This is a genomic window from Streptomyces sp. NPDC031265 (assembly GCF_055570295.1).
Window position 1 is genome coordinate 136,351 of sequence record NZ_JBVIHM010000012.1, and the last position, 51,413, is coordinate 187,763.

60 protein-coding genes (1 of these 60 running past the window's edge) are annotated in these 51,413 nt (G+C 69.1%); 41 read left to right on the forward strand and 19 right to left on the reverse strand.

The window, feature by feature from the left end; all coding sequences use genetic code 11:
* The 11 genes from ACZ499_RS20150 to ACZ499_RS20200 form a co-directional block, all read right to left on the reverse strand.
* Window positions 1-652: the beginning of an ABC transporter ATP-binding protein gene (locus ACZ499_RS20150; RefSeq protein ID WP_468676655.1), read on the reverse strand. Its footprint begins 1,340 nt before the window's first position; 652 of the gene's 1,992 nt are visible here — the first part of the coding sequence; its start codon is at window positions 650-652; its stop codon lies off the left edge, out of view.
* A complete protein-coding gene (locus tag ACZ499_RS20155; RefSeq protein ID WP_468676657.1) occupies window positions 649-1,248 on the reverse strand; it encodes an NUDIX domain-containing protein in 600 nt (199 codons plus the stop codon). Before ACZ499_RS20155 ends, ACZ499_RS20150 begins: the two co-directional genes overlap by 4 nt.
* A 269-nt stretch (window positions 1,249-1,517) precedes the next feature.
* Complete coding sequence (locus ACZ499_RS20160) at window positions 1,518-2,246, reverse strand: phosphotransferase (protein ID WP_468676659.1); 729 nt, start codon at window positions 2,244-2,246, stop codon at window positions 1,518-1,520.
* Between the two features lie 12 nt (window positions 2,247-2,258).
* Complete coding sequence (locus tag ACZ499_RS20165; protein ID WP_468676661.1) at window positions 2,259-3,092, reverse strand: class I SAM-dependent methyltransferase; 834 nt, start codon at window positions 3,090-3,092, stop codon at window positions 2,259-2,261.
* A 30-nt stretch (window positions 3,093-3,122) separates the two neighbouring features.
* A complete protein-coding gene (locus ACZ499_RS20170) occupies window positions 3,123-3,638 on the reverse strand; it encodes a P-loop NTPase family protein (protein ID WP_468676663.1) in 516 nt (171 codons plus the stop codon).
* A 64-nt stretch (window positions 3,639-3,702) separates the two neighbouring features.
* Window positions 3,703-4,713 (reverse strand): CgeB family protein, encoded by a 1,011-nt coding sequence (locus ACZ499_RS20175; protein ID WP_468676665.1) that lies wholly within the window; start codon window positions 4,711-4,713, stop codon window positions 3,703-3,705.
* Window positions 4,710-6,419: a carbamoyltransferase family protein gene (locus ACZ499_RS20180; protein WP_468676667.1), complete on the reverse strand. Its 1,710-nt coding sequence runs from the start codon at window positions 6,417-6,419 to the stop codon at window positions 4,710-4,712. Before ACZ499_RS20180 ends, ACZ499_RS20175 begins: the two co-directional genes overlap by 4 nt.
* Entirely contained in the window at window positions 6,416-7,345 is a 930-nt protein-coding gene (locus tag ACZ499_RS20185; RefSeq protein ID WP_468676670.1) for a thymidylate synthase, read from the reverse strand. Before ACZ499_RS20185 ends, ACZ499_RS20180 begins: the two co-directional genes overlap by 4 nt.
* Window positions 7,342-8,511, reverse strand: a complete 1,170-nt coding sequence (locus ACZ499_RS20190) for an NAD-dependent epimerase/dehydratase family protein (protein WP_468676671.1) — start codon at window positions 8,509-8,511, stop codon at window positions 7,342-7,344. The genes ACZ499_RS20185 and ACZ499_RS20190 overlap by 4 nt, the downstream gene beginning before the upstream one ends.
* A 12-nt stretch (window positions 8,512-8,523) precedes the next feature.
* On the reverse strand, window positions 8,524-9,198 hold the full coding sequence (locus ACZ499_RS20195) for an ATP-binding protein (protein WP_468676674.1): 675 nt from the start codon (window positions 9,196-9,198) through the stop codon (window positions 8,524-8,526).
* A 23-nt stretch (window positions 9,199-9,221) separates the two neighbouring features.
* Window positions 9,222-10,025, reverse strand: a complete 804-nt coding sequence (locus tag ACZ499_RS20200) for a TauD/TfdA family dioxygenase (RefSeq protein WP_468676676.1) — start codon at window positions 10,023-10,025, stop codon at window positions 9,222-9,224.
* 168 nt (window positions 10,026-10,193) lie between these two features.
* Here ACZ499_RS20200 and ACZ499_RS20205 point away from each other — a divergent pair, with 168 nt between their 5' ends.
* Together ACZ499_RS20205 and ACZ499_RS20210 are read left to right on the forward strand one after the other, a co-directional pair.
* A complete protein-coding gene (locus ACZ499_RS20205; protein WP_468676678.1) occupies window positions 10,194-10,631 on the forward strand; it encodes an NUDIX hydrolase in 438 nt (145 codons plus the stop codon).
* Window positions 10,632-10,634: 3 nt separating this feature from the next.
* Window positions 10,635-11,825: a helix-turn-helix domain-containing protein gene (locus ACZ499_RS20210; RefSeq protein ID WP_468676680.1), complete on the forward strand. Its 1,191-nt coding sequence runs from the start codon at window positions 10,635-10,637 to the stop codon at window positions 11,823-11,825.
* Window positions 11,826-12,043: 218 nt separating this feature from the next.
* Here ACZ499_RS20210 and ACZ499_RS20215 read toward each other — a convergent pair whose 3' ends face one another.
* The 6 genes from ACZ499_RS20215 to ACZ499_RS20240 form a co-directional block, all read right to left on the reverse strand.
* On the reverse strand, window positions 12,044-12,556 hold the full coding sequence (locus ACZ499_RS20215; RefSeq protein WP_468676681.1) for a GntR family transcriptional regulator: 513 nt from the start codon (window positions 12,554-12,556) through the stop codon (window positions 12,044-12,046).
* Between the two features lie 20 nt (window positions 12,557-12,576).
* Window positions 12,577-12,741 carry a hypothetical protein gene (locus ACZ499_RS20220; RefSeq protein ID WP_468676683.1) on the reverse strand — a complete coding sequence of 55 codons (165 nt, stop codon included), beginning with the start codon at window positions 12,739-12,741 and terminating at the stop codon, window positions 12,577-12,579.
* A gap of 49 nt (window positions 12,742-12,790) precedes the next feature.
* Complete coding sequence (locus ACZ499_RS20225; RefSeq protein ID WP_468676684.1) at window positions 12,791-13,387, reverse strand: class I SAM-dependent methyltransferase; 597 nt, start codon at window positions 13,385-13,387, stop codon at window positions 12,791-12,793.
* A 284-nt stretch (window positions 13,388-13,671) separates the two neighbouring features.
* Complete coding sequence (locus tag ACZ499_RS20230; RefSeq protein WP_468676685.1) at window positions 13,672-14,205, reverse strand: response regulator transcription factor; 534 nt, start codon at window positions 14,203-14,205, stop codon at window positions 13,672-13,674.
* The gene (locus ACZ499_RS20235; RefSeq protein ID WP_468676687.1) at window positions 14,202-14,423 is read right to left on the reverse strand and encodes a hypothetical protein; all 222 of its coding nucleotides are present in this window, start codon (window positions 14,421-14,423) and stop codon (window positions 14,202-14,204) included. Before ACZ499_RS20235 ends, ACZ499_RS20230 begins: the two co-directional genes overlap by 4 nt.
* 36 nt (window positions 14,424-14,459) lie before the next feature.
* Window positions 14,460-15,122, reverse strand: a complete 663-nt coding sequence (locus ACZ499_RS20240) for a hypothetical protein (protein ID WP_468676689.1) — start codon at window positions 15,120-15,122, stop codon at window positions 14,460-14,462.
* Window positions 15,123-15,338: 216 nt separating this feature from the next.
* On the opposite strand from ACZ499_RS20240, the gene ACZ499_RS20245 reads away from it, so the two are divergent.
* From ACZ499_RS20245 to ACZ499_RS20325, 17 genes are all read left to right on the forward strand, one after another.
* Complete coding sequence (locus tag ACZ499_RS20245; RefSeq protein WP_468676691.1) at window positions 15,339-16,508, forward strand: helix-turn-helix transcriptional regulator; 1,170 nt, start codon at window positions 15,339-15,341, stop codon at window positions 16,506-16,508.
* A 19-nt stretch (window positions 16,509-16,527) separates the two neighbouring features.
* Window positions 16,528-17,274, forward strand: a complete 747-nt coding sequence (locus ACZ499_RS20250; protein ID WP_468676693.1) for a 5-formyltetrahydrofolate cyclo-ligase — start codon at window positions 16,528-16,530, stop codon at window positions 17,272-17,274.
* 178 nt (window positions 17,275-17,452) lie between these two features.
* The gene (locus tag ACZ499_RS20255) at window positions 17,453-17,989 is read left to right on the forward strand and encodes a DUF3558 domain-containing protein (RefSeq protein ID WP_468676695.1); all 537 of its coding nucleotides are present in this window, start codon (window positions 17,453-17,455) and stop codon (window positions 17,987-17,989) included.
* Window positions 17,990-18,044: 55 nt separating this feature from the next.
* The gene (locus ACZ499_RS20260) at window positions 18,045-18,410 is read left to right on the forward strand and encodes a hypothetical protein (RefSeq protein ID WP_468676697.1); all 366 of its coding nucleotides are present in this window, start codon (window positions 18,045-18,047) and stop codon (window positions 18,408-18,410) included.
* Window positions 18,397-18,825 carry a DUF6093 family protein gene (locus ACZ499_RS20265; protein ID WP_468676699.1) on the forward strand — a complete coding sequence of 143 codons (429 nt, stop codon included), beginning with the start codon at window positions 18,397-18,399 and terminating at the stop codon, window positions 18,823-18,825. Before ACZ499_RS20260 ends, ACZ499_RS20265 begins: the two co-directional genes overlap by 14 nt.
* On the forward strand, window positions 18,825-19,250 hold the full coding sequence (locus ACZ499_RS20270) for an HK97 gp10 family phage protein (RefSeq protein WP_468676702.1): 426 nt from the start codon (window positions 18,825-18,827) through the stop codon (window positions 19,248-19,250). The genes ACZ499_RS20265 and ACZ499_RS20270 overlap by 1 nt, the downstream gene beginning before the upstream one ends.
* Window positions 19,247-19,684 carry a hypothetical protein gene (locus tag ACZ499_RS20275; RefSeq protein ID WP_468676704.1) on the forward strand — a complete coding sequence of 146 codons (438 nt, stop codon included), beginning with the start codon at window positions 19,247-19,249 and terminating at the stop codon, window positions 19,682-19,684. Before ACZ499_RS20270 ends, ACZ499_RS20275 begins: the two co-directional genes overlap by 4 nt.
* Window positions 19,685-19,806: 122 nt before the next feature.
* Entirely contained in the window at window positions 19,807-20,304 is a 498-nt protein-coding gene (locus ACZ499_RS20280; RefSeq protein WP_468676707.1) for a phage tail tube protein, read from the forward strand.
* Complete coding sequence (locus ACZ499_RS20285) at window positions 20,301-20,867, forward strand: hypothetical protein (RefSeq protein WP_468676709.1); 567 nt, start codon at window positions 20,301-20,303, stop codon at window positions 20,865-20,867. The genes ACZ499_RS20280 and ACZ499_RS20285 overlap by 4 nt, the downstream gene beginning before the upstream one ends.
* Before the next feature lie 358 nt (window positions 20,868-21,225).
* Window positions 21,226-26,259 carry a phage tail tape measure protein gene (locus ACZ499_RS20290; RefSeq protein WP_468676711.1) on the forward strand — a complete coding sequence of 1,678 codons (5,034 nt, stop codon included), beginning with the start codon at window positions 21,226-21,228 and terminating at the stop codon, window positions 26,257-26,259.
* Complete coding sequence (locus tag ACZ499_RS20295; RefSeq protein ID WP_468676714.1) at window positions 26,256-27,161, forward strand: phage distal tail protein; 906 nt, start codon at window positions 26,256-26,258, stop codon at window positions 27,159-27,161. Before ACZ499_RS20290 ends, ACZ499_RS20295 begins: the two co-directional genes overlap by 4 nt.
* A complete protein-coding gene (locus ACZ499_RS20300; RefSeq protein WP_468676715.1) occupies window positions 27,158-28,090 on the forward strand; it encodes a hypothetical protein in 933 nt (310 codons plus the stop codon). The genes ACZ499_RS20295 and ACZ499_RS20300 overlap by 4 nt, the downstream gene beginning before the upstream one ends.
* Entirely contained in the window at window positions 28,090-29,187 is a 1,098-nt protein-coding gene (locus tag ACZ499_RS20305; protein WP_468676717.1) for a hypothetical protein, read from the forward strand. Before ACZ499_RS20300 ends, ACZ499_RS20305 begins: the two co-directional genes overlap by 1 nt.
* A gap of 44 nt (window positions 29,188-29,231) precedes the next feature.
* Window positions 29,232-30,815, forward strand: a complete 1,584-nt coding sequence (locus tag ACZ499_RS20310) for a hypothetical protein (protein ID WP_468676718.1) — start codon at window positions 29,232-29,234, stop codon at window positions 30,813-30,815.
* 215 nt (window positions 30,816-31,030) lie between these two features.
* Complete coding sequence (locus tag ACZ499_RS20315) at window positions 31,031-31,918, forward strand: peptidoglycan-binding protein (RefSeq protein WP_468676720.1); 888 nt, start codon at window positions 31,031-31,033, stop codon at window positions 31,916-31,918.
* Window positions 31,919-31,955: 37 nt separating this feature from the next.
* Complete coding sequence (locus ACZ499_RS20320) at window positions 31,956-32,222, forward strand: holin (protein ID WP_468676721.1); 267 nt, start codon at window positions 31,956-31,958, stop codon at window positions 32,220-32,222.
* A gap of 23 nt (window positions 32,223-32,245) precedes the next feature.
* Window positions 32,246-32,491, forward strand: a complete 246-nt coding sequence (locus tag ACZ499_RS20325; protein WP_468676723.1) for a hypothetical protein — start codon at window positions 32,246-32,248, stop codon at window positions 32,489-32,491.
* A 211-nt stretch (window positions 32,492-32,702) separates the two neighbouring features.
* Here ACZ499_RS20325 and ACZ499_RS20330 read toward each other — a convergent pair whose 3' ends face one another.
* Complete coding sequence (locus ACZ499_RS20330) at window positions 32,703-33,275, reverse strand: hypothetical protein (protein ID WP_468676725.1); 573 nt, start codon at window positions 33,273-33,275, stop codon at window positions 32,703-32,705.
* Window positions 33,276-33,509: 234 nt separating this feature from the next.
* Here ACZ499_RS20330 and ACZ499_RS20335 point away from each other — a divergent pair, with 234 nt between their 5' ends.
* The 22 genes from ACZ499_RS20335 to ACZ499_RS20440 all read left to right on the forward strand — a co-directional run bounded on the left by ACZ499_RS20335 (window position 33,510) and on the right by ACZ499_RS20440 (window position 50,169).
* Window positions 33,510-34,196, forward strand: a complete 687-nt coding sequence (locus tag ACZ499_RS20335; protein ID WP_468676727.1) for a hypothetical protein — start codon at window positions 33,510-33,512, stop codon at window positions 34,194-34,196.
* A 142-nt stretch (window positions 34,197-34,338) separates the two neighbouring features.
* Entirely contained in the window at window positions 34,339-34,683 is a 345-nt protein-coding gene (locus ACZ499_RS20340; RefSeq protein ID WP_468676729.1) for a hypothetical protein, read from the forward strand.
* A 120-nt stretch (window positions 34,684-34,803) separates the two neighbouring features.
* Window positions 34,804-35,901, forward strand: coding sequence for a recombinase RecT (locus ACZ499_RS20345; protein WP_468676732.1), 1,098 nt, complete (start codon window positions 34,804-34,806; stop codon window positions 35,899-35,901).
* A 50-nt stretch (window positions 35,902-35,951) separates the two neighbouring features.
* Entirely contained in the window at window positions 35,952-37,049 is a 1,098-nt protein-coding gene (locus ACZ499_RS20350; protein WP_468676734.1) for a hypothetical protein, read from the forward strand.
* A 100-nt stretch (window positions 37,050-37,149) separates the two neighbouring features.
* On the forward strand, window positions 37,150-37,743 hold the full coding sequence (locus ACZ499_RS20355; RefSeq protein WP_468676736.1) for a hypothetical protein: 594 nt from the start codon (window positions 37,150-37,152) through the stop codon (window positions 37,741-37,743).
* Window positions 37,744-37,814: 71 nt separating this feature from the next.
* Window positions 37,815-38,054: a helix-turn-helix domain-containing protein gene (locus tag ACZ499_RS20360; protein WP_468676739.1), complete on the forward strand. Its 240-nt coding sequence runs from the start codon at window positions 37,815-37,817 to the stop codon at window positions 38,052-38,054.
* Window positions 38,051-38,839 (forward strand): helix-turn-helix domain-containing protein, encoded by a 789-nt coding sequence (locus tag ACZ499_RS20365; protein WP_468676741.1) that lies wholly within the window; start codon window positions 38,051-38,053, stop codon window positions 38,837-38,839. Before ACZ499_RS20360 ends, ACZ499_RS20365 begins: the two co-directional genes overlap by 4 nt.
* A gap of 76 nt (window positions 38,840-38,915) precedes the next feature.
* Window positions 38,916-39,371, forward strand: coding sequence for a hypothetical protein (locus ACZ499_RS20370; RefSeq protein ID WP_468676745.1), 456 nt, complete (start codon window positions 38,916-38,918; stop codon window positions 39,369-39,371).
* A 78-nt stretch (window positions 39,372-39,449) separates the two neighbouring features.
* Window positions 39,450-39,770, forward strand: coding sequence for a hypothetical protein (locus ACZ499_RS20375; protein ID WP_468676747.1), 321 nt, complete (start codon window positions 39,450-39,452; stop codon window positions 39,768-39,770).
* Between the two features lie 58 nt (window positions 39,771-39,828).
* Window positions 39,829-40,467, forward strand: coding sequence for a hypothetical protein (locus ACZ499_RS20380; protein ID WP_468676748.1), 639 nt, complete (start codon window positions 39,829-39,831; stop codon window positions 40,465-40,467).
* A gap of 66 nt (window positions 40,468-40,533) precedes the next feature.
* Window positions 40,534-41,163: a hypothetical protein gene (locus ACZ499_RS20385; protein WP_468676750.1), complete on the forward strand. Its 630-nt coding sequence runs from the start codon at window positions 40,534-40,536 to the stop codon at window positions 41,161-41,163.
* A 70-nt stretch (window positions 41,164-41,233) separates the two neighbouring features.
* The gene (locus tag ACZ499_RS20390) at window positions 41,234-41,935 is read left to right on the forward strand and encodes a hypothetical protein (RefSeq protein WP_468676753.1); all 702 of its coding nucleotides are present in this window, start codon (window positions 41,234-41,236) and stop codon (window positions 41,933-41,935) included.
* A 27-nt stretch (window positions 41,936-41,962) separates the two neighbouring features.
* A complete protein-coding gene (locus ACZ499_RS20395; protein ID WP_468676755.1) occupies window positions 41,963-42,478 on the forward strand; it encodes a hypothetical protein in 516 nt (171 codons plus the stop codon).
* An 84-nt stretch (window positions 42,479-42,562) separates the two neighbouring features.
* Window positions 42,563-42,934 (forward strand): hypothetical protein, encoded by a 372-nt coding sequence (locus tag ACZ499_RS20400; RefSeq protein WP_468676756.1) that lies wholly within the window; start codon window positions 42,563-42,565, stop codon window positions 42,932-42,934.
* Window positions 42,931-43,671 (forward strand): hypothetical protein, encoded by a 741-nt coding sequence (locus ACZ499_RS20405; protein WP_468676758.1) that lies wholly within the window; start codon window positions 42,931-42,933, stop codon window positions 43,669-43,671. The genes ACZ499_RS20400 and ACZ499_RS20405 overlap by 4 nt, the downstream gene beginning before the upstream one ends.
* Window positions 43,672-43,766: 95 nt before the next feature.
* Window positions 43,767-44,381, forward strand: coding sequence for a hypothetical protein (locus ACZ499_RS20410; protein ID WP_468676759.1), 615 nt, complete (start codon window positions 43,767-43,769; stop codon window positions 44,379-44,381).
* Between the two features lie 16 nt (window positions 44,382-44,397).
* The gene (locus tag ACZ499_RS20415; RefSeq protein WP_468676761.1) at window positions 44,398-45,426 is read left to right on the forward strand and encodes an N-6 DNA methylase; all 1,029 of its coding nucleotides are present in this window, start codon (window positions 44,398-44,400) and stop codon (window positions 45,424-45,426) included.
* Entirely contained in the window at window positions 45,423-47,219 is a 1,797-nt protein-coding gene (locus ACZ499_RS20420; RefSeq protein ID WP_468676762.1) for a DNA cytosine methyltransferase, read from the forward strand. The genes ACZ499_RS20415 and ACZ499_RS20420 overlap by 4 nt, the downstream gene beginning before the upstream one ends.
* Window positions 47,216-48,004, forward strand: coding sequence for an adenine nucleotide alpha hydrolase family protein (locus ACZ499_RS20425; protein ID WP_468676763.1), 789 nt, complete (start codon window positions 47,216-47,218; stop codon window positions 48,002-48,004). The genes ACZ499_RS20420 and ACZ499_RS20425 overlap by 4 nt, the downstream gene beginning before the upstream one ends.
* Before the next feature lie 32 nt (window positions 48,005-48,036).
* Entirely contained in the window at window positions 48,037-48,423 is a 387-nt protein-coding gene (locus ACZ499_RS20430; protein WP_468676765.1) for a hypothetical protein, read from the forward strand.
* Between the two features lie 17 nt (window positions 48,424-48,440).
* Window positions 48,441-49,310 (forward strand): hypothetical protein, encoded by an 870-nt coding sequence (locus tag ACZ499_RS20435; protein WP_468676767.1) that lies wholly within the window; start codon window positions 48,441-48,443, stop codon window positions 49,308-49,310.
* Window positions 49,311-49,437: 127 nt separating this feature from the next.
* Window positions 49,438-50,169: a YgjP-like metallopeptidase domain-containing protein gene (locus ACZ499_RS20440; RefSeq protein ID WP_468676768.1), complete on the forward strand. Its 732-nt coding sequence runs from the start codon at window positions 49,438-49,440 to the stop codon at window positions 50,167-50,169.
* A gap of 406 nt (window positions 50,170-50,575) precedes the next feature.
* On the opposite strand, the gene ACZ499_RS20445 is transcribed toward ACZ499_RS20440, so the two are convergent.
* Window positions 50,576-51,413, reverse strand: an 838-nt coding sequence (locus ACZ499_RS20445; protein ID WP_468676770.1) for a tetratricopeptide repeat protein, incomplete at its 5' end; no start/stop codon positions are given.

The window sequence follows — 51,413 nt, forward strand, 5'->3', positions numbered from 1 at the left end:
GAGGCAACAGGGCAGGGTGCAGCACGGTGAGGACGCCGGCCGCCGCGATCAGGGAGATGAGGCTGTTAACGACGTTGGTGGCGTACTTCACCATCCTCCGTGCCGACTCCGCGCCCCAGGACGCTGAGTCAAGCAGCCGGTGGAACTCGTCGTCCTCGATCGCTTTGAGTTCGACCCTGGCCACGAGCGTCAAGTACCGTTCTGTGGCGACGCGTTGGACGCGTGGCTCCAGGGCTCCAGTCGCGGCGGTGGATGCCGCAGTGCACAGCGCCCCGACCATCCCGGTCACCGCGACCGAGAGCAGCGCCGGCAGTGCATGGGTGATGCGCTGCGGGACGGTCCCCGCGGCCAGGAGGTGGGCGAGCACTGTGTTGACGGCCACCAGGGAGATGGCCTGGGCGATACCCGAGAACATCTCGGCGACCGCGACGGTGCGCAGGGCTCGTCGGTCCGCCAGGGCCGCCAGGCGTACGGACGTTGCCACGAGCCGGGGCAGATTCCGTGCCATCGACCACAGGGACAGCCCGAGCCACGCACCGTGATGCGCGTTCCAGCCCATGTCGTACTGCAACTGCCCACCGAACAAGAGCTCCTCGGACGCCGAGACCTCCTCAGTCTCGGCATCGTCGGGCAGGGCTTCGTCCTTCTTCATGCGGTGCCCCCCTCTCCGGTGGCCGGCATGCGCAGGCACGCCTGGAGGGTGCCGGTGACGAACAGATCCAGGAGGATGGCCGTGGCTGGGTGGCAGTCGGTGGGCGGCTCGCCCGGCTCTGCCCAGACCAACTCCACGTGTCCGTGGGGACCCGCGTTGTACGGCTCGCCCCTCCAGCGCTGCACGGTGAACATCACCACCAGGTACCGCTCCGCGTCGTCGACCTGGAGGTGCGCGGTGCAGCAGTACTCCACGTCGGCCGGATCAACGTGGACGCCAACAGCCGCGCCTACGGCGCGGCGTGCGCTGTCGTCCGCCCACTCGTCGTGCGTCAACTGTCCGCCGACGAGGACGAGGCGCTGGTCGTCTCCCGGCGCGGTCCGGCGCAGGAGCAGAACCCGGCCGTCCGGCCGGTGGAGGACCACGGCCGTGTCCACTGCGGAGCGGTAGCGGTCAGGCTTCCCGTTCGGGTCGGGAACGCCGACGGCAGTTGGGGGATGCTCTTGATGGAGGAGGCGGGCGGTCCGCTGTTCGACGCACACAGGGCGCTGTTCGAACTTGGGCTGGTCGCCGGTGCTATGCATGCGGTGTGGCATGGACGCCTCCTCGTTGACGTGACGCTCGGACAGATGCTCGGACTAACGGCACCCAAGGGCGCACGTTCGGGTGGGGAGGGGGCGAACTCTTCGGGCTGATGTGCGGTTTTGCTCTCTGGGCCTTGTAGGGCTTGAGCCGGGATCCGTTCGATCACGCATATGGGCGTCCGAGTGTGCGTCGCACACGATCCGGGGATTGCGCGACACCGTGTACGGCACGCGGGAGGGAAGTGGTTCAGACACGGTGGTCGGTTCCTTCGAGGATTCGCTCAACGGATCTGGGCTTCGTGGCGGAGGGTGTGCCAGCTGTGGGTGTAGCCGTGGTGGCCGAGGTAGGGGCTGGTGAGGATGTGGTGGATCTCCATCCACTGGTTCAGCCGGTCCGGCGGGACGGGGTGGGGAACACTCTGGTTGTAGGCGTCCAGGGATCGGCGGGTGAGCAGCGCTGGGAGAGGGCCGTATGTCATGGCGGTGGTGACGATGAGCTTGGCCAGGTCGTAGCCGAATGGGGCGAGCGTCAGGTCATCGAAGTCCACCGCGATGATTCCGGTGGCAGTGTGCAGGAAGTTGCGGGGGTTGGCGTCCTTGTAGAACGCGGCGGGTTCCTCGGCGGCAGAGGTCACGAGGTTTGCTGCGTCGCTGGCCGTGAGCGCCGCCCCGGGGATGTTCCCGTTGGCTAGCAGTGTGCGGATGCGCCGGATACGCGGCGCGGTGAACGGCTCCAGCGGCTCGACGTCCGGCACCGTGCAGCCCTTGCCCAGGCGCGCGCTGCTCAGGACGCCTCGGTGGGCGGCGGCGTGGGCCTGCCCGAGGAGGAGGGCGGCCTCGGGCAGCTGCTCGGGGACGAGGTGGCTGCCGTCCACGCGGGCGAGAACTAAGCGGCGGCCTTGGCGGCCGAGGACAGGGGCAACAGGCATCCCAAGACGAGCCAGCCACGCCTGGTGCGCCTGGGCCCGCTGAGCGGCCACTGGTGTGCGGTACGTCTTGATGAACTCCACGCCTGTCCCTCCTCACTCGTCGGGAACGACCGCGACCAGGTAGCTGACCACGGACGCGGTGTCCACCGGCCCGTCGGGCAGGGCCAGACGGAGCCGGGCCGCGAGGGCTGCGGCGTCACCGGCCAGACCGGGCGGCAGCTGGTACTTCGGCGACGTCGAGAGGTAGGCCGCCGTGTGCGCAAGGTCGTGGAACTGGAACCGATGGGTCTCGTGTTCGACCGTCTTGACCTGAAGCACACCCTCGACAGTGGAGCGGAGATTGGCGTTGTTGAACGCGGCGTAGAGGCTCGGCCGGGCCTCGGCGCGCGGGTCCAGGCCCGCGCGGGCCATCAGGTGGTCCAGCGACCGGTAGCTGTCGGCGGACTTCGTCGCAAGGATCACTGTGCCCCCCGGGGTGAGGCAGCGGGCGATCTCCAGTACCACGAGCTCGGGCCGGACAGCGTGGTAGAGGCAGAACGCGGCCACGGCCAGGTCGGCGGTGTGATCGTGCAGGGGAAGGCGGTGGAAGTCGGCCTGCACAGTCGCGCCGGTCAGGCCGTGCTGGTGGAGCCGGGTACGGGTGGCAGCTAGCAGCGCGGCGGACGCGTCTATCGCCACGACCCGCGGGCGGGGCAGGGCCTGGGCCAAAGCGACGGTCGAGGCGCCCCGGCCGCAGCCGATGTCTACGACCGTCGCGCCGGGCCGGGGCAGGGTGTGTGCCGCATGGGCGGCGACGACCTGCGCTGCGGGGCGGCCGGAGACCTTCGCCGCCAGGAGCGCCTGGGTACGTTCGGTGAGCCGCTGCTGGGTGCGGTAGAGGCTGCCGGTGACGAGCCGGGAGTCCAGGAACGGGGAGAAGTCAGACACCGGCAGCCCCCCGGCGGGACGGGCTGCCAGTTAGGCGGCGTGCGTCTTGGTGAGCCGGTCCAGGAGCGCGCTGGCCTGGCGGCGGCTGGTGACCCGGTGCACGGCCGCGCCAGTGGCGTGCTCGGTGATCAGGTCCCGCACCCGGGGGGCCATCGTCTTGCGGTAGCCCCACACGTAGCGGATGAAGCCCCAGTTGATCCGGTCGTACACCCCGGTCGCATCGTTCTGGCCGCCGCCGTAGCGCAGGCGGCGCTGCGCGATGCCCCACAGGCAGGCCCAGGCCGGAAGGTCGAGGAAGATCACCGTGTCGGCGCGGCGCAGCCGGATGGGCAGCGTGCCGGCGTAGTTCCCTTCGATGACCCAAGCCGGTGCGGCGACCAGCTCCTCCTGGATGGCGGCGAACTTCTCCGGCGGCAGGGTGTTCCAGTGGTCGTCGTAATACACGGCGTCCAGATGGGTCACTGGCGCGCTGATCAGGGCGCTGAGCCGCTTGGAGAGGTACGTCTTGCCGCTGCCGCCGCAGCCGATGAGGGCGATGCGCTTCATAACTGAAGAAGCTACCGAGCCCAGCGGGGGCCGTGTGGCCACATTTCATGATCATTCCCCCGAATCACTTCAAGACCGTGTCGATGGTGGCGAGCTGCCGGGACAGGCGGAACGGGTCCAGCCTGCGCAGACACTGCGCCAGTAGCCGGGCGCGATGTTCGGCGCCCAGGACGGCGAGACGGCGGGTGATATCGGCCACGTCGGCTCCGCTCCGCGCGTGGAGCTCCTCGGGGACGACCGTGGCTGCCGACCGGTAGCGGGCGGGGGTGATCGGCGCGCATCCCGTCAGGACCGCTTCGAAGATCCGCTGGGTGTACTGACCGGTGGCGATGTACCGGTCCGGGGCAAGGAGCACTGTCGCGTGGGCCGCCTGGTGCATGCGTACGCCGTGGCGGAAGGGGACGCGGCCGAGGAAGGTGACGTGCGGCCAGCGCCCGGTGTCCTCCCATTTCCCCGCGACCTCGTGCGGCAGGTCACGGGCGGCGGGCGCGAAGTACGTGGTGAACGCGTCCGCGCGCCCGTACTCGTTGCCCACGTACACCAGTGCCAGGTGCCGCGGGTGGGCGGCGAGCATGGAGGGGTCCGCCTGATCAAGAACCTGGTCGGCGACCGGGAACAGCAGACTCTGTGCGCCGGGCCGGGGGTGGAGGGCCGGTTCGCACACGGTGACGTTTCCGGCCTGGCGTAGCGGGTCGGCCGGGTGCAGCTGCTGGTCCTTGTCCCACAGCAGGGCCGGAATGCCCCCGTGCCGGACGTAGTGGCACACGAGTTGCTGCTGGCGGTGCAGGTCGCAGGTATGGCCGGTAGTGCCGCACGGGGTGTCGTTGCGGCCCGGGATGCGCCAGCGCCACTCCAGGAACAATGCGTCCAGCTCGGGCAGCCCCGCATCCCACACGTAGGGGCCGGCCACGGGGCGGTGTGCTTCCAGGGTGTCCCGGTCGGTCTGGAGGAACACCACCTGGTGCCCGGTGGCGATCAGGCCGTCCACGAGGGTCTTGCGGTGGCTTCGGCCGCCGTCGGGGGTGTCGGTGATCCCGTCGCCGAGGAACCCCCAGTGGCTGTATCCGATCCTCACTCCTCTACCTCCTGGACCCACCAGTCCTCCAGCAGCAGGGCCTCGATCCCGGACTCGGCGAGGCAGTCCAGGGCCTGGTCGGGGGTGCCGCAGATCGGCTTGCCCTTGATGTTGAGGCTCGTGTTGATCAGCACCGGGGTACCGGTGATCTCGTGGAACGCGCGCAGCACCGCGTCCAGGAACGGATTGCGTTCGGGGGTGAGGGTCTGGATGCGGGCGAGACCGTTGGCGTGGACGATCGCCGGAATCGTCTCGCGGGCCAGCGGCGTCACTCCGCTCGCGAACGACATGTAGGGGGCCGCCTGGCCCAGGGTGAAGTAGTCGGCCGCCTTGTCGGCGAGCACGACCGGCGCGAAGGGGCGGAACGGCTCGCGGAACTTCACGCGGGCGTTCAGCCGCTCCACGACCTCGGCACGGAGCGGGGAGGCAAGGATCGAGCGGTTGCCCAGGGCGCGCGGCCCGGCCTCTAGCGCGCCCCGGAACAGGCCGACGATCTTCCCCGCGGCGAGCTCGGCTGCCAGATGCCGGGCGGCGTCGGCCGGGCGGTGGGCCCGCATCCCGGGGCGGGGACGCTCGTCGAGGGTGATCCCGCTGAACGCGGGTCCCAGGTAGCAGGCGTCCCGGATCCCCTCCACCAGGGCCGGGGTCCGCTGCTGCCACACGGACAGGGCGGCGCCCGCCGCCGTGCCGGCATCGCCCGGCGAGGGCGGCACGAACACCTCGTCGTATCCGGCCTCGGCCACGATCCGTCCCAGGCTGACGCAGTTCAGGGCGACCCCGCCGCCCACGCACAAAGCGCGCTGACCGGTGCGGCGGCGGGCACGGCGGGCCAGGTGGACCATGACCTGCTCGGTGCGCTCCTGAAGGGCCGCGGCCAGGTCCGCGTGCACCTGCGATACCTCCTCCTCCTGCGTACGGGGTGGGCAGGTCGCTTGCACGAACCGGGCGGACAGACGCGGGTAGCGGCTGGAGATCACCCGCAGCGGGAACCAGGCCGGGTTCAGGGCGAACGCCTCCTCGGTGAGGACGATCGCCTGGGCGAACAGGTCTCGGAACCGTGCCGGATCACCGAGAGCGGCGAGTGCCATCACCGTCCCCTCCTCATCCCCGCGCCGCCAGCCCAGGTGCTCGGTCACCGCGCCGTAGGCGTAACCGAGGGAGGCCGGATCGCGCAGCGACCACCGCTGCTGCATGCGGATGCCACCGGGGGTGTGCCGGGCGGAGCACATGGAGGTGGTGACGGTCTCGCCGAGGCTGTCCACGATCAGCACGGCCGCTTCCTCGAACGGGGAGGCGCCGAAGACGTACAGGCCGTGCGCACGATGGTGCTCGACCCCGTGCCGACGGGCGCGCGGGAAGCGCTCCCCGAAGCCCTGCAGCCGCTGGGCAGCCCGCCGGGTTACCGTGAAGAAGCTGCGCGCCCTGGGCACAGCCCGCCGCGCCGTTCCCGGCCGCAAGTGGCCCAGTGGGAGTGCCCCGGGCAGGTAGAGCCGGGGGGCGAAGTTGTAGGCCACGTCGCTCACGTCGCCGGGCCCGAGCCCGGCCGTGTCCAACAGCCAGTCGACGGCCGCGCTGGGGTACTCCTTGGTGTGCTTGATGCCGTTGAGGCGTTCCTCCTCGACCAGGCCGACGAGCCGTCCGCCCGCGATCAGCGCGGCTGCCGAGTCGTGCGTTCCCGAACACAGGCCGAGCACCACGGGCTTCATGCCGTCTCCCGCCCTTCCAGCTTCGTGTACCAGGAGTTCAGGCCGTCGGCCAACACCCCGCGCGACGAGCTGATCATGTGCTGGGCATCGGCCCGGTCACCGCTCTTCCACACCCGGTAGCTGCGCATCACCCGGGCGAACTCCGCCCACGCCCCGGACACCGCTCCGTCATTGGTGATATCGGATAGCAGGGGGTCGAAGTCCTCCCAGCCGATCGCGAGCGGCTCCATGACCCGGCTCGGCGCGGGCGCGGTCGGCAGCTGCCGGGCGGCGAGGAGGTTGGTCTCGTACAGGTGTAGGGAGTCCACGTGGTGGTGGTAGTGCCCCAGCTCTGCCCCTACCCAGTGGGCCATCAGCTCGTGCAGGACCGTCGCGGTGAACAGGTCGTAGCAGAACCCGAGCCACAGGTCCTGGCTGCGCATCGTGGTGTGCATGTCCAGGCGGCCACCGCGCACGTAGAAGCGGTAGTTGAGGGTGCAGGGGATGTCGTTGTGGTGGGGGATGTCCCGGCCGGGGTCGTAGAGCTGGATTAGAGCCCGGCGGGAGTCGGGATCGGCCAGCAGGGTTCGTCGCACGTGGTCGAGCTGGTCGCAGCCCGGCTGCCAGGCCCGCATCCGGGGCCCGTAGGCGCCGCGCAGTCGTCCCGCCTCGGCGTACTGGGCCATGCGCTGGTTGTAGGCGCAGATCCACACATCACCGTCGCCCGACAGGATCCACACCGCCTCGGCTGCGGCGAATGCCGCGTTCAGGACCCGCGCCGGCGGCACGTTCACCAGGCGTCGGCGCGGTTGGGTCAGCGTCAGGTGCGCGCCGATGACCTCGGTGGTGGCCAGTCCGCGCGGCTTGACCGCCTGGCCCTCGGCCAGGACCGCGGTGCAGGCGGCGGTGAACAGCTCGTTCGCCGACGAGGCACAGACGTTGATCACAGCGTCCCCCCTACGGCAGTGGCACCGAGCGTGTCGCGGGTCCACGCCCACTGCCGGGCGATGCCCTTCGTCAGCCGGATGCGCGGCCGGTAGCCCAGGAGGGACGCGGCGAGCCGGGTGTCGGCCTCGGTGCACTGCGGGTCGCCCGATCGCGCTGGAACCCGCGTCAGGGGCACCGGGGTGCCGGTCACCTTGCGGACCGTGTCCAGCAGTTCCCGCACCGATACGGTCTGCGGTCCCGCCACGTTCACGACGGTCCCGTTCAGGTCCTCCGCGGCGGCCCGTAACAGCGCATCGACCACGTCGGAGACGTACGTGAAGTTCCGGCGCTGGCTGCCGTCCCCGTAGAGCCGCATCGGCTGACCGGTGCGGACCGCGTCGAGCATCCGGAAGATCGCCATGTCGTCGCGCTGCCGGGGCCCGTACACCGTGAAGAACCGCAGCCCCACCGACCGCGTTGCCGCGCCGTCCCGCAACGCGTAGGCCAGGGTGAGCTGTTCTCCCGCCAGCTTTGACACCCCGTACGGCGACAGCGGCGCCACCGGCCCGTCCTCACGTGATGGCCTGTTGGTCCGGCCCCCGTACACGCTGGACGATGACGCGGCCACCAGCCGGGGCACGTGGGCGCGCTCGCACTCCTCCACGAGGTGGTGGGTCGCGTCGATGTTGTCGTGGATATAGGAGAGGAACGCCTTGCCCCACGATCCGCGCACGCCGGTGGACGCTGCGAGGTGGAACACCACGTCCACGCCGGCCAGCAGGTCCCGCAGACGCGGGTCGGTCAGATCCATGTGCGCGAACCTGAACCCCGGCTGGCACATGGCCCCGTGGAGGTTGCGGGCAGCCACAAGGTCGGCGCTGGGGGACCTCCGGTCGACGCCGGTCACCGCCCAGCCGTCGGCCACCAGCGCATCAACGAGATGAGAGCCGATGAACCCGGAGGCTCCCGTCACCAGCGCGGTCCGGCCCCGTGAGTTGCCATTCAACGCCGCCTGCTCGCCACTTTGTCCGGGCCGCTTGTGCTTCTCGGCGGGTGGGGCGGGGGAGGACTGCGGCGTCGAGAGGGGGGTGGGTGGCTGGTCCTGGCTGCCGTGAGGGGCGTGGAGCTGTACCGACCGGAGGAAGGGTCCGGCTATGTCGGGGTCGGCGAAGTGTAGTGATTCCACGGTGCTCCTTCGTCAGGGGGACGTCGTGCAGGGCGTGGTGCCGGGAGTGTCGGCTGGCCTCGGGGAAACCGGCCGACACCCTCTTGTCCGCCCGTGGCTGGCTGCCTCGGTACGTACGCGGGCGGAGCTCTTCGCGGTCGCCGGTGGGCCAGGGGTACCGCGACCGACCGGGTGACCAGTCATCGCATCGGTTCCCGCTCGCCGCGAGGCCGACCGCTCACCCCGTTGCTCCCGCACGACGCCCTCGGGGGCGATGTACAGGCGCGGGCGCGGCCTTGCCGCCGTTGCCGGGCAGGGAATGGACGCCTCGGTTTCTGCGAGCGGCGGGGGCACGTCGAACTCAGCCCACACCTTCTTGCCTCCCGGCGTGCGGTGCCAGCCGGAGCGGCTGGCGAAGACGTCCACTAGGAGCAGCCCGCGCCCGGACTCCGACTCCGCGACATCATGGATGTCCGGGCGGGCTGGAAGTTCCTCGCTGCCGTCGTGCACGACCAGGATCAGCCGGTTCTTGTTGAGGGCGAGACGGACGGTGACTGGGCCCTGCGCGTGGGCCAGGGCGTTGGTGACAAGTTCCGAGGTGACCAGCTTGATTGCGTGGTGCTGGTCGGCTTCCAGCGTGACTCCCCAGGCAGCGATCTGCGTGAGGAGGCGGTTTCGGGTGCGGGCCAGGTCGGCGGTTCCGGACACGTGGATTCGGACTTGGTGGGCGGTCACGACGCCGTCTCCTCGGGTGCCCGGTCGGGAGTGCTGGGGGCGGGACGGAATCCGATGGGGAGGGGGGTGAGCTGGGGGAGCGGCTCGCCCAGGGCGCGCCACATCAGGCGGTCGCCTGTGTAGCTGGTGCGGGCGTGCAGCCAGCGGCTGTTGTCCAGGAGGTAGCCCTGCCCGGCCTGGAGCGGCAGGGTGATCTGGTGGCGTTGGATGGCGGCGCGCAGAGCGGGAAGGTGGGGTTCGACGAGCGGACTCCAACGCGCCAGGGCGTCTAGGCGCAGTCGCAGGCAGACGCGTCCTTCGGCGTGCGGGGTGAATACCTGCGAGGCGTGGCCGTCACCACCACCGAAGAACGCGGTGTGCCGGGTGGACAGCAGGTCCAGGGCATCGGGGTGGTGGGCGGTAAGGTCTGCGTGGACGGCCCGTCCGTCGGTCAGCACGCACTCGCCGCCCGTGGCCGCCGGGTATGCGCACACCAGAAGCATGAGGCGGGGCGGCTGAGGGGTGCCGGAGCGTTCGGTGTGGGGGGCGAGCTCGCTGTTGGTGAAGCCGCCGTACCCAGCCTGCCGTGCGTGGCGGCGGGTGTCGTAGATCACGGTCAGCCCGTCCCGCTCGTCGCTGTCGCGATGGGCGGTCACGCGCATGATCCGGTCGGCGAACGCCGTGACGGACGAGCGGAGCATCAACCGGTCCACGGTGACCAGCCCGGTCTCCCGCAGCTGCTCCGCGAGGTCGTTCACGGACAGCGTGGTGGCCGGCTGGAACGGCGGGGCGGGAGCACGCAGGGCGTGGGCGTGGCTCATCACGGGACTCCTTTGCTGGATGGCTGACCCACTGTTCGCGGCCAACGGGCGGGCGGTAAAGCGACTGATTGTCGACTCGGGCAAGTCGGGCAGAACGCAACGGAGTTGGGGCCGGCGTGCTACGTTCCGATCGCCCCTTGCACGCGCTGTTGGACGAGGAATGCCGCCATGCCGTACACGCCGCCGTTGTGGCCCGTCTCCGTCAAGGGCGTCGCGCTCGACGCACTTGGTCGGGTCCTGCTGCTGAAGAACGAACGCGAGGAGTGGGAGCTGCCGGGCGGCCGGTTGGAGGTCGGCAGTCCGGACGGCTCGCAGGTCCCGGACGACTCGCCTGAGCAGGCGCTGGAGCGGGAGATCGAGGAGGAGACCGGCTGGAAGATCCAGACCGGACCCCTCATCGACGGCGGAGCGTGGATCTACGAGCCCATCCCCGGACGGCGCGTTCTGATCGTCACCTACGGCTGCACCGTCCTGACCCCCGACCAGACCCCGGTCGTCAGCCACGAGCACAAGCAGGTCGGCCTGTTCACCGGCGATGAGGTGCCGTCGCTGACGATGCCCGAGGGCTACAAGCGGTCCATCACCGCCTGGTTCGCCCAGGCGTAACCCGTGAACGGCACCGGGAAGGAACCCGTCGGCGGCAGGGCGCTGGAACCGCAGCCGCCGTCCCGGTTCGCTGCCTGGCACTGGGCCACCGGCCAGGCACAGCAGATCCTCGCGACCCGCGACCTCGGCAAGATCCTGCGCCTGTTCCGCGCGGTCCACGGCCTCAACCAGACCGAACTGGGGCAGCTGCTCGGCTACGACAAGACGTACGTGTCCGCGATCGAGCTCGGCAAACGGACAGTGGATGACGTCGGTTCGCGTCGGCGTATCGCTGATCAACTGCGCTTGCCCCCGCACCTGCTCGGGATCACCGACGTCGCGGATACCGATCACCGGGCGATGGTCCAGTTCGGGGAGTCCACCGTCCGTCTGGCGGAGATCGCACGCCAGTCCGGCCACGCCACCGAAGCGGTCGCTGAACTGTGGCCGCTGGTAGCCCGCCTGGAGGCCCGCCTGGAGGACGGACACGCCGAGCAGGACGTCCTGTACCTGCTGGCCCGCGCCCGGGTCGGCCTCGGAGTGGCCCTGGGTAACGTGCTGCCCGAGGAGAGGCTCGCGACGGCCGCGCGCTGGACCGGCAAGAGTCTGCCGATCGCCCAGTACTTCGGCGACCCGGCGTTCTCCTCGTCCGTACTGAGGATGCACGGCAACGAGCTCCGCAAAGCGGGCTTGAAGGGCGCCGCCGTTGATCGCCTCCAGCACGCCGCTGCCCTCGCCCCCACCTCTGCGGCGCGGGCCGCTGTCCTGCCGCTCCTGGCCCGCGCCGCGGGAGCCCTGGGTGGCGGGGTGCTGTTCGACGCGGTGGTGCACGAGGCGGAGGTGCTGATGGAGGAGGTGGAGCACACTTCGCTGTTCAACCCCTATGCGCTGCACGAGATCCGGCTGCGCGGCCTGGTCGCCACAGGCCGGGCGGACATCGCGATAAGGCTGGTCGAGCGGGCCCCGGAGCCGACCACGACGGTGGCTCCGCAGTGGCGCGTGATCGAGCTGATCACCGTGGCCCATGTACGGCTCCTGGCCGAGGACCGTGACGGCGCCAGCACGTGCCTGGAGGCGGCCGTCGCGGAGGCGGCCCGGCAGAGGCTGCCGCACCAGTTGCAGCGGATCATGCGGGCCGCAGGCGATCGGCTCCCGGCCAGCCGGGATGCCGCCGGCCAGGTCCTGGACCGGCTGCGCGAGGAGATGGCGGCCTAGCCCGACACGGGGCCGGTCGCCGGGGAGGGCGCCGTCGCGGGCGAGCTGACCTCTGACGGTGTTGTCCGCGTCGAAAAGGACCTTCGCGAAGTCTCGGTCGACCTGGTATGAGTCCCGGCCGCCGCTGAGCAGGTGGTAGAGCCGGGCGGGGTTCGGGCGGCGGAAGCCGTCTTCGTCCAGGGGCGGTGCTCCCGGACCCCTCCACGACGGTCCGGACGTCAGCATGGCGCACCGTCCGTCCCCTGGTTGAGCCACGCAGCGGGAGGTACCGGGGTGGGATGGCTGCTGACGACGATGGCGTTGCCCTTCACGGGCAGTGCCAGTAGTCCTTCGGCCGCCAGGTCGCGCAGGGCCCGTCGGACGTCACGCGGCGAGAAGCCCAGAAGACGGGCGAGGTCACGTCCCGGCGGCAGCGGATGGTCCACGCGGTGCACCCCATCGCGGATCTCATCGCGCAGGTGCCGGGCGGCGGCGACCGCGTTCGCTCCGGGCTCGGTGTGCCGGACCCGCCACCGCTCGCGCGGCGCCACGACCAGGCGGTGGCCGGCGTCCCGGTCGAGGACCCCGAGGTCGTGCAGGCGATCGAGCGCGGACCGTACGCAGATCTCAGGCACCCGCAGTTCTGCTGACAGCTCGACCGAAAGCGGCAGCACCGAACCGAAGAAGTGGTCCCCGCGGGCGATGCGGGTGAACAGTACGTGCCCGGTGTTGCTCAGGTCGGTGGCGGTCACGGGCCGCACGCCCCGCCGCGTCATGCGGCGTCCCGAGCAGGGCACTCGAAGCGGATGTTCATGTCCAGCTTGCCCTCGACGCTGACGGTCAGCTCAGTGGGAGCGGTCACGTGGCCCTTGTTGGCGGTGGGCTGCGGGGCCTGGCGTCGGGCGGTGGTCGGCGGAGGCGCATCCTGCGGGGTCATGAGTCCTCATTGACAGGGTAGTGATGGCGAGGAGTGGTTAGGGGAGTGCTCAGTTGGCCGGGCTGCGCAGAATCACGCAGGCCACACGCTGGCTGGTGAGGTCGTGGCGCACGGCGTGAGCCCAGCCGTCCCCGAGACGGTCGAGCTGCTGCTCCGTCATCCCGCCGCGCAGGCTCCGTGCCTCGTAGTCGGTGGCGCGGACCTCGCTCAGGTAGAGGTGGCCGCCGGGGCGGAGCCAGTGGGTGCGGATCCGGTAGAGAAGATCGGCGGGGTCATCGAGTAGTGACAGGGTCTGGCGGCACACGACCAGGTCGATGCTGCGCGGGGTCAGGCCGGGCGGGTCACTGAGGGCGAGGTCATGGACGACGTAGGGCAGCGGACTGCTGGTGGCCCGCCGCGCCTGGGCGACCATCGCGGGGGACCAGTCGATGCCGGTGACGTCGAGTCCGGCGGCGTGCAGGTGGCGGGTGAACTCACCGGTGCCGCAGCCGGCGTCGATGGCGGTCTGCCCGCGAAGTGCGGGGAAGCGGCGCTCGAAGCGGCGGAGTTCCTCGGAGACGAGCGGGTGCAGGTACCAGCCGCTGCAGGCCACGAGGTCCCAGAACGCGACGTCGTGCGCGGGTAAGCGGGGCGGGCTGGTGGTCATGGGTACTGTCCTCTCAATCGCCTCACCAAAGTGGGGCGAGATGGCATATTTCGGTCATGGTTGGGTGGGGCGGCCCCGCTGTGCGATGCGGAGGCCGGGGCGCGCGCTGCTCCTGCCGCCCCGCACAGCAGGTGGATCGCCAAGCGGCGCCGCGCCTTCCCGCGGTCCCCGTCCCGCACACGGGCGCAGCGTCCGAGCCGCGAGCGGGAAGGCCCCGGCTGGTGGGTCGCCTCCTGGCCGCGTCGCGGACGGGGGAATCTCGACTGCGACCAGGAGGCGGCCAGTTATGGAGGAGACAGATCGTGCGGGACGCGTCGCGCGCCGAGCAGCCCGAACTGCCGGGCACGGGTCATGAGATGGGGCCGCCGACTGACCTGGAGCGTGCGCAGGAGCCGACGGCACTCCGCGTTCGCTTCCCGTTCGGAGGGGAACCCCAGCTCCATAGCGAGGGCGGCAGTGTCCTGACCTTGGGACAGCCCCTGGAGTAGCTGGAGCTGGATGCCCGTGAACACCAGCTCGGTTGCCAGCGGCGCGGGCTCGGGAACCGCGCCACACTCGTACGCGGCATGCACCATGGCTGTGGTGTCGTGCGTGCCCAACCTCGCGTGCACCGACGTCAGATGGGATCGCACCGTGTGCGTCGACAGCTTCAGTTCCCGAGCGATCTCCGGTGCGGTGTAGCCCAGTCCGGTGAGCAGCACGACCTCCTGCTGCCGGTCGGACAGCCGCACCCACCAGCGGGGCGACCCGGGCGCCCCGCTGGCGCCAGCCCAGGCCGGAGTCCTGACCGCTGCGGGCGCGGTCGGAGTGTGGGTCACGGCAGCCGCCCGGGGAACACCCACACCAGTGAGATCAGCACGAGGCAGAAGAGCGGGAACCCGGCGCAGTGCTGGAGAAAATGCTGCCAGAACGGCAGCGGCCCCCGAGGAGAGGCCGCTGGCGCTCCGGCCCGGCGGCGTGCAGCCCGCACGGAGCGGGCTAGCAGCAGCGCGTACAGGGGGAGCAGGCCGTAGGTAAACAGGGAGCGGACGATCATGATCCTGGAGTGCGTAGTGGGGGGCGGGGAGAGTGGTCATCGCGGCGCACCCGCCTCAGTGTCGGCTTCGGTGCGGCAGACCAGGCGTATGCCCCAGCCGTAGAGCCACGTCTCCAGTCCGCGCCGCCCCCACTGCGGCTCGTCCACGCAGATCGGCGGGACGAGGTCGCTGGCCGACTCGACCGTGAGCAGTGTGATCCACTTGCCTTGGATCAGTCGCTGGAGGCGCTGCCAGCCCGGCCGCTCCCACAGCGGCCAGTCCGACAAGCCCCGGTCGTGATGGAACCAGCAGACGTTCCCGCCGTGCGCCTCGGCCGTACTCCGGAGTCGCGCGTGGACTGGTGTGACGTCGGCACCCAGGGGAGCGCTGGTGTAGGTCGCGGCCGACACACGGAGGGCTTCCACCTTCGTCGTGAGGCTGCGCAGTATCCGGACGTACGAGCTGCTGGGCCGGGCCCGGTCGACCGGCTTCATCTCCAAGAGCTGGCGCGCCTGGGCCACGGCTGCTGCCAGCTCCGGTGGAGGATCGAGCCTCAACTCCAGCGTTCGGAGCAGGCTCTCGATCCGCCGCCGGTCCTCCAACATTGCGTCGGTCCGCAGCCGGTAGGTGATCAGGTTCAGCGCGGCGAGGTCGCCCGCGCTGTTCGCTGATTGGTCGAGGAGTGCTGTTGCCTGCGCCAAGGGCAGCTGGACCTTCACTACCCATTCCCCCTCTGCCGACTCGGAGCGTGATAGGCGGCCGGCGTTCAAGGTGACGCCGGTTTCGACTCGTGGTGCGAAGTGGTTCTCACTGAACTGCGCGCAACTCCGCCTAGCCAGAGCAAAATTGATGCTCTAATGAGGCATCCCAGATGCAAGTAGGGGCATGACCTCGCTGTATCGGTGAACCGCGCTCGATGGACTGGGAGCCACGCGATGGGGCTGAGGAGATATCGCCTCGCTGAGCGTCGTAAGACCGTCGGGATGACCCAAGAAGTCCTCGCCGAGCGCTTAGGTGTTGACCGGACCACGGTCGTACGCTGGGAGGCAGGTACGGGCGCTCCTCGGCCCTGGCAGCGTCCTCGGCTGGCCAACCTGTTGCGCGTGACAGCCCTGGAGCTTGAAGACCTTCTGGCCAACCCAACCGACGGGGCCGTGCTCGATCAGCAGCGACGTGAACACGCGCTTCGCCATCCAACTAAGGTCGACCTCGTGACAGTGGGGGAGCTACGGCAGGAGTTTGACGAGCTTGCCGAGCAATACGACCGGATGCCTTCGGCGAGCCTCCTCGCTAGAGGCGGGGAGCAGCTGAGCCATCTCACCTTCCTGGCGAGGGAAGCACGTGGCGGTCGCGTACAGCGTGAACTGCTGTCCATTCAGGCCGACGCGTCCGCACTCATGGGGCAGTTGGCTTGGGATGCCTCGCAGCGACGTGACCAGGACACAGCCAGGAACTACTACGACCAAAGCGGCCAGATCGCGCGCCGGCTTCGTGACCACACGTTGGAAGCGCGCGCCCTGCTTCGTACCAGCTACGTGGCTCTCTATGGAGCCCAGCAAGATCCTCGTACTGGGCTCGACCTGGCTCTGCAAGCAGCGGAGACCGCTCGATTGACGAGCCCTGCCGTAACTGGGCTGGCTCTGCTGCACGCAGGCGAGGCGCACGCGATGCTTGGGGAGCAGCGAGCCTTCGAACGTAGCCTCGCGCAAGCAGAGCAAGCGCTCGAAAGGGCCGATGACGCAGACGCTGCCGCGGGCCTCGTCTCGTCCACCCAAGTTGGCCGTCTTTCGGGCTCCTGTTACCTGTCCCTCGGTCAGCACCATCGGGCCCAAGTGATTCTGGAAGCGACTGCGGACGAGCTGCAAGATCGAAAGAAGTCGAGAGCCATCGTGCTGGGCAACCTGGCGCTCGCCTACATCCGGCAGCATGAGCTTGACGCAGCTGTGACGACTCTTGGGGTGGCGATCGGAGAGCTTCAGGAGACCCGGGGCGGTGGAGGTATGAATGTCGTCTTCGGTGCCGCTCGTGAACTGCGGCCGTGGAGGCAGGAATCGATCGTTGCGGATGTCCATGACCGGCTCCTGGCACTCATGATGGCCACGTAACTTGTGAGGAGAACCTCTGGTGCCTGTCGTGCACGACGGAGAGAAGCAAGCGGTTCGAACGGCGGTGTGGGAGGCCCTTGACGCAGCCCAGGCCGTGCATGATGAGACGGCGTATGGGCGTATCCCGAACTTCGTGGGTGCAGACGCGGCTGCTCGTCGCTTGGCAGAGCTGGAAATCTGGCAGACCGCAAGGGTCGTTAAATCCGTCCCAGACAAGGCGCAGCTGCCCGTGCGGACCCTGGCGTTGAGCGCAGGCAAAGTTGTGTACATGGCGGTGCCGAAGCTGGCAGCACGTAAGCCCTTCTACCTACTGGATCCCCAGAAGGTAGCTGTTCCTCACGAGATAGCCGCCTCAAGTAAGTACGCGGCCACCGCGGCTCCCACCGTCGATGTCGATCAGCTCCGTCCCATCGATGTCGTCGTCTTGGGAAGTGTTGCCGCTAATCGAGAAGGTGTGCGGGTCGGGAAGGGGGCTGGCTACTCGGATCTGGAATTCGCGCTCCTCGCCGAGGCAGGGCTCATCCGGCCTGACACGCTGGTGGTGACTACGGTCCACACGCTCCAGGTGATCGACGGGCCGATTCCTGCCACAGAGCACGACGTCAACGTCGACCTGATCGTCACCCCTGACGAGATCATTCAGTGCACAACGCCGCACCGCCCGCCGGGCATCCTCTGGGAGCATCTCGACGAGGAGAAGATCTCCTCGATCCCGACGCTGTTGGCTCGGAGCCGAAGCCGCGCAGTGGAACAGCGGCATCCATAGGGCTTGGCGGGCAGGCTGCTGACAACTCTGGCGGAGTGAGTGGCCCTGGGCTTCTGTTGATGGGATGATCACGCTCTCCCCCCACACCAGCTGACCATCCGGAACTCTCTTTACCAGAGGAGCTGTTGTGCATCCGCGTTTCCGCGTGTGGGGTGGAGTAGGGTCCATCGTTCTGGTGGTGGCAGGTTGCACATCAGCGAGCGATCCCGCCCCGTCATCGAGCTCCAGCCCGGACCAGGCGGTGAAGGCCGCGCCGATTAAGACCGAGGGCCTGAGCAAGGACTCGGTCTGCAAGGTCACGCTGTCCGAGGCTCAGCAGAAGACGCTTGGTGTGTGGAAGGCCGAGCCGATGGACGGCAAGGGGGAGACGAGCTGCTACTTCTCCATGACCCCCGACACGGCCAACGCGGCGGGCTACGTCGTCAGCTTCTTTGAGAACGAGGAAGCCCTCCTGGGGACGGCCGACGCGACAGGGGCTTCGCCGACGAAGGCCGTGCCCGTCACCGTGAAGGGCCGGACGGCCGCGCGGCAGGTCATGTTCGGTAAAACGTGGAAGTCGTCGCTCGCCGTCGACATCGGTGCCGGGCGTTTCCTGTACGTCGAGCGGTACTCGCCGATGCACGTCGTCACGGAACAGGACCTCAACAGCCAGGCCCGCACGGTGGCCGAGCAGGTCCTGGCGAACTTCGGCGGCAAGGGGAGTCAGGGGGCCTGACCCGGCCTCGCGCCTTGCGGGCCCGTGCGGCAGGACGGGGTATTAGGCTCCGCCGGTGAACGAGCTACCTCGCTTTCAGCTGGCCTTCGACGGCCGCGCCTACACCCTCGCCATCAACGGGGTCGACGTCAGCAGTTACGTGTCTGCCCTCGATCTCCACATGGTCCCGCACGCCCCGCCCAGCGTCGTCCTCCACCTCAACCCGACGCAGACCTGGCCCGCTGAGGTCGACCTCCCGGCCCAGGTCCACGTCGCTGTCCCGCCCGAGCCCGGCCCGGCCGCCGCAGTTTTCCTCGAAGCACTCGACCCGGTTGAAGTGGAGCGTGCCGCGCTCGCTCGCTTCGACCTGGAGTCGGTCCCCGGCGGCGGAACGGCCGCTGTGCTGCGCCAGCTCACGGAGTGGGCCCGTGGCGCGATTTGAACTCAGCGGCATCCAAAGGGTCGTTGAGGGCATCCTCGACGACAAGCTCGTGGTCACCCGGGACCCGGGTGGCCGCAGCGATGACGTGCTGGACGAGACGACGGGCGAGCTGCACCCCGGCCCGGCCGCAGAGGTGTGGCACGGGCTCGGCGCCGTGATCCGCGCCGGCCAGCTCGCGCTCACCGTGCCGGTGGACAGCGTCGTGTCGCTCAGCCCGGCCGACACGGTCTACGACGCGCTCATCCCCCTGTCCGCGCCAAGGCTGCAACCGGACGACGAGCTCACCGTCGTCGGGTCGGCCCGGCCGGGCGGACCGCGCGACCCGCACCTCATCGGCCGCCGCTTCCGGATCGCGGACAGCTCGACCGGCACGTTCTCGGTCATCCGTACCGTGCGTCTCCAGGAGGTCGACTGATGGCCGACAACCTCCACCCCAACGCGCATCCGGACGCCACGGCCTTCCGCGACCCGATCCAGCTGGCAGCCGCGCTCGCGCGGCTGGGGCCCGCGGTCCGCAACCGGACGCGGGCGATCACCCGCCACCATGCGATGCTGCTGCGGGTCCGGATCCAGCAGAACGCGTCCGGTAGGCCGGGCCCGAACGTCATCACCGGCCGGTACCGGGCGTCCTGGGACGTCAAGGTCACCGTGAGCGGCGGCTCGGTGTCCGCCGAAGTGTTCACCAATGCCCCGCAGCAGCGGCGCCTGGAATACGGGTTCGTCGGCGTCGACTCGCTCGGCCGGCATTACCGGCAGCCGCCATACCCGCACGTGGAACCGGCCTTCCGGAAGACTGAGCCCGGCTTCCTCGCAGCTCTACGAGACGGGATCTTGGGATGACGCCCCCACGCCTCCCCCTCACCATGGCCCTGGTCAGCGCCCTAGCTGCCGGGACCGGCAGGCCCTGCGGCCACGCGGTGGTCCCCCGTGATGCGACCGGCGCCCCGGCCGGCGTCCCGTACTCGATCCTCGACAGCCTCAACGGAGTGTTCTCTGGCCCGTCGTACGCGGACTGGCATGCTGACGCGGCCTGGAGCTACCAGGTCACCGCCATCGGAGAGCGCGCGGACCAGGTCGAGTGGCTTGCCGACCAGACCAGGAACGTCCTCGTCGGCCGCACCCCGACAGGCTGGGTGACCCCTCTGTACGTGCCGGGGATGGAGGTCATCGACCGGGAGCTGCTCCTGGAAGACGGGGGAGATCCGGTTGACGGCGGCAGGAGCAATATCATCTCCTATGTACAGAGGTTCACGATCACCGTGACCCCTGCCTGAAGAAACGTTCCACCTCACCGCGGAGGCCCGCGCGGACGCCCGGCTCCCCAGCCCGGCGCAGCCCCTTGAACACATCAGGGCAGGGCCTCTGAGCTGGCCGCTGCCCCGGATACGGGAGCACCGTGGCCCAGCAGCGCTTCATGCGACGCGGCATCACCAAGATCTACTGGCTCAAGACCATCGCCGACGCGAGCCTCATCCCCACACGCACCGAACTCACGGCGCCGAACGCGACCGACCTGACGGAGACGATCAGCGAGGTCGACGGATGGTCGCTGACGAACGAGGCCATCGAGACACCGGACATGGCGTCCACGTTCGCCTCCTCGATCCCCGGCAACGACAAGGCGGACAACTCCAGCCTCACGTTCTACGAGGACCGCACGTCCGACGTAATCGAAACCCTCCTGCCCAAGGGGGTGCTTGGCCACGTGGTGTTCCTGCGCAAGGGGGACACCCCCGGTTCCAAGTCCATGGACGCCTTCCCCGTCCAGGTCGCCAGCCGAGCGGCGGAGTACAACGCCGGAAACGAACCGGCCAAATTCAAGGTCACCTTCACGATCTCGTCGCCGCCCGCACTCGACGCGCCGGTCCCGGCAGCTGCGGGAGGCGCGAGGTGACGCCCTCGACCCCCACGGCCCCGAAGCCCCAGCCGCCGTCCAGTGCGGTCCGGTCCGACGCCCACTGGGCGGCGACGATGGAACGTCTCCGCAACCGCAGCCTGCCCCGGCGCACCCTGCGGATCTGCGACGACGACGCCCTACGGGCCGCACATGACGAGGCCCGCCGGGCCGCCGACCGCGCCCGGCTCCTCGCGGATACCAACCCCGACAGCAAGGAACTCGCCGCCCGGGCCGCCGGACTGGATGAGCAGCTGGCGGCCACACGGACAGCGCTGGATGACGCCTCGCTGTTCCTGCACTTCCAGGCGCTGCCGCGGCCCCTGTTCGAGGAGCTGGTCACTGCCCACCCGGCGACTGACGAGCAGAACGCCGAGGGGGTGGCGGCGTTCAACTCCGACACCTTCCCAGCCGCCCTCATCGCCGCGTCGTGCCTGGACGGGATGACCGAGGACGATGCGGCGGAACTCCTGCGGACATGGTCGGCTCCCGACGCCAACTTGCTGTGGGAGACCGCCTGGTCGGTGCAGCAAGAGGGCCGCATTGACCTGGGAAAAGACTAGGCGCTGACCCGCGACTGCGCGCCGAGCTGGAGCTGTGCGACCGGTGGGGGATCCCGCACAGCGCCTTCCTCGGCGGAGATGGGCAATGGACCGACCTTGACCGGGACAAGGCCATCGCCTGGCAGCAGTGGCAGCGCACCGTCTGCCCCGACTGCCGTACCCGCGCGCAGGACTGGGAGCCCGAACACGGCGGCGACCGGTATGCGTTCGTCGCGGACACCATTCGCTGCCCCGGCTGCGAACTGATCTCCCACGAGCGGGACCAGATTCCGGAAGGGGCCGCCAGCTATGGCGTGAAGATCGCGCTGTTGCCGCGCGAAACCTACCTTCAGCTGCACCGCCATGTCGGCGGTGCCGAGTGAGCGGCTACAGCCTCACCGTCCAGCTGCGCGCGGAGGTCACCAGCCTGATCAGCGGGCTGCGTTCGGCATCGGACGCTGCCCGCTCCTTCGCCACGCGGACTGCCGCAGCCGAGCGTCGGATCGCCGCGCTCGACGCGGCAGTTGCCCGCGCGGCCTGGCAGGTCAGCACCCTGGGCGGCCGGGCCTCCACCGCCTCCACGCACCTCAACAGCCTGGGCCGCAACGCCGCCACCGCCCGCACCCATCTGACCCGCGCGGGCGACGACGGCGACCGCTCCATGCGCGGCCTGGAGCGGACCCTGGGTAACGTCCGTTCCCGCGGCATGGCCCTCGCCGGGATGCTGTCTGGCGGAGCCCTCCTCATGGGCACCGCTGGCGTGATCGAAGAAGGCAACCGCTACCAGCGGGAGATGAGCCAGTTCCAGGCGGTGACTGGAGCCAACGCGGCCCAGATGCAGCGCGCCGCCTGGATGGCGAGCAAGCTCGGCGCCGACCTCAAATTGCCCACCGTCACCGCCGCCGACGCGGCGGGTGCGATGGTGGAATTGGCAAGAGCGGGCTTTAGGACCGACCAATCAATTACGGCTGTGCGGGCGGCACTTGTCCTGTCCTCCGCCGCTGGAGTGGGCGCTGCAGAGAGCGCAAAATATCTCGGCGACATCATGGACCAATTCGGTCTCGGTGCCGACCAGGCGGCCCGAGCCGCAGACGTCCTCGCAGCAACCGCCAATAACGCATCCGGTGGAATTCTCGACATCTACTATGCGATGCGCTACGCCGGGCCGGTCGCCGCTGGCCTCGGCGTCAGCATGGAAGATGCCGCCAGCGCCGTCGGCATGATGGGCAAGGCCGGAATCATCGGCTCGACGGCCGGAACCGCCCTTCGCGGAATGCTCGCGAATCTCGCCGCACCCACCAAGGACGTCACGACCGGGCTGAAAATGCTCGGGATCGAAGCGTGGAGCACGGAAGGCCGCTTCCTCGGAATCCGCAACGTCATCGACGGCCTCTCGAAGGCCCAGCACAACCTGAGTCAGCAAGATTTCACCGCCGGGGTGAAGAAAGCCTTCGGCAAGCCAGCGATGCCCGCCGCGATGGCCATCGCCCACCAGGGCGTCACGTCCTTCGATGCCCTGTCCCTCGCGGTACGCGAGACAGGGGTCGCCGCCGACGTCACCGCCGCCCGCGGCAAGGGGCTCGTCGGCGCGATGACGCAGCTCAAAACACAGGCGAAGCAGACCGGGCTCGCCCTCTACGAAGGAATGGCCCCAGGGCTGGAGTACGTCGCCCGCCTCACCACCCGCGGCCTCGCGGCAGTGACCCCCTACCTCACCGCTGCCCTGAAGTACGGACGCGACCTGGCCACCCTGTACGGCCCGGACCTCAAGGCGAAGACCCGCCAGGGCCTCGGCGATCTCGGCGCTGAGGCGAAACGTTTCCTCGACCCGCTCAAGGACATCGGTGAAGACAGCCTGGCCTCCGCCCTCAACCTGCTGATCAACGCCTGGGACGACCTAGGCACGGTCATCGAGAACGCCGGAGACGGCCTCGAACCGGTCGCAAAGGCCATGGGATTCCTGGACGAGGAGTCCGGGGGAGCAGCGAACACCCTCGACATCGTGGTCCTGGCCGTCAACGGCGCCACATCGGCGGTGGCCGGCCTGTCGTCCGTGCTCGTGCCGGTCGGACAGGTCGTCGGCAGCCTGGTCAGGCTGTTCGGTGCCCTGCCCGGACCGGTTCAGACCGCCGTGGCCGCGATGCTCCTCACCCGCAGGGTCGGCCCGATGGTCTCGGGTCTCGCCTCCACGGTGGGCGGACGCCTGACCGGCGCGTGGCAGAGCGTCAGCCAGCAGATGCGCGCCCACCAGCTCATCGCGTCGGCCACCGGCCAGTCGGTCAGCCGGATGAGCGCGGCCTATGCCGTCCTCCAGACCCGTATCCCCATCGTCGGCCAAATGGGCGCCGCGTTCCGCAGTGCCCAGGGCCCCACCGCGACGTTCGCCAGCACCGTCAACGGCGCCGCCCGAGCCGCCGGCACCGGCCTCATGGGAGCGATGCGCGGTCTGATGGGCGTCATGGGCGGCCCCTGGGGCGTCGCCCTGATGGGCATCACCGTGGGCCTCGGCCTGCTCGCCTCCTCCCAGCAGCGCGCCGCCGAACGCGCCGCCGAGCACGAGCAGCGCATCGCCAACCTGACCCAGGCGCTGCGCGAATCCAAGGGTCTGGTCGACTCGAACGTGCGGGCACAGGCCGCACAGATCCTGATGGACACCAAGATCGCCAACGGCAAACAGCGGCTCGTCGACGTCATGAAGGGCGCGGGCGTCTCACTGTCGCAGCTCACGGACGCCTACCTCGGCCAAGGCACCAGCCTGGACGCCCTCAAGAAACAACTCGACGACGTCGCCCGCGCCCACGACGGCGTCTGGCAGACCAACGAATTCGGCGACACCTGGCAGGGCTACGACGTGCTCGGACGCCGTGCTGCCGACGCCTCGGCGGCCCTCGGCAAGGTCAAGGGCGAGATGTCTGAATCGGTGGAACGGGCCAAGGAACTGGCCGCCGCCGAGGAGTCCTCCGGCGCGGGCACCACCGCCTACGACCGGCTCAAGACCGCTGTCGGCGCGCTGGCCGACAAGACCGCCGACGCCGACACCCGCACCCGAGCGCTGAAGAGCGCCCTCGACTTGCTGTCCGGCGGCAGCATCTCCCTCCAGGCCGCCGAAGCCCGCGTCAACGCCGCGATCCTCGACGTCAACAGCGCCCTGAAGAGCGGCATCAACGAGGCCGACGGCTTTGGGAAGGCGCTGCTCAGCAACACCGGCACGCTGAACACCACGACCCGAAACGGTCAGCAGCTCTACACCCAGCTCACCGCGCTCAGCGACGCCGCCGCAGACGCCTCCGTCTCGGCCTACGCCCTCGCCCAGCAAAACGGCAAGGAACTCCCCGAGTCCCTGGCCGCCGCCCGCGAGCAGATGCAGAAAGCCCGCGACGCGGCCATCGACGCCGCGCGGGGCTACGGGCTAACCCGGCAGGAAGCCCATGGCGTCGCCGACAGCCTCGGGCTGCTGCCCTCCAAGGTGAGCCTCCTGCTGGAGACCAAGGGCATGGACTCCACGCTGGCCAACCTCCTAGCCGTGGACGCGGAGTTCGACCGACTCAAGACACAGAAGACCATCAAGGTCGACAGCCTCACCGAACAGGCCCAGAAGGACCTCCGGTCCCTGGGCTTCAGCGTGGAGACGATCCCGGGCACCCGCGAAATCAAGATCACCGCACCGTCCGAGGGCGCCCGCAGCTCCCTCAAGGTCCTCCTGGACCAGCTCGGGACCGTCCCCAACGGCAAGAACGTGAAGTTCACCGCGGACGTCGCTGCCACGATCGCCAGTCTCCAGACAGTACAAGGCGCGATCTACGCGACCCCCGGCGCCAAGACCGTCACCGTGTACGCCCCCACGGAGACGGCCCGAACCGAGCTGCTGAACCTCGGCTTCACGATCAGCGCGATCCCCGGCAGCAAGAACGTCGAGATCACCCTGCCGACCGGCACACCGACCTCGGCCGCAGCCGCGATCCAGGGCGCCATCGACCAGGTCCACGGCAAGACGGTCACCATCGGGGTCAGCTACTCCTACAGCCCGTACGTCAACGTCGGCCCGCCCCCGCCCAAGAACATCTATACGAATGCTGACGGCAACCTGTACCCGTCGGCGGGCCGCGTCCTCGCGTTCGCCGGGGGCGGGATGCGTGAGGACCACAGGGCTCAGATCGCCCGAGGCGGCGATATCCGCATGTGGGCGGAGCCGGAGACAGAAGGCGAGAGCTACATCCCCCACGCCCGGTCAAAGTGGCCGAGGTCACGGCGGATCACAGAGGAGACCGTCCGCCGTCTCGGCGGTGACCCAGGTGGTATCCGCTGGTTCGCCAACGGCGGCGTGAGCTCCTTCAGCTACACCCCCGCCTCGCTCTTCACCCTGTCGTCGCTCGTGACCAGCTCACAGAACAAGGACGGCAAGTTCGACCTGGGTATCTTCACGAAGAAACTCCGCGACAGTGCGAACGTGGCGGACCGGTGGCGCAAAGAGCTGGCCACCATCGCCTCGCGGGCCGGTACGGACGTCGCCAAGGCGTTGGAGGCGATGGGCGAGGACGGCGTCGACCTGGTCCACAAGATGGCCACGGGTAGCTCGAAGTACGTCAAGCAGATGGCGGGAGAGCTGCGCGGCCTCGCGGAAGCGGCCAAGGCGTCGCTGACCGACTTCACCCGCGAGCTCGGCGTAGCGAACGACGAGAACGCCGACTTCCAGAAGAACCTGGTGAAGCTCGCCGGCATGGGCTACAGCGAGCTTGCCGCGCAGCTCAATGCCCAGAATGACCAGGCCGCACGCGACCTGGCGGCCCAGGCCGTAGCCGACAAGGGCAAGGCCAGCCGAGCCAACGAGCAGGCCAAGACCTCGGCAGCCCAGCTCACGTCCGATGAGACCGGCGAGGTCATCCAGATCATCGCGGCGATCACGTCCGACAAGATCGGCATCCACCAAGTCGCCGACGCCACCGGCCTCGGTGAAGACGAGATCATCCGGGTCGTCGCCAAGGCCGGGCGTCAGGTGCCTGCTGCTCTGGGCAGCCGCGGTACCAAGTTCCTGGCCGACCTGACCCGCGCCCGACAGGGACTCTCCTACGCGGACGGCGGCATCCGGGAGGGGATCTACGCCACCTCCGGCGGCTTGATCCGCTTCGCCGAGCCCTCCACGCAAGGTGAAGCGTACGTCCCGCTCGCCGTCAGCAAACGCCAGCGCGCAACAGCCGTGCTCAGCGACGTCGCGGGCCGGTTCGGCTATGCCCTCATGACCGGTGTCCAGGACGCCAACGCTGGCCGCGTCCAGGTCGTCGTCATCCAGCAGGCTGCCCCGCTGATCGGCACCCAGACCATCCAGATCGACCGGCCCGGTGCCACCGAGCAGCAGATCGCCGCCGCGATCGGCTACCAGGTGCGCCGTGCCCAAAGGGGCGGTGTACGCCGATGACCGGGCTGCTCACGGACTTCCAATTCGACCTTGGTGGCCTGGTCATCGGTGCCGGAACGCCGGTGCCGGTCGCCACTGTGGAGGGCCTGGGGCGTGCCCCGGTGCGTACCGCTGACGTCGACCCGCCGCACGACGACGGGCTGTGGCTCGGTGCCGACTACCTCGGCGGCCGCACCATCCGTATCGACGCGGCGATCAAGACGCCGGGTGACGCGGCCGCGGCTCTCGACGTGCTCGCGGAGCTGGAGCGCCTGCACGATGACCCAGCCGTCCGCCTGACCGGCGGCGCGACCACCGCGCTGCGCCTCAAACTGCCCGGCCGTGACACCCGGGTCGTGTTCGGTCGGCTCCGCAAGATGGAGCCGGACGTGGAGCGCCTGGTGCACGGCTGGGTGCCGCTGGACATCGAGTTCCTGGCCGCCGGTCCGCTGTTCTACGCCGACCGCACCGAGCAGTTGGAGCTGCCGCTCGGCCTGATCCGCGGCGGCGGTTTTACGGCGCCGGTGGTGGCGCCGATCGTGGTGACCCCGGTGCCCGGCGAGACGGCCCGGCCCGGGTGGATCACCGTGGATGGCACGGCCCCGACCTGGCCCGTGCTGCGGATCAACGGCCCGTGCGCCAACCCCACGGTTGTGCACGTCGAGAGCGGCCACCGGCTGCGGCTGAACACGGTGGTCGAGGCAGGCGACTGGGTCGAGATCGACACCCGGCCCACCTGGCGCTCCGTGCTGCGCCGGGGCGGCGGCCATGTGCCGCTCACCGCTGGGCGGCTGGACACCTTCGTGCTGACGCCGGGACGCAGCGAGATCCGCTGGCAGGCCACCGACCCCACCAACACCGCCCTGCTGACCGTCACCTGGCGGCCTGCCTGGACGTCTCTGTCGCGAGGAGTTTCCCAATGACCCTGACCTCGGCCCCCCTGCTCACCAACGGTGCCGCTCACTCGGCCCAGTCGTTCCGGATGATGATCCGGGACCTGGCGCGGGGCGGGCAGGGCATCACCCAGGGCGGGGACCTGAAGGTGAGCCCGCTGACCGTCCCGGCCGGAGGGGTCCAGGTCGGGGACGGCTCCGCGATCATCGAGGGACGTGCCGCCTACGGGCAGGGCCACTACACGGTCTACAACATCGGCACCGAGACCGTGCCGATCGCGCCCACAGGCGCGAGCCCGCGCCGGGACCTGATCGTGCTGCGGATCCAGGACCCGCAGTACGAGGGCAACCGCAACCCCGCGACGGACCCGATCGCGTTCTTCGACGTGATCCCACTGATCGGGCCAGTTATGCGGCCGTCGCCGCCGGACGGGTACACGGCGATCGCGCTGGCGGCGGTGACCCTGCCCGCCAACACCGGCACGGTGACCGCCGGGATGATCAGAGATCTGCGACAGCTGGCCAACCCGCGCCGCGAACGTCGCCTCGCGGTCAACCGCGGCTACCCGTATGAGCAGCTGCCCGCGCAGAAGGAGACCTGGTTCAACTTCCCCCAGAGCGGGGTGACGTTGGTCGACATCCCTACGTGGGCGGTCAGCGCCAACCTAGTCACGACGTTGAACGTCAGGATCAGTAACAAGGACTGCTACGGGCTGTGGAGGCAGCGGCTCGGCAACCAGCTCGGCAACACCATCGTTCAGGACGCCGACGCGATGACGGCGGACTCGCGGGAGAACATCATCATCGCCGACTCCCTCAACATCGAGCCGTCGATGCGCGGCACCACCCAGGAGCTGGGCCTCCAGTTCTACCGGCTGCGTGCGGAGCCCTGGAACATGGACATCAACGCCTCCACGAACGTGATCGTCGACATCGAGTTCGTCGAGGGCACCTTCTGATGCCGGGCTACCGCTACTTCGCCCAGCACCTGCTCACCGGGGAGATCACCTCCGCCGATCTGCCGCTGAGCGATGTGGAGTTCGGCCCCCAGCTCAACGGGCCCGGCTCGCTCACCGCGAAGGTAGGCCCGCGGTTCGCCCGCAGCCGGCCCGACGTGTTCGACGAGGGCGTGACCGCCCTGTACGTGGAGCGGGACCACTTCCTGCGTTGGGGCGGCATCCTGTGGCAGGCCACCCCGCAGGGACCCAGCCTCGCCCTGGAGGCGGCCAGCTGGTCGTCCTACCTCCAGCACCGGCACGACCTGGATGGTGAGCTGGGCGGGCGCGGCCCGTATGTGAACGCGGACCCCTGCCGGATGATCCGGGACATCTGGGAGTACGCCCAGTCGGTGGCCGACGGTGACCTCGGCGTCCGGGTGGATGCGGCCACCTCGACCGCGAAGGTTGGCACGCCGGCCGAGCCGTGGCACTCCAACTGGTGGGAGACCCCGGTGCTCGGCAACATGGCCGACGACCTGGTGAAGGCCGATGATTCGCCGGACTACACCTGCGACACAGCCTGGAACCAGGACGGCACGATCGCCCGCCGCCTGCGCCTGGCCTACCCGCGTCTGGGCGCGCGCCGCGACGACATCTCCCTGGCCTCCGGCATCAACATCATGGACGCCCCGCCCATCACGCGCAGCGCCGACGAGTACGCCCAGACTGTCATCGCCACCGGGGCGGGGGAGGGCCGCGCTAAGAAGCGGGTCATCGACAGCGTGCGGGATGGGCGGCTGCGCCTGGAACAGGTCCTGGACCTGCCCGACGTGAAGGGCACCGACGTCCTGGCCGTGCGGGCCCGGGCGGAGCGGATCCGGCGGCAGACCCGCGGCACCGTCGAGCAGGTCCGCATCCGCCCTGACCACCCCGCCGCCCCCCTCGGGAGCTTCCAGGTCGGCGACGACGTCCACGTCACCGTCCACAACGACTGGGACGACTGGTCCGGCTGGTGCCGCATCACCGGCTGGACCGTCCGCACCGGCGGCAGCGACGGCGAAACCGTCAGCGTCGACCTCGCCCGCGCCGACTCCTTCAACTACGGCCCGGCCACCTGAACCCCCTCGTCCACCCCTCCCTTCCTCGCCGAGGAGCACCACCCATGCCCGATGACCTGAAGCGCCTGGCCGACGACATCGCCGACCTGCAACGCCGCCTCGACCAGCTCAGCCGCACCAGCCGCCTGGCCCACTCCTCCATCGAGGACGGCGCGGTCACCGTGTACGACGACACCGGCTCGCTGCGCGCCATCATCGGCCAGCAGCCCGACGGAACCACCGGGGCCGTCCCCGTCAACGGCCCGCCCCCGCCCGCCCCGACCGCGCCGCTCGTCACCCCGTCACTGTCGGCGCTCGCCGTCACCTGGGACGGCGCCTGGACCGGAACCACCGCCGCGGTCGGCGACCTCGCCCGCATCCAGGTCCACCTCCTGCCCACGCCGACCGCCACCCCCGACCCGCGCAACCCGGCCGCCACCATCGAGTCCCAGACCGGCGCCACCGTCACCGTCCCCACCACCACCTACGACCCGGTCTGGGTCTGCTTCCTCGCCGTCAACACCAGCGGCACCCCCGGCCCGCCCAGCACCCCGGTCCAGGCCACACCGCGCCGCCTGGTCAACACCGACGTGTACGAGGGCACCCTGACCGCGCGGGAGATCAAGGCGAACAGCCTCACGGTCGACCAGATGGACGTGAACAACCTACGGTCCGGGCTGCTGACCGCCGGCGTGGTCACCGCCAACATGCTCAACGTCGACGCCCTCAACGGCAAAACCCTCAAAGCGGTCCGCATCATAGGTGTCACGATCGACGGCGGCGTCCTGCGCACCGGCGAGACGGGCAGCCGCGTCGAGATCACCCAGGTTCCCGCCACCGACACCCAGCCCACCACAGGCCAGGTCCGCCTCCTGTCCGGCTCCGCCACCGAGGTGACCCCGGCCAGCCTGTACGCCGCCTACGACCCCAGGAGCAACACCAGCAAACTAAGACTCCAGTCCGCTGAACTCACCGACCCCCCGGCGCCACTGACCGGGCCGCAGCAGCGCCTGTTCGGCGGTGGCCGGATCTACCCGGGCGCTTCGCTGTCGATGTGGTCTGAGCCCGACAAGGGGCGCCTCGAAATGAGCGCGACCACCATCGACCTTGACGCGGGGTACACACTGTTCGGCTCCTCGACCTACGCACGGATCGAGATCACCAGTGGCGCCTCCATCGGCGCCCGTGGCTGGGACGACAAGCCGACCCCGGTGTCCATCCACAACATGTTCGTCGTGGACACCGACGGCTGGATCAGCCGCTACAACCAGGGCTGGAAGACACCCGAGATCGGCACCAACTGGGCGCAGTGGGGCGGCGCGTACGACAGGGTCGCCTACAAGATCTACCCGGACCGCACGGTGGGGCTGCGCGGCATCCTCAAGCGAACAGCGCGGACCACGCCGACCAACGGCGAGGTCCTGCTGACGCTGCCCGAAGGTGCCGCTCCGACCAACGGCTACATCCAGCAGTTCGAAATGGTGATCATGCCGACGGGTACCACCGGCACATCCAGCGCCTGGACCAGTGTCAATGTCAGCCCTACCACCGGGGCCATCGCGTTCTCCAACATCAGCACCGCCGCCTCCAGCCAACTCGCCAGCGGCAACGGATACGTGAACCTTCACCTGCGCTTCCCGCTGGACTGACTCGCGGACGGGATCCGGGGCCGGGGAACCGGCTTCGAGGACAGAGGCAGCAGGGCAGGACCCTTGTGTCCCGCATGAGTTAGGCTCCGCGCGCTGGGCGACCCTCCGCCCGCACGTAGGCAGTAACAGGGCCCGCAACCGCAGTTCCGAGGGACCGTCAGGTGGCTCCTGACCGGCCAAAACGTGCGGAGGCGCGGGGGAGAAAGCGTAGTTCCGTGGCACAGCCACTGTCCGCCGACCAGCTTGTCTCCGCGCTCCGAGCCGAGGGTGTCCGGGTCGTCGAGGTCGGCAACTGGCGTTCGCACAACCGAAACCACCGCGGGGCGTGGGGCCCCGTGAACGGTGTGGTGATCCACCACACCGTGAGCAGCGGCACCGACTCGTCGGTGTCGCTCTGCTACGACGGATACGACTCGCTCCCAGGTCCTCTCTGCCATGGCGTCATCGACAAGAACGGCGTGGTCCACCTCGTCGGCAACGGCCGCGCGAACCATGCTGGCGGCGGGGACGCGCGCGTCCTGGAAGCCGTGATCGCCGAGGACTACGGTGACCGCCCTCCGGCCTCGCACCAGCACGAAGGCAGTGCTGGCGCCGTCGATGGCAATGGGCATTTCTACGGTTTCGAATGCATCAACTTGGGCGATGGCCGAGACCCGTGGCCGTCCGCTCAGCTCGACGCCATCGAGCGCGTCTCGGCAGCCATCTGCCGGGCACACGGCTGGTCCGCGAAGAGCGTGATCGGCCACCTGGAGTGGTCGGACTGGAAGAGCGATCCGGCGGGCTTCACGATGCCCGACATGCGGGCGCGGATCGCCTCCCGCCTCGGGCAGAAGCCGAACCCGAGTACTCCGGCCTCCTCCCAGCCGTTCCCCGGCAGCGACTTCTTCCACGACGGCCAGCACAGCCCGATCATCACCGCGATGGGCCGCCGCCTGGTCGAGGAGGGATGCAGCCGGTACCAGGTCGGCCCCAGTCCCGACTGGAGCGAGGCCGACCGGCAGTCCTACGCCGCCTGGCAGCGGCGCCTCGGCTATGCGGGCAGCGACGCAGACGGCATCCCCGGGCCCACGAGCTGGGCCAAGCTCCGCGTCCCCCAGACCTGACCCCAGAAGGACACACCCCAGAAGGACACACCAACTCATGACTACCCCAACCAGCACCCCCAAGCTGTTCGTCGACATCGCCGAGCGGGCAGCCCTCACCTACATCGAGGCGTTCCTCGGTCTGCTCCTGGCGGCCGGCACCACCGACATCGTCGACCTGTCCACCCTCCAGTCCGCGGGTATCGCGGCGATCCCCGCGGGCCTGGCTGTCATCAAGGGCGCGATCGGCACCCTCCTCGGCCGCCCGGGGACCGCGTCGTGGCTCCCGGCGAAGAGTGATCCCGCGTCCCCCATAGTCAGCTAGCCGTAGAAGGAAGAAGGAGCACGATGCCCGACGGAGAGGTCGCCCTGGCGCTGGCTGAGCTACAGCGCAGCCTCGAAGTCGGGCTGGCCCGCATCGACGGCCAGTTGGCGCTCCTGGTGCAGCGATCCGACCAGATCGACCGGGCCGTTCAGGAACTGGACGAACGCGTCACAGCACTGGAGAAGAACCGGTGGCCGTTGGCGGCGATCGCGGCTCTTTCTGCGCTCATCGGCTGTGCGCTCGCGGTCTGGCAGGCAGTGAGCCGCTGAGCAAAAGACAGCGCCCCGGGCAGAGTGCGAGTCAGATCCCGGGGCGCCGCTTCACTTGGAAAGAGGACATCAGCATACCGAGACAGGCCCGCCTTGTGAAAGGGCGGGCCTGACGCATCGGCTTCGTGATGCCCGCCCACGGTGACGGTGGGCCGTACCCCGCTGGTGGCCGCACGTGAACGTGGCTGCCTCGCGCGGCTCAGCTCCATGGCTACGGCCTGACTTCTTCGAGCTGTCCGCCTGAATGACGGGTCCACTCGATGCCGGCCTGGTCGGTGAAGGTGAAAGTGATAGGGAGAGTAATGGTCTCGTCGCGGGCAGCCAGACCAAGCCGATCTCGGTCCGCCTCGGCCGATTCTCGGTACTCATCGCCGGCTGGGATCATCGGGCAGAGTTGGTAGACGGCGCCACTGCGGGGAAGGCGGACGTTGTAGATTGGCTCGTCGCTGCTGTTCTTGATGATGTAGGCAGCCAGTATCACGGGAGCCCCTCCGTACGTCCCACGGACATTGGTGGCATGGCCGTGGACCCTGCGAGCCTGACTCCGCCGCTGCTGTTCCTGTTGCTGCTTGCGGAGGCCAGCATCCCGTCGCCAGAGGACCAGGGCGACGATGAACGCGCCGACCGTTCCGATGGCGGCGACGGCCGTGGAGACACCAGTGAGCCAGTCCGTGACGAGCGGAGTTATGGGTACGGGCTGCTCGATAGTCACAGGGATGGGCGGCATGACCGCACGGTAGTTTGTGATCAGAGGTTGAACGGCGAGGCCGGTCAGGGCCGTCACCCGTTCAGTGGACCATGGCCCCGCCCGCTGAAGTGGGCGGCAAACTCACTTGGTAAATAGTCAAGCTCATCTGTCAGAGGGCACCCGTGCGTTGCGCGGGCGGAAGTCGGCGCCTCCCGGCCGACCGGCTACCTGCCCGGACCAGGCAATTCCGTTGTGGGCCTCACCAGCCGCGTTAAACTACACTTGACACATCAAGTCTGTTTTATGGGCGCGCTCAGGGTGGAGGCAACGGTGGAGAGCAAGCGGTTCCCCTATCTGCTGGGACATGAGGAGATCGCGTCGCTCTACGGCGTCGGACGCCAGACCAGCCAGCTGTGGAAGACCAGGGGAGTTCTGTCGGACTCCGACGTCGTGATCTCTGGGAACCCCTACTGGCTGCTGCCGACCGTGATGGCGATCGCGGTTCCCGGAGAGCGGGAGGTGAAGCCGGAGGCGCTGAAGGCGTACAAGGCCAAGGTCGCCGGCGGCTACGTCGTCCATAGTGTCGACGACCTGCCCGCGGTCGTCGGCCTCAAGGAGATCCCCTGGATCTTCGGCAAGAAGTACATGGACGTCTATCAGTGGCGGGTGCGCAAGAGCCTGGCCGAGGAGGACGCCAAGATTTCCGGGTCGCCTCTGTGGCTCCTGGAGACGATCCTCACGGACGCGGAGGACCGCGAGCGGCCTGTGCTTGCGGAGGCCGTGAAGAGGATCGAGCAGGGGGAGCGCCAAGCGATCCAGCCCCGCGGGCGCCAGAAGGACGAGACTGCGGCGGTCGCCAAGGATCCCGAACCGCTGCCCGCAGCCCGCAAGTTCTCGCCTGGCGGTTCTGCGAAGGACACGGAAGCCGCTGTCAGGGAAGCGGTGGCGTTCGTCACCGAGGTGCTGGAAGCGGGCCACTCGGTTACGGTGCGCCCGACTGCGGGACGCAAGCGGTAGTCCGCTGTGGCGCCGGGGGTGATGGCTTTCGTGTCTTTCATCCCCGGTTTTCCGGTACCCCCGCCTCCCGCGTCGCGTGGATTGCGCTTAGGGTGTGTCTTCGACATATGTTTAGGCAATGCACTGTCCATGGGGGTGGCGTGTGTATCGACAACCGGAACTCCCCTTCGGGGTGGAGGGCGGGGCGCAGGGTGGGCGGGCGGCGCTGGACGTGCTGTTCGGCGCCTTCCATGAGGAGAATCCCTGGGTGTGCGAGGCGCTCGAAGAGCTTGCGGCCGAGTGGATCGATGCGGGCGGTGAACGGGTGGGGATGAAGGCCCTGTTTGAGCGACTCCGCTGGCAGGTAGGGGGCCAGACGAATGGTCGCCCCTTCCGGCTCAACAACTCGTTCACGAGTCGCTATGCGCGCCTGCTGTGTGAGCGTCACCCGGAGTGGGGCGAGGTCTTCGAGGTGCGGCGTCTGAAGTCGATCGACCCCGCCGAATGATAAAAAACACTTGACGGTCAAGTTGTCGTGAAATAGATTTAATGCAGATCTTCACGGATTCCACATGTGTGGAGACAGACGTCTGTCAGGGCGTGAACCGATTCGAGCTTGGAGAGAGACATGGCAGAACCGGTCGTCACTGGACTCGCGATGCGCGAGGACCAGGCGACGTTTGACGACACCCAGCTCAGGGCGCTCCGCGAGCTGCACCCGGATCTGTACGGCACTTCGGCCGCACAGATCCAGGTCTTCTTCCACTGCTGCCGGGCGAGCGGGCTGGACCCTTTCGCGAACCAGATCTACATGATCCAGCGCGGGTCTGCGGGCGATAAGCGGTGGACCGTGCAGACGGGCATCAACGGCTACCGCCTCATCGCGCGCCGCGCCGTGGACCGGGCGAAGGAGGACCTCAGCTACGAGGACACCGTCTGGTTCGACAAGGAGGGCAACGAGCACGGCGTCTGGCTGCGCGAGGAGCCGCCGGCGGCCTGCCGGGTCACCGTGTGGCGGGGCGAGTCGCGGTTCCCAGCGGTCGTCCATTGGAACGAGTTCGCCCCGATGGTCTGGGACTACGAGCTTGAGGAACGGGGCCTCGACCCGACTTGGAGGAGGATGTCCGCCAACCAGATCCGCAAGGTCGCCGAGGCTCACGCGCTGCGCATGGCGTGCCCGCAGGACCTCTCCGGGATCTACGTGGACGAGGAGATGCACGCCGCCGACGCCGACGCCGCCCACGACGAGGTGCAAGTCAAGGTCGCCCAGCTCAAAGCCGGGGCTACCGCGGCGCCGGAATCCGCCGACGCGGAGGACGGGGCGGGTTCGGTGCGGGAACAGCAGCCCGTCGACGAGCTGGCCGAAGCGCGCTCCGCCGTACAGGCCGCAGCCAAGGACGGCGGCCTCGCCTTCACCGCCATCAATGAGCTCTGCTTCAGCAAGTTCAAGACCGCCTTCCAGGACGCCTCGGTCGAGCAGCTCAAGCAGCTGGTGGACACCATCCGGGAGCCCGCCCAAACGCAGCCTGACAAGGAGAAAGAGCAGGCGCCCGCAGCACCCGCGAAGCGTGCTCCCCGCAAGGCCACCGCGACGAAGCCCCCGGTGAAGGCGGCGGCCCGCAAGGCCACTTCCACCGCGAAGGCCCCGGACGCCGAGCCGGAAGCGAAGAAGACCCCGGCGCGCAAGCGCACCCCGAAGACGCCGTCGGCCACGCCCGCCAGCTAGCGGACCGGGCGCCGCATCCGGCGCCCACTCAACAGAGTGCGAGAAGGAACATGACCACCACCGAAAACCCCGCGAGGGGCGTGGCCGTCCCGGATCTGTGGAAGGCCGCACATCAAGAAGACCGAGGTCGGCCCCGCTCCCGCCAGTCCCTCCTCGGCCCGTCCGCCATCGGACTGTGCCGACGGCGTGCCGGGTACGAGCTCCACGGCACCTGGCCGACCGACCTCGAAGACAACAAGCACGCCGCGATCCTGGGCACCTGGGCCCACGAGCCCATCCTGCGGGTCCTGGCAGAGCACCACGGAGCCTTCACCGAGATCGAGGTGCGCGGCGAGCAGATCCTCGGGCACGTCGACGCCTACTGGCCGCCCGCCGACCTTGCCGCGACTCTCCAGGCGCCGAAGCCGAAGAGCGGCTACACCACTCCGTACGGCGTGGTCGAGGACGTCAAGACCAAGGCCGTGTACGCCCTGAAGTCCATCGAGCGAACCGGGCCACGTGAGCACGAGCTGTTCCAAGTGCACCTGTACGCCCACTTGCTGAGGACAGGCCGCCTCGTTGAGCACCCCTACCTTCCCGTCGCCCAGCCGCTGCCGGTGGACGTAGTGCGGCTGCGCTACATCGGGAGAGACTTCGGCGACGAGTTCATCCACCAGCAGGCGTACGACGACGCCATCACGAAAGACGCTTTGGCCTGGGCGGACGAGGTGTTCAACAGCAGCGACCCCGAGCACCTGCCGCGCGACCTCGACGGCCCCAAGCTGAGCAGCATCTGCCACAACTGCGACTGGCGAACAGCCTGCTGGCAGCTTGATTCCCTGCCCGAGGGGCGGGCCGCGCAGACGATCCTCGCGGAGGACCACGACAGCCTCGTCCAGGCGCTGCAGGACTACGCGGACGCGGCCGACATCGCGTCACCGGCCAAGAAGACGATGGCCAAGTCGCGCAAGATCCTCGATGCGGCACAGGCAGGCATCTACGGCGGCTTCCAGCTCGGCTGGTCCGGAGGGAACCCGAGACCTGCCCAGCCGGACCCCGAGGCCATGGCCAAGATCCTCCAAAACCTCCGCATCGACGTTCCCCTCCTGCCGGGCGGGTGCACCAGCCGTTCGATCTCGGTATCGCGCGTCACCTCCGACGACTCCTGACCCAGCCCTTCCCGCACCGGGGCTCGCAGGCCAGCGAGCCCCGGTGTTCGGCGCACCCGCACGCCCTGCGGGACTCCACATCTCCTTCTGGAGGAACACTGTGAGCAGCCACCTCGCCGTCGAGCACGTCGCGGACGATCTCGCCCGCGCCTATGACGGCCAGCCGCTCAGCGACCTCGACCCGGAACGCCAGCAGCACCACCGCACGGCAGCCGAGCAACTGGCCGGACGGCCCTACACAGCTCACCACCGCAACGCCGAGGCGATTCGCGCCCTGGCCTACTACAGCGAGTTCGAGTTGCGTGCGGAGGCCCTGGCCGCCCTCCTGGTCGGCATCCTGGAACGGCCCGCCCATCTCGACGTGCCCGAGAACCTCCCGCCCACCCCGCAGTACCTGCGGCGGCGCCTGGTCGAGCGTCTCGCCCACCTGTGGCCCCAGGAGCACCCGAACTTCATCAACTCGATCGCAGTCGAGTCCCTGGACGTTCTGCACCCCGTTCGTCAGCTTCTGGAGGACAGGGTGGTTACTCTGCTCCACCGCATCGCCCTAGCCGACGCCCAACGCGACCTGGCGCGCCGCACCGCGGTCACACTGGAGCAGACGGCCGCCGAGGCGGAACGGCTCCTCCGTATCGGAGACGCGGAGGCCGCACTGGGGGTTCTGGGCGGCGAGGACGCGGGGGAGCGCCGGTGAACCCGGCATCTCCTGCGGACTGGATGGCGGTCTCTTGGGAGCCGACGGGAGTACAGGGGACACGGACGCGCGTGTTCGCCTACATCGGCACGAGGCACACCAGCACGGCCGACATCGACTTCCTCGCAGTCGAGCGTGCCCTCAACGGCGACCAGCCCCGGCCGTGCCTGGGAGATGAGGAGCAGGATCTCGCAGCGCGTGTCCTGGACGCCCATGGGGAGAGCGCGGCGGCGATAGCCGAACGGCTCGCTGTGAAGCCGCGCACCGTTGCGCGCTGGCGCGAACGGTGGAAAGAAGCGGGTGCAGCGTGAGCATCGAGGCCATTTCCTGGGCAGCGAAGAAGCAGGTGCCCAACAGCGGGGCGAAGTTCGTGCTCATCGCGCTGTGCAACTACGCAGATGACCAGTGGAGTTGCTTCCCCGGCCAGAAGACCCTCGCTTCCTGGACATCGATGGGCGAGCGCACCGTCCGCCGGCATCTGGACTGGCTGGAGGGGAAGGGCTACATCGTCAGCGAACCGCGGTTCGCTGACGGGCGGCGCACGAGCAACCGCTACTTCATCAGGGACCCCGACACCGAGGCGACTCCGGCCGTGGTGGCGCCGAGCCGTGCAGCGCGTCTCTCGGGCCCGGCGCCGCGTACCGGCGTGAAGAACGGAAACCGTCGCCCAAAGCAGGCGGCCGATCTGGCCGCTGGCCAATCTGACCTGCGGCCAGATTCGGCAGAGCAAGCGGCCAATTTGGCCGGACAGGAACCGTCAGAGAACCACCAGGTGAAAGACCCCCTACCCCCGTCGTCGCAACCGGCTGATCCGGGAAGCGGCCCAGGGTGCTCGGCGCACCCGGCAGGCAAGGCCGCCAACTGCCGGGGGTGCGGCACCAACACCAGAGCCAGGAGGGCGAGCGCCCCGGTTCCGCAGCGGCCTGACCCGGCGAAGGCGAGCACTGCCCGGCTGCTGGAGGAGGGCGCGGTGCGGGCCCGGCTCGTACGCGATCTGGAAGCCGCAGGACGGCTGGAGCCCGCCCGGCGCGCCGCTCGGGAGGGCATCGTCCGGCGCCCTCGTGACGGGGCACCCCCCGCCCCACCTGATAAATAACACTTGACGACAGTTACGGAGAGTGATAAAATTATATCAGAACGCAAGACCCCACCCCTTACTACGGGAGGCCCGCATGGCCGCATTACCTCAGCCCACCTTCCTGGAGAACGTCACCCACAACGTGGTGGCGGACGAGCAGGTCGTCCCCAGCGAGCGCTTCGATGAAGTCAACTATCTGACGCACGCCCTCGCGGGACTGCTCGGGACGGCCTACGCCGCCCACGCCAACTGGACGCTCGACTTCGATCACTTTGCCGAAGAGCTCCTCGGTGCTGACGCCCTGGTCCGGCTCGTCCGGCACGGCGCCCGCCAGGCGAACCCGGACCTCGATGGCGACATCACCCTCGGCGAGGAACTGCATGTGCCCACCGACGCCACCCGGGCGCTGATCGAGGCCCTCGGCGCCGTGTACGCCGAGCTCGCCGAGTGGACCCTCGACTCCGCCTACTTCGCCCGGCTCCTCGGTGCCGACACCCTCATCCGCCTCGCCCGGCATGTCGACCCCGAGCGCCGGGGGGCTTTTTCGTGACCTCTACATGTGTCTAGACAATGCAAAGCCTGGCCGCTGACGGGCTGGCTCGGCTTCACAACAGAGTGCGAGAAACCCATGAACCACACCGACATCGCCCGCATAGTCCTGGCTGCCAAGATCAAGGGCGCGCCCCTCCTTCGCGAGGCGCCCTCCACCCTCGGCGTGCCCGACGACTCCGACCGCTACATGCGCGTCCTGCACCTCGCCGGGCAGGCAGACGAACTGTGGGCCTTCAGCCTCACCGACGGCCACCGCTACTGGTGCCTGGAAACCGTCACCGACCAGCACGGTGTCCAGCCCGTGTGCCAGCGGCTCCGCAAGGGCCTCTCCGCCCGGCTCAACACCCTCCACGGCCAAGCCATCGAGTACTTCGCGCCGCGCCCCGTCAGCCCGTGACACCCCCCGGCCCCGGCGTCACCGCCGGGGCCGGTCCCACACCACGAGGAGAGAGACCGTGCACAACACCGACACCCTCGCCGGCGACCTGTACGCCGCCGCCGCCGAACGCGACATTCCCCGCGAGCGCGTGGACGCCGCCGCCGCCCTCCTGGCCCACGCCATCCGCATCGACCGGCACAACCGGCAGGCATCCAGCATCTTGCAGTGGGTCGAGAGTCACCCCATGGCCCTCATGGAGTACTCCATCGACGCCGCCGAACGCGTGCAGGCCGGACCCCTCAGCCCGCTGCTGCGCCGCTACGTCACCTTCCTCAACCGCGTCGGACCCGCCCGCACCGACCACCGCGCCCCGCAGCACGACGCCTGGCCCCTCACCAGCCCGGAAGACCTCACCCATCCCGCATACCTCTTCGACTACGAGGGCCCCGCCAAGCTCAACGACCTACCCCGGCCCGTCCAGTCCCGCCAGCTCGTCGGCACCGTCCTGGCCCACGTCGTGGCGGGCCACCAGGGAGCGGCCAGCGTCGAGCCCGCCACCGGCATCGTCCACTTCAGCTACCGCGCGCTGCCCGGCATCTACATCGCCACCCCCGCCGAGGACCCCGAGCTCCCGCACTGCACTCGGTGCGGCCAGTGGGAGCGCGAGCACACCCAGGCCAGCAACGGCACGTCCTGCGGCTCCTTCTTGCCCTAACCCCCGTCCGCACGGTCCGGCCCCGGCCGTCGCCGGGGCCCGGCCCTTCCCCGCGAGGAAGAAACAGTGAACACCATCGAAACCCGCATCAGCGAGCTCTACCAGGCAGCGGAACACCACGGCGTCCATCCCGCACAGGTCGACGTGGCCGCCGCCGCTCTCCTCTGCGCCTCCCAGGTGGACCGCCGGGCCCACGAGCGCGAAGACCACCAGCCCATGAGCCTGTCCGCATGGATCGACGGGCACTCCACGCAGTTGGTGCAGGGCCTCGTCCTGAACTCCTGCCTGCGCGCGCACGCCCCCCAACTTCAGGGCATCCTCGACCAGTTCCTCGACATCGTGGAGCCGCTGTGCACCACGCGAGCCCGCCCTGTCGAGAGATCGGGCGACATCACGCACCCCGCCTACCGCTTGGACTTCCACGGCCCGATCCGACTGGCTGGCTTCGTCAGCGAAGTCCGCAGCAACCGGTTCATCGGCGCTGTGCTCGGTGGCCTCGTCGTCCGCGACCGCGGGACGGCCTGCATCCGCTCGGGCACCGGGGCGATCACCTTCGCGTACGACCTCACGCCGGGAATCTTCACCGCCACCCCGGCGCAGGACCCCGGGCTTCCCCGCTGCACCGGATGCAACCAGTGGGAACGCGAACACACGCCTGCTGACCGCGTGATCGCCTGCACGACCTTCACCTCCTGACACCCCTCAACCGACGGTCCGGCGCCGCGACCACCCAGCGACGCCGGCACTGGAAAGGACTGCACCAGCCATGACCCAGAAGCCCACCCAGCGGCAGCGGCAGGCCCGCCGCCGACGCAACGACGCCTACAGGGCGTTCGAGATCGCCGAACAGACCTTCTCCATCGCCGTCCTCGATGACCTCACCGCGTCCATCCTGGCCGCCTTCCCCACGGCCACCCACCTCAAGTTCCAGCACTTCCCCGACAGGTCCGCGATCTTGCACGGAATCTGGGGCCGTGCCGACGGCGAGATCACCTGCTTGCAGAGCCGCACTGACTTCGCGAGCGACGCCCACCCGACCTTCGACCTGGACGAGGCCGAGGAAGATCTGCGGGAGTGCCTTGCCCCGCTGCAATCCGTCGCCTGGATGTCCGTGCGCCCCGACTTCGAGCCCGGCGCGCTGTTCACCTTGGACCTGCCCCCTGACAACAGGGCTCCGGCCATCGCCGAATTCGTGCGCGCCGACTACGGCAACGCCAGCGCGCTGGTCCTGGACTACGGCTACGAGGAGCCGCACCTGGTCGAGGTTCTGTCAGGCGCCGAGGACGGCTACAAGGTTGTGGCCGCCGCCCGCCACGACCACCCGGTGTCCACGCTGTTCAACGTGCCCACCGTGAAAGCCATCGGCAGGCTCGCCCGGCAACTGCGCTACGTGCCCGGCGCGCCGCTCCATGACGGGTTCAAGAGCCACGGCCGCTCCCTGACGGTCCTGACCCTGCCCGCGGCCTAACTGCGCCCGCCCGCAAAGGAGTTCACCATGTCCACCGTGCCCGTACGGCACGCCCAGCTCCTGGCCACCACAGCCCTCAAAACCTGGCCCGCGACCATCGGCCTGGAGATCGAGTTCCTCGGCCACAACGACCGCGGCCCCGAAGGCGTCACCTCGTTCGCCGCCCTCCACTCCAAGGACCCCGGCTTCTCCACCGTCCTGCTCCGCGTCGATGGATACGAGCACGTCTCCCGCGGATGCGAGGAAACCGTAGGGGAGGGGAACTACTGCTGGGCTCCTTCGGCCGCCCACTTCTCCCTCCGCGAGCCGGGACCGTGCACGGGCCACCTGCAACCCCTGCGGGTCGGCGACTGGGTCACCCACCCCGAGCGATCCGCCTACGGAGTCGTCAGAGCCCTCGACCCGGACGGCAACGGAATGGTCGTCGTCGACTTCGGCGGCCCGGACCCCATCGGGATCCACACCGCCAACCTCGGCCGCGTACCCGGCCACATCGCTGTCGAGCTCAACCGCACGACACCGGACGTGCCCACCAGCCCCTGACCCATCCACTCCAACCGTGCCTCCGGTGCCGCGTGCGAGACGGCAGCGCAGAGGCCCCCAACCCCCTTCACACAGGAAAGAGACATGAACAACATCCCGATCGTCATCGCTCTGCCCTTCACCCGAGCCGTGTTCGTTCACGAACTCCGCCCCGGCGACGTGTTCACCTTCCGCGACGGACCCACGACCCCGCTGACCATCGACCACACCAACCCACTGCCGATCTCCCCGCAGCTGTCCCTGGTCCGGCTCACCCTGGCCGGCGTCGACACACGCCTTGACCTTCCGCCCAACCTGCCCATCAAAGCCCACCACATGCCGCGCCTGTTCGAACGGCCCTGCCTGCTCTGCACGCAACCCGTGGACGTCACGCTCGACCTGCCCCGGGACGGAGAGCCGCTCGGCGTGATCTGCGGCAGCCACCAGGCCGACACCACACCGGGGGACCACGCATGAGCCACTCGGAAGCGCGCCTCAAGCTGCGCGCAGCCCAGCGGGAAGCCGAGACGGCCCGAGCACGCCGCCTGTACGCCGACGTCATCACCGCCCTGGAGCAGCACGTGCCGAACGTGGAGATCGACAACGTCGGCAACGAGCTGACCATCGCGGTCGTCCTGGCCGACGAGCACCGCATCAGCATCGCAGGCCGCTCCTCCCTGCCGTGGGACGAGGACCGCACCGTGCTCGGCGGCTGGGCCGCCACGTACATCAACGCCGAGAACGGCCAGACGGAGCTCCTGTACGACACAACGACGCCCGAGGACGAGCCTCCCGGCGACCTGTCGGTGGAGCCCCTGGCCGAAGCCGTCGGCAGCTGGGCCACCAACTGGCTCACGGCCCGCGCCCGAGACCGGGACCAGGCCCGCGCCCTGTACGCCGACGTCACCGCTGCGCTCGAACAGCACGTGTGCAACGTCGACGTCGACCACCACGGCAGCCAGCTAACCATCCTCGTCGCCCTGGCCGACGACCACTGGATCAGCATCCAGGGCCGCCGCGCCCTTCCGCTGGACGAGGACCGCACCGCGCTGGGCGGCTGGAGCGCCACGTACTACGACGACGCGCACGGCCACTCCACGGTCCTGTACGACACGACGACGCCCGAGGGCGAGCCCCCCGGCGATCTGTCGGTGGAGCCCCTGGCCGAAGCCGTCGCCAGTTGGGCCACCGGCTGGCTGGCCGAGCACAGCTAGCACCACTCCGCAAGCACCACCCATCCCGGGGGCCGCGCCAGTGCGAGCGGCCGGCCCCCGGGCTCTCAACCATGCCTTCACGCAGGAAAGAGATCATGCATTCCATCCCCACCCGCCGCGGTGACCTGGACGTCGACATCACCGCGGACTTCACCATGGGAAGCGTTGCCTACCGGGTCCCGGACATCGGCACGTTCGTCCTCACCTGGGTCTACCCCCACCTTGAGCGCCCCGAAGATGCCGGAGTCGACGTCCTGCGCATCACCTTCGGTTGGGGTGAGCCGACCTGGGAGCTGAGGCAGGACACCCCGATCATCGCGGGCACCCCGATCGTCGGCTACCACGACACCAACCGAGCCGAAGCCACCGCACGCGACATCTACTTCCACCCCCAGACCATCGGCAAGAAGAAGTACCCCGCGCCCGCACGGGTGGTCCTCCTCACCGTCGACCTGGTCAACGTGCTGGTCGGCCACTGGGTTGACCAGCCGTGGTTCGAAGACCTCCGCCAGGCGTTCATCCACCGCCACGCTGAGGGCATCAAGAAAGACGCCGAATTCCGGGCCTGGCGCTGGTCGCAGCAGATCAAGTTCTGCGAAGAGCGCACGGAGGAAGAGCACAAGATCATCAACCGGGCCCACGAGGTCCTGGAGCGCGGCCCCGTCCCGCCGCCGCCCGGCGCCCCCGTCGACACCGCCCCCTCAGAGTGAGTGGCGGGCGAACGAGATGAAGCAGTTCGACCTCTTTGGCGAGCTCGAAAACAAACTCGCCGAGCGCGCCGCTGAACGAGCCGCCGCACCGCCCAAGCCAGCCACGGCCCAGCGCCCGGCCCGCTCCAAGGGCAAGGCACGCAAGCCGCGCAGTGAGTGGACGCGGGTCCCCCGCAACCCCCACCAGACGGCCCGCACCCTCGGCGAGAACGTCGCCCACGCCTGGCACTCGAACTTCGGCGGCAGCCTCATCGAGATCCCCATCGGTGTCGTGGCCGCGCTGACCCTGTTGCGGGAGCCCGTACCGGACGGAGCCGGGCTGGCCCAGTGGATCCTCAACCTCGACCTCGAAGACCTGCCCAAGCTGTACTCCGAGATCTGGGGCGTGCAGTGGGCTCAGCGGCCTGACCTCATTGACCGGGCCCGGCCGTTGCACCGCTGGCTGGAGGACGAGCCGTACGACCGGCAGACCCTGCTCGCGGTGCGGGCCGTCACCCACACTGCGATTGATGCCGGGGTATTCGCGCTCACCGGGTGGGACGACCCGGATGCACGGTCCCAGACCGATGTCCTCAGCTATGTGCTCATGGAGCTCCGCTCCAAGAGCGCCAGATCAGGCACCGGTGAGTTCCACACCCCGGCCGAGGTCTGCGACTTGATGGCCCAAGTCATGATCGACTCCGATTCGATCACGCCCGGCGGCTGGATCGCCGAACCTTGCGTCGGATCGGGCGGCATGCTGCGCGCCGCCGCCCAGCGGTTACGCGACCTCGGCCGCAACCCGCACGACTACAAGTGGTTCGGCATCGACATCGACCCGATCGCCGCCGCCTGTGCGGCCACCAACGCCATCGTGTGGGACCTCGGCGCCCAGGTCGTCATCGCACGTGGCGACGCTCTCAGCCCGGACATGGGCCTCGCTCAGGCCCTCGAAGAGCGCGCCGAGATCATCCGGCACCGCAACAACGTGGTGCAGGACGCGAGATGGCGCGCCCTGTTCAAGTCGGTCGATCGCCTCTTCAGCTCGGCAGAGGAGGCGGCGTGACGTCCCGACACGACGCCGGTCAGCTGTTCAGGACCCCGCTCTGCGGCGACCAGTTCGAAGGCACGCAAGGCGCCCAACCCACCGAGTCCTGCGTTCTGCCCCTCGGCCACGGGCCCGTCTCAGAAGCGTTCCTCCACAGCGACGGCCGCTACCACTGGGGCCGCCCCAGCCAGAAGCAGGCCGATGCGTTCCTGCGCGCCCAGCTCACCCGCATCGCTTCGTCCGGACCCGGCGGCGAATACACCGTCATGGACTGGTTCTGCGGTGCTGGAGGCTCCTCCCAGGGCATCGACGCCGTACCCGGCGTCCGCGTGTCCTTGGCCGCAAATCACTGGAAACTCGCCCTCGACTCCCACGCCGCGAACTTCCCCCACACCCGGCACGAACGCGGCGACATCCGCAAGCTCCCCGTGCAGAACTGGCCCGTCGCACACGGCTTCTGGGCCTCCCCCGAGTGCAAGTACTGGACCCAGTCGCGGGGCGAACCCGTTGACTACGACTCCAACCAGATCGCACTACCCGGCCTGGAACGGCCCGTCAACGAGGAAGGCGAGCGATCCCGCGCCCTGATGTGGGACGTCCCCAAGTACCTCGAAGGCGTCATTCGACGCGGCCGGCCCGTCCTCTTCGGAGTCATCGAGAACGTTATCGAAGCACGCAAGGGCCGCGACTGGAACCGGCTCGTGCGGGACATCCACAACCTCGGCTACCGCACCCGGTTGATCGCCTTCAACTCGATGCACGCCCAGCGCACCCGCACCCATACTCCGCCGCAGTCCCGCGACCGCCTCTACCTGGCGTACTGGCACGTTTCCCTCGGCCGCGACCCCGACTGGGACAAGTGGCTTCGCCCCGAGGCGTACTGCCCCGGCTGCGACCGGATCGTCTCCGCCGTCCAGGTCTTCAAGAACCCCGCGAAGGACATGGGCCGCTACAGCCAGTCCTACGTCTACCGCTGCCCCTCCACGGCCTGCCAGAGCACCATCGTCGAACCCGAAACCCTGCCCGCACTCACTGCGATCGACGCCACCATCCCCGGCATTCGGATCGGAGACAGACCCAAGACCAAGGACAGGCCCCACGGCCTGGAAGAAGCGACCATCGACCGCATCAAGACGGGTATGGCCACTTTCTGGCTGCCCTTGCTCGTCCCCACAGGCGGGACCTGGCGAGACACGGCCACCCCGCTGGACCGGCCCATGCCGACACGCACCACCAGCGAGAACGATGCACTCGCGCTCCCCCCGCTGCTCGTTCCCCTGGAGGGCCGCACAGGGAAAACCGCAGCACCAGCGAACCTGCCCGCCCGTACCCAGACCGGACGCAACGAGACGGGCATCGCGCTACCCCCCTTCGTCATCCCGATGCGGGGTGGCGGCGACAAGGGCCGAGCCCGGCCAGCAGCCACCACTCCGCTCCATACGGTCAGCGCCGAAGGCAACCATCACGGCTTCGTGCCACCGCACCTGCTCGTCCCGTACTACGGCAAGAGCAAGGCCAGCACCGCGGACAAGCCGGTCGGCACGCTGACCACCCGGGATCGATACGGCCTCGCCGCACCAGCGATCGATATCGACGACGTTCTCTTCCGCATGCTCGAACCCCATGAGATCGCACGGGGCATGGGCTTCGCCGACGACTACATCGTGCTCGGCAACAAGCGCCAGCGAGTGCGCCAGTACGGCAACGCTGTCACTCCCTCGGTCGCGGAACTGATCGTCAGCGCCCTCATCGAAGCCGTCACCGGCGAGGACATCGAGCGCAACACCCAGCCCACCCTGGAGGCGGCGTGAAGGCGTTCAGCTACGGGGGAGGGGTGCAGAGCACCGCGGCGCTGGTCCTCGCGGCACAGCGTGAAATCCCCTACTCCACCTTCCTGTTCGCCAACACTGGCGACGACTCCGAAGACCCCCGAACCCTCCAGTACGTACGCCACATCGCCGCCCGCTACGCAGCGAGCCACCGCCTGGACCTGCGAATCCTCGACCGCCGCAAACGCAGCGGCGAGATCGAAACGCTCTACGGGCGCCTCATGCGGCCCGACTCACGTTCCCTGCCCATCCCCATCCGCATGTCCAACGGAGCCCCAGGCACCCGTAGTTGCACCGCCGACTTCAAGATCAAGGTGACCGGCAAGCAATTGCGCCGCTGGGGCGCCACCCCCAACAAGCCGGCATTCGTCGGCATCGGCATCTCCCTCGACGAGATCCAACGCGCCAACCGGCGCCGCAGCGAACCCCACGAACACATCGCCTACCCGCTGCTCGACCTGGGCCTGCGCCGCGTGGACTGCATGAAGATCATCGCCGACGCCGGGTTGCCCGTGCCGCCCAAGAGCTCCTGCTGGTTCTGTCCTCTGAAGTCCCTTGGCGGCTGGGCCGAACTGAGCAGAGACCGGCCACAGCTCTTCGAGAAGGCCGCCACCCTCGAATCCGTCCTCATCACCCGGCGCAAACACCTCGGCAAGGACCCCGTGTACCTCACCCGGACCGGCCGCCCACTCCACGACGCCATCACCCGCGCCCAGGACACGCTCCCCTTCGACCCCGGATGCGACTCCGGCTGGTGCATGACATGACCCCCAACCCACCCCAACCGAAAGGCGCAGCCATGCCCGACAGCACAGACCTCCTGCGCATCGACGTCGAAGGACAGATGAGGGGCTACTCCCTCTCCGGCCCCGGCGCGCCCGCCCGGATCTGCGCCCGAGCCCTCCTCGACACCCCCCAGGTCATCCACAAGCTCGACCACCCGGCCGGACAGGTCGTGATCCTCGGCGGCCTCCACCGACACAGGAGGAACCCGAACTTCCACGCAAGCGTCCTGGCCCACACTCTCGGGGGCCCTGTCGAAGACCTCCGCGGCTCCATCCTCTTCGTCGGCATCGCCCCGGACGGCGAGCTCACCACCCTGCCCCCAGGCATCCAGGCCATCGCCAAGGACACCTTCACCGCACCCCCGGCCGCCCAGTCCGCCCACACGCCCGGCACCAACTGACCTACGAGGAAACCCGCATGCCCACCAAGAAGTCCACCAAGCCAGACGACAAGCCGCACGGCGCCCCCAAGAAGGAAGACGCCCCCAAGAAGAGCGAGCTCACCGTTCCCGACTTCAGCAAGTTCATCGAGACCACGGCCGAGCTCCTCGGCGACACGTGGAGCCCCGACGACACCGCCACCGAAGAGGGCCTGGCCCACCTCGCCCACAGCGACGGCCGCGTCATCGGAGTCCGCAGGATCTGGAAAGGCAAGGCAGTCCAGACCTGGGCCGTCAACGCACCCGTCCCTGCCCTGGCCGACGACGCCAACGAGCGAATCCAGCAAGAACACGCCGAGCGATTCCCCGAAGCCACCGCCCGCTACAGCGCCGGGATCTGCTTCACCCCCGACCCGCCAGCCCAAAGCGCCGCCAAGATGATCCAGTCCAGACTCCTGCCATCCTTCGAAGGCATCCGCCCCAAGCTCCGCGCCTTCCCGCGCCGCACCAAGCCCAGGGCGCAGCAGGCCACCCCGCCCCAGAACACCCAGCAGCACAAGAAGCCCAAGAAGAAGGCCACAGCCGAACCGGCCAGCTCCGCACCGCAGGAGCAGTCGCCCGCCACTGCCACATCAAGCCCTGAACCGCCGAAAACCGACCCCCAGCCCATGGCGGACAAGGCCAAGCCCCTCCCCAAGGCCACCCGCCCCAGGAAAGCCACCGCGGCGGCCCCCGCACTGGCCACGGAAGAGCCGCCCTCGGCTGACAAACCGAGCCGCGCCTCCACCCGCGCCAGAAGGACACCCGCCACCACAGTGGTGCCCCGGCCCACCAGGAGGGCCACCAAGCCCGCCAGGCCCAGGCCCACCAAGCCCCAACGCCCCACCGCCCCAGACCGCGAGAACTGACCCAACCCCCGCTGGGCGGCGGTCCCCACCGCCGCCCAGCGCCCCTACATAGGTGGAGGCAAAACATGACCCGAGCAGACATGTCCGGAGCAGTCACGACCGACACCACCAAGGAAGCAGGCAAGCCGTGACCCCCAAAGCCACCAACAACGAACGCACCCTCACCGTCGGCAAACTCACCGCCATCCTGCGCACCACCAACCGACGCACCCTCAGCCTCGGCATCACCGACGCCGGCACCGTCCTCGTCAGCGCCCCCCACGGCACCTCCGACGAGACCGCCATCCAACTCATCAAGCACCGGCGCGAATGGATTTACCGACAGCTCAAGCACCACCACGAAACCCGGCCCTTACGACCCGCCAAGAACCTGGTCGACGGGGAACTCTTCCCCCTCTTCGGCACCCCCCACCGCCTCCTACTCGTCGACCCCCGAAGCCAAGGACCTGACATCGCCCCCTACAACTCCCCGAGACACGGCCCCTGCCTCCTCGTGCGCCGACACCTCGCAGCCGAACCCACCAGGGCCCGACAGACCCTCATCAACTGGTACACGCAGCAGTGCCAAAAATGGCTGGATACGCGCGGTGCGGAAATCACCCAATACACGCACGTAACGAACGTCCGGCTACGCGCATCCAATCGCACCACCACATTCACCACCTACCACCCCCGCAAGGAACTCGTCCTCCACTGGGCAGCCGCCCAGCTCAACCACCACACCCTCCAGACCCTCATCACCGACGCCCTCCACCTCCCCCGCACCGGCGACATCCGCCAAGCCGCCAGGGCCTGCCGAACCCTCTGGCTCGGGGACCTGACAGGCACCCCCGACCGAAGTCGTACGCTCACCACCTGACGGCCGACCCCGCGACCGTCGCGCGCCGGGCAGCAGAGCTGATCAACCAAGGCAAGACCCGCAGGGGAGGTCGCGACCGCCCCCACGCGGAAGGCATCGCGGTCTGGGCGCATGGATCCCCGCGCGCAGCGCCGCAGCGATCCCGCCCAAGACGCCCCTGAAGCCGGACGCGCTGCGGCTGGCCCTGGCCGAAGCCTTCTTGGCAGCCGCCCTGGCCTCATGACTCAGCGACCAAACCTAGGGCGAACAGCCCCCATCGGCGCCTAGCAGGCCACGTACTGGGACCCCATCTCGCACATCCACAGCGGGCTGGGGTTCACGTGCATGCCTCCAGCCCCACCGCCGTACTAGGCGTGCCGGAAAGAACCGTGCCATCAGCTGCAATCGGTGTTGATCAACCCTCTCATCAATCGGTCGACTGATCACCGACTGCATCCCCTGCCTTTCCCCGGTAGTAGGCCAGGTTGTGGCGGGTGGTCAGGGTGTCGGGGTGGTCGGGGCCCAGGACCCGCACCGTGTCCTCCAGCAGCTCGGCGAGCGCGGCTGCGGCACCGGCCGCATCCCCCGCCTTTCCTCGGTAGTAGGCCAGGTTGTGGCGGGTGGTCAGGGTTTGGGGGTGGTCGGGGCCCAGGACCCGCACCGTGTCCTCCAGCAGCTCGGCGAGCGCGGCTGCGGCACCGGCCCCATCCCCCGCCACTCCTCGGTGGTAAGCCAGGCCGTGGCGGGTGTCCAGGGTTTGGGGGTGGTCGGGGCCCAGGACCCGCACCATGTCCTCCAGCAGCTCGGCGAGCGCGGCTGCGGCACCGGCCCCATCCCCCGCCACTCCTCGGTGGTAGGCCAGGCCGTGGCGGGTGTCCAGGGTGTCGGGGTGGTCGGGGCCCAGGACCCGCAGCCTGTCCTCCAGCAGCTCGGCGAACGCGGCTGCGGCACCGGCCCCATCCCCCGCCACTCCTCGGTAGTAGGCCAGGTTGTGGCGGGCGGCCAGGGTGTTGGGGTGGTCGGGGCCCAGGACCCGCAGCCTGTCCTCCAGCAGCTCGGCGAGCGCGGCTGCGGCACCGGCCGCATCCCCCGCCTCTCCTCGCCAGTGGGCCAGGCCGTGGCGGGTGGTCAGGGTGTCGGGGTGGTCGGGGGCAAGGACCCGCACCATGTCCTCCAGCAGCTCGGCGAGCGCGGCTGCGGCACCGGCCGCATCCCCCGCCTCTCCTCGCCAGTGGGCCAGGCCGTGGCGGGTGGTCAGGGTGTCG

Excerpts from the sequence above, each read along its gene's own strand:
- ACZ499_RS20155 (WP_468676657.1), bottom strand. The coding sequence starts at position 1,248 with ATGCCACACCGCATGCATAGCACCGGCGACCAGCCCAAGTTCGAACAG.
- ACZ499_RS20170 (WP_468676663.1), bottom strand. The coding sequence starts at position 3,638 with ATGAAGCGCATCGCCCTCATCGGCTGCGGCGGCAGCGGCAAGACGTAC.
- ACZ499_RS20180 (WP_468676667.1), bottom strand. The coding sequence starts at position 6,419 with ATGAAGCCCGTGGTGCTCGGCCTGTGTTCGGGAACGCACGACTCGGCA.
- ACZ499_RS20200 (WP_468676676.1), bottom strand. The coding sequence starts at position 10,025 with ATGAGCCACGCCCACGCCCTGCGTGCTCCCGCCCCGCCGTTCCAGCCG.
- ACZ499_RS20205 (WP_468676678.1), top strand. The coding sequence starts at position 10,194 with ATGCCGTACACGCCGCCGTTGTGGCCCGTCTCCGTCAAGGGCGTCGCG.
- ACZ499_RS20220 (WP_468676683.1), bottom strand. The coding sequence starts at position 12,741 with ATGACCCCGCAGGATGCGCCTCCGCCGACCACCGCCCGACGCCAGGCC.
- ACZ499_RS20225 (WP_468676684.1), bottom strand. The coding sequence starts at position 13,387 with ATGACCACCAGCCCGCCCCGCTTACCCGCGCACGACGTCGCGTTCTGG.
- ACZ499_RS20235 (WP_468676687.1), bottom strand. The coding sequence starts at position 14,423 with ATGATCGTCCGCTCCCTGTTTACCTACGGCCTGCTCCCCCTGTACGCG.
- ACZ499_RS20245 (WP_468676691.1), top strand. The coding sequence starts at position 15,339 with ATGGGGCTGAGGAGATATCGCCTCGCTGAGCGTCGTAAGACCGTCGGG.
- ACZ499_RS20270 (WP_468676702.1), top strand. The coding sequence starts at position 18,825 with ATGGCCGACAACCTCCACCCCAACGCGCATCCGGACGCCACGGCCTTC.
- ACZ499_RS20275 (WP_468676704.1), top strand. The coding sequence starts at position 19,247 with ATGACGCCCCCACGCCTCCCCCTCACCATGGCCCTGGTCAGCGCCCTA.
- ACZ499_RS20295 (WP_468676714.1), top strand. The coding sequence starts at position 26,256 with ATGACCGGGCTGCTCACGGACTTCCAATTCGACCTTGGTGGCCTGGTC.
- ACZ499_RS20300 (WP_468676715.1), top strand. The coding sequence starts at position 27,158 with ATGACCCTGACCTCGGCCCCCCTGCTCACCAACGGTGCCGCTCACTCG.
- ACZ499_RS20305 (WP_468676717.1), top strand. The coding sequence starts at position 28,090 with ATGCCGGGCTACCGCTACTTCGCCCAGCACCTGCTCACCGGGGAGATC.
- ACZ499_RS20310 (WP_468676718.1), top strand. The coding sequence starts at position 29,232 with ATGCCCGATGACCTGAAGCGCCTGGCCGACGACATCGCCGACCTGCAA.
- ACZ499_RS20320 (WP_468676721.1), top strand. The coding sequence starts at position 31,956 with ATGACTACCCCAACCAGCACCCCCAAGCTGTTCGTCGACATCGCCGAG.
- ACZ499_RS20325 (WP_468676723.1), top strand. The coding sequence starts at position 32,246 with ATGCCCGACGGAGAGGTCGCCCTGGCGCTGGCTGAGCTACAGCGCAGC.
- ACZ499_RS20345 (WP_468676732.1), top strand. The coding sequence starts at position 34,804 with ATGGCAGAACCGGTCGTCACTGGACTCGCGATGCGCGAGGACCAGGCG.
- ACZ499_RS20350 (WP_468676734.1), top strand. The coding sequence starts at position 35,952 with ATGACCACCACCGAAAACCCCGCGAGGGGCGTGGCCGTCCCGGATCTG.
- ACZ499_RS20370 (WP_468676745.1), top strand. The coding sequence starts at position 38,916 with ATGGCCGCATTACCTCAGCCCACCTTCCTGGAGAACGTCACCCACAAC.
- ACZ499_RS20375 (WP_468676747.1), top strand. The coding sequence starts at position 39,450 with ATGAACCACACCGACATCGCCCGCATAGTCCTGGCTGCCAAGATCAAG.
- ACZ499_RS20390 (WP_468676753.1), top strand. The coding sequence starts at position 41,234 with ATGACCCAGAAGCCCACCCAGCGGCAGCGGCAGGCCCGCCGCCGACGC.
- ACZ499_RS20395 (WP_468676755.1), top strand. The coding sequence starts at position 41,963 with ATGTCCACCGTGCCCGTACGGCACGCCCAGCTCCTGGCCACCACAGCC.
- ACZ499_RS20400 (WP_468676756.1), top strand. The coding sequence starts at position 42,563 with ATGAACAACATCCCGATCGTCATCGCTCTGCCCTTCACCCGAGCCGTG.
- ACZ499_RS20405 (WP_468676758.1), top strand. The coding sequence starts at position 42,931 with ATGAGCCACTCGGAAGCGCGCCTCAAGCTGCGCGCAGCCCAGCGGGAA.
- ACZ499_RS20410 (WP_468676759.1), top strand. The coding sequence starts at position 43,767 with ATGCATTCCATCCCCACCCGCCGCGGTGACCTGGACGTCGACATCACC.
- ACZ499_RS20415 (WP_468676761.1), top strand. The coding sequence starts at position 44,398 with ATGAAGCAGTTCGACCTCTTTGGCGAGCTCGAAAACAAACTCGCCGAG.
- ACZ499_RS20430 (WP_468676765.1), top strand. The coding sequence starts at position 48,037 with ATGCCCGACAGCACAGACCTCCTGCGCATCGACGTCGAAGGACAGATG.
- ACZ499_RS20435 (WP_468676767.1), top strand. The coding sequence starts at position 48,441 with ATGCCCACCAAGAAGTCCACCAAGCCAGACGACAAGCCGCACGGCGCC.